The organism is Allorhizobium sonneratiae, from assembly GCF_023700755.1.
Taxonomy (GTDB): domain Bacteria; phylum Pseudomonadota; class Alphaproteobacteria; order Rhizobiales; family Rhizobiaceae; genus Allorhizobium; species Allorhizobium sonneratiae.
Genome location: NZ_JAMKOJ010000003.1, coordinates 458715 through 513828, shown reverse-complemented (window position 1 = coordinate 513828; position 55114 = coordinate 458715). Strand labels below are relative to the sequence as shown.

Below are 55114 nucleotides of genomic sequence, written 5' to 3'. Positions count from 1 at the left end.
ATGGCGCGCTCCGCCCAGCCGAGATAGAGCGGCGTCTGCTCCAGGCAGGCCGCCTGCTCCTCCGGCGAAAGCGACATCCACGTGTTTCGGGCGAAATCGACGCTGCCCTCGCCGGGCCACAGCTTCAGCCAGCGCAGAAACAGCCGTTCGGCCTTTTCCCGATCCGCCCGGCGTGACGCTTGCGGCTCCGGCTCTTGCGAAAGAGAAGAAAAATTTTTCTTCTCCTGCTCCCCGCGCCCACGCCCGCCGTTACGTTCAGAGAGGGTCGTTCTAAGAGGGTCGTTAATAGGTGCCGGTTCTGGACCGGCAGGGGGTGCCGGTTCTAGACCGGCAGGGGGTGCCGGTATACCGGCAGGGGGTGCCGCCTCACCGGCAGGGGTGTTAGAATAATTTTCTAATTCCGCCTCTTCCTCACCCTCATCCTGATCTGCGTCCAGTGCATAGCCCTGCGGCGGTTCGCGGTCATAAATCACCCGGTAGAGATGCGCCGTATCGCGGCCATCGTTCACCGTCACGACATGCCGCTCCACCACGCCGATATCGATCAGGCGATTGAGAGAATCCTGCACCGTGGAGCGGCCACACTCCAGCTCTGCCGCCATCTTCACCTGAGAACGGCGGCACCAGCCCTGCTTGTCCGTGTGGCGGCCCAGCAGGCAGAGGATTTGCAAATCCCTGCCCCGCAAGCGCGGATCGGTGACAATCCAGCCGGGAATAATGCTGAAACGGGCATTGCTGCTCACAGCCCACCCCCTTTCGCGATATGATGCAGATGCTGGCGCAGCGCGCCGACAGACAGGCACACGCCATCACGCCAGCTGCCCTTGGCCCCGCGCACCGAGCGCAGCGCTGAAAGCTCACAATCCAGATAATCGACACCCGCCAGAAAGCCCGCCGCCCGAAGGGCCAGACGAATGGCCATCTCATCGCGCAGCAGCACCGCCTGCGGCACGCGCAGCAGCCAGTCTGCCCGCTCCGCATCGCTCTGGCAGTCATAAAGCTGATCGATAATCGGCAAATCCCCGCTCATACGTCACCCCCGCCGCGCAGCCACGCCTCAAACTCGCCATGCAGCGAGAGCCAGGCCGCCCTTGCGCGGTCTTCCTGATTGATCTGTTTTTTGCTGGTAATGCCGAGGCGGGCTTTCAAAGCCGCGTCGGCGCTGTCTGTGTCGTGAACCGCAGGCTGGCCACCCGCCCGCAAAAACTGCTGAAACGCGGGCTTGGCCAGCAAAATGGCAGCCTGCGCGGCATGATCCGGCTTTTTGCGCCCCTCACCCGGCCCTGCTTCATCCCGACTGGCCAGCGCGCCGCGCAGATCGCGCACCGTCACCGCCGCCCGGTCGAACAGCCGGAGAAACAGCCGCAGATGATCAAGCGCGCCGCACAGCAAATCCCGCTCATCATCCAGGGCATCCGGGTGAATGGTGGCAACATGCGCCAGCTCACCCATGGGCCGGTGCACAATCAGCCGCACACCCTCGCGCGTCGCCTCAAGCGTCCACACGTCTTCCTGCAATCGTTCGGCAATGCCTTTGAGGCGGTTGATATGGGCAGCTTCGCGCGCTTTTGCGGAGTTGGAACGCTCATTCATGCACATTCCCCCCGCAAAATTCGGATAAAAATATCCGAATCTTCATTGACATTCGGATAAAAATATCCGAAATTGGGTCTATCAAAACGGAGAGAAAGATGGACAAAAGAGACCGCTTCCTTGCCGAATTGAAGGACGAAGCAAAGAAGCGGGGGCTTTCATTCCGGGTCGATAAATCCAAGGGCAAAGGGGGCCACGCCATGGTCTTTATCGGCGATAAATTCACCACTCTTCCCAGCCGGGAAATCGACCCGAAAACCGCAGCAAAAATCAAAAAAACGCTGGGCCTCGCATGAGGCCCTTCACCCCATAGAGAATGAATTCGCAGCCCAAAAGCGGGCATGAATGGAGCACACGTATGAAAACCTATGCTTATGCGGCCATCTTCGAGCCGACGGAAAAGGCAGGCGGTTTCGTTGTAACCTTTCCCGATGTGCCGGAAGCCATCACGGAAGGCGACACCATGGCTGAAGCACGTGAGATGGCGTCTGATGCACTCGGAATGATTCTCTTGACCTATCTGGAAATTGGACAACCGTTGCCGGAAGCCACGGCAGCAGGAACCATGATCACGCCCGATGCTGAAACGGCTCTCAAAATTGCGGTGATCGAAACATTCCAGAAGGCGAATATTTCCCGCAGCGAACTGGCGCGCCGCATTGACAAGGATGAGAAAGAGGCTCGACGGCTGCTTGATCCGAATGTGCGAACAAAACTGCCTCTTATGGTCAGCGCGTTGGGAGCCATGGGGCAGCGACTGATTATCGGGCTGGAAGCAGCATAAGCGCCCCACACGAAAAAGAGGGAGCGCCAACAGATCTAGCTTCAGCAGTTTTGCGAACTTGCAAGGAGCCATTATCGGCCTCCTTGCGGCATCAAACGCCGGTCCGCCGCCATAATCAGCCGCGCCACCTGCTCCAGCGAAACACCCCGCCGCAAAAACCGCCATGCAACATGCGGATGAAAGGGAAAGCCCGCCTGCGCAATGGCGGCGCGCACGGCGGCGGGCAGCGCATCAAACAGTTCCATCGCGCAGCTCCCCTTTCACCAGGTGCAGGCCGACGCGCTCACCGCCGCGCGCAATCACGGCGGCCAGCGCCTGACGTAACTGGCCGATGCCGCGCTGCAATTCGGCGGCGTCCCTGTCCATCTTGTGGGCCTCAGCTGGCGTCACCACCATATCGGCAATCGCCATCGCCCCGCCGGAGGTCAGGTCTGCGGCCTTGCGCACAACATCGGTATAGCTTGCCAGCACATTCCAGTCGGCGGCGCGTTCGGCATCGGGATCGGCCAGCCGCCGCCCGTTCAGCTCCGCCATGGCCGAGGTCACCAGCGGCACACCGCATTCGCTTTCCAGCGCAAAAACCACCGAAATCGGCATCAGCTCCGGGTCGGTGGCATTGTTCATCCGCCCGACATGGCTCTTGGAAACCGAGGAGATTTCGGCGGCGCGCTCTATTCCGCCCACCATGCGGATCAAATCCCGCTGCGCAGCTTTGATCCGGTGAAACCATGCATCATGTCTCATAAGACAAAACCTTTCCCGCACCGGGAAAAGCCCGGTGTTTTTCCCGTGGTGGGAAGTGACTGAAAATGTGAGGAATGGGCCGTGACGAACTACGGAGGCCCGCATGGGAGATGGGAGCAAACAGCAGACACACGGTCTTCGACGGAACCCCGAATCAAGTGAGGGCCATAAATGTCCGGTCGAAGATCATGGCGGCTTATTCGGGTAATGCGTTCAACCATAAGAACACGCGCAGCCGGTATCCGTCGCCATTGCGAAATTGCTTGCGGGCTGATCCCGCCAAGCGCCTTCGCCAAAAGCGTCGGCCCTCCACCCGCAATTATTGCCTGTTTGCAAACATCTTCCATGCGGACATGGAAAGCATAGCTTTCAATAATGTGCAAGCATTTCTTTCGATGAAAGTTTCTCTTTCGTGGGGCATATTGAACTCATGACGAACACAAGAAAGATCGATGAGGACCGCGGCCAACGCATCAAAGAGGTGCGAACCGACATCCTTAAGCTCAAATCCCAGGAAGAACTGGCCCAGTTGCTCAGTACGCATGGCAGGCCGGTAACTCGTGGTGCTGTAGGAAACTGGGAGCGCGGCGCAGAAGTAAGCATCGAAAGCCTATCGGCCCTCTGTAAACTGGCTGGGGTCAATCTCGATTGGCTGGCATTTAACCGCCCGCCGAAAATGGGAAATCTGGTGTCTTCTTTCGATCCCGACCAGCACGAACCCATCGGACATGAGATAGAAAACTACTCACGGGAAAGCTGGAAACCTGCCGTAAATGGCGCCATTCCGGAACTCGATGTGCGCCTTGGCGCGGGCAGCGGAACTGTGGGGGATTTGATAAATGTCCCAGTTTCCAATGGCACAGTTTCCGGCCACAAAATTGTAGCAGAATGGCTTTTACCCGAGGATTATTTGAGACACGAAATAAAGGTTTCCCCGTCACAGACTGTCGTTTTTGAAGTCATCGGGGACAGTATGCAGCCATCTTTTCAACCAGGCGACCGTGTATTGATCGACCTGTCACAAAACCATTTTTCGGTCGATGCCGTTTACGCGATCAGCGATGGCTATGCAGAGCCACAGATAAAACGACTGCAACGGATTCCGTTTTCCAATCCGACCGAAGTTAGAATCATCTCTGACAATCCAGCGCTTGAATCATTTACAGTTGCACTAGATCGCTTAACAATAATAGGCAGAGTTTGCGGACATATTGCTCGAAAATAGGCTATTTACGACATGAATTTCAGAGGGAATGAAATCCAACCCAACTCTTTTAAGTTTTAGAATAAAATCTGTGGCAGTTTCGTCCACATGCTAAATTTCTTCAGAAGTAACCCCATCTAAAAGCTTCATCGGCAACCTCTTATTATGAACCCCAACCGGCAACACAACTAGAGAATGGTAGCCTTAACCCGCTTGCCAAGCTTTATGTCAAGCTCGACGGCATGAAGTCTCTCGGAATAGGAATACATGAACTACCGCCTAGTGGTCCAAGTTTTCGTCCGCAGCCCCACTATACAAATCGGTTTTTAATACCCCATCGGGGAATTGTCTCCACAACAAACACAAAGTTGGTGACACTTCTCTTGTTGCAAAGCCGCGCTTTTCGACTTCATCCCGAAGCCGCGGGTCAGCGGTCGGAATGATGATTAGAGACCTCAGCTCTTGTGGCAATTTCGCTAAATCGGTCTCAATTTGAGGCTTTGCGTTGAGTGCGGGGCGAGCAACAAATTGCCCATTCGGTATCATTTGCATCCCGCTTGTTCCAGTGAACTCCGGCAAAGAGGAAATCACTGGATGAACAAGCTCATACTCGAATTTATGCACATAAGGTAAGGGCTGACTTTCACCAAATTGGACGCTGATTCTGTAAGTTGGTCCCATCTGGGGTGGATGCGGTTCAACACCAATCACAACTCCGAGTTCGTCTGCGGCAATGCCGTAATCATATCTGACTCTAGTTTCCGGCCGAAACTTGACCCAATCACCTACCTCGAACCGTCGTATGCCCACGGCGGGTACGTCCAAATCGTTATCAAAAAAAAGAGCACCTGCCGACATGAGAGCCTCCTTGGCCGCTGCAATCGTTTCCGGCTTACCAGCGAATTTACTGGTTTCGAAATTATATAGGGTATTTCGGTGTACGCCCGATTCTGCCGCAAGTCGCTCAAGCGACCAGTTAAGGATTGCTCGCGCCGCTCGCATTTGTTCAGGCTGCATTATTAAACTCCATTGTGAATACTTCAATTGTGAAAATATCACAACACAGAAGGCATTTCAATACAAGCTGTGTTTCGGCGCGGCATTTGACCCCACCATCGCCATGCCGAAGAAACGGAAAATAGATCGGCGTGTTAACCTGCACCATCCGCGGTCATTCTTCTGCGCCGAAAGGGGTCAAACTTCAAAGCTTAATCACAATCTGAAATGGAAAAGTGAGTTTCATGGCTGCCCCTTATTAAATTTCACCTCATTTCACCATGGCAACCTTAGTTTGTGGAGTCGGCAGCATCTCCAGCAATGGCCTTTCTATGAAAGAATTGCTTTCAAATGTCTTGCATCCATAAGAAAGATATGCTTTCATAAACATACAGGCACATCATCTGGATGGGCCACACGTTTGAAGTGAAACACAGAGAAGAAGTCCCAACAGCCCCTATCAAGAAACATATGAAATAGTATCCCCTCCGGTTTCCGCAGCCCAAACGCTGCGGTTTCCTGAACGGATAAACGACCAGCCTCACAGCGAAACACACATCGAACGCACTCGCACCACGAGCTGCGATTGCAGATCTGTGTCCGCGTGAGAGCCAGAGAAAAGGAGAATGCGAAATGGCTTTGGCAACGCTCGCAAAACGCCCTGACAATGAAGAGCTTTTGGCAATGGTGCAGAAAGGCAATGTACCAACTGAAATTGCTAAAACGCTGACATGCGCAGCCGGTACCGTTCGCGAATGGCTTCGCGATCTTGGCTGCACCCATAACGGAAAAGGCAGATGGTTCCTGCCGGGGGAAGCGCCCGAAGCACCGCCGAAGCGAAAGCCGCTCGCAGCCGGCCAGCCGTTTACGCCCCGCAAAGGCGTTCTGCAGGAACAGTTTCCGTTTATTCGCACCCACATCGCAATTGCGCCGGACGGCTCACGGGTGACCTTGCCAGACCTTTCCACGCTTGCCGCCGCCCGCGCCGAGAAAAGCAGGCGGATGAAGCATCTATGAGCGTGACGATGCAGGACGCCCTGCACCCCCTGAACCACAACGAACGGAAAGGCTGCTGACGATGGACGCACCCGCACCCCAACCAAGCCAGAGGCGTGTTCGCGCCAGCGAGAAGGCCGTAACGGCGGCCTTGCGGGCAATCCGCAACGCTGGCCTGCCTGTGGACCGCCTGAGCGTCTCCGGCGGACAGGTGGAGATACACATCAGCGGCATTGAGCCGGAACCGGCCAGCCAGAATGATGACGGCCTGAAAGATTGGTGAGGCCCCGGTGAAAGTTGAACATCCCGGCCTGATCCGGCAAAAACTGCCCTCAGGCAAAATCATTTACCGCGTGCGCCCGAAGGGCGACAAGCAAACCCGCATCCAGATTTCCGCAGCGCCGGGCGACGAAGATTTCAGCCGCCAATATGCCATGGCCCGGCGCGGCATAAAGCCCGATCCATTGAAGAAGCCTTCCGAGCAAGCCCTGCCCAAATCGATAGGCTGGCTTGTTGCAGCCTATCTCGAATATCTTGAAGAGCGGGTGAAAGCCAAAACCACCAGCGCCAAAACGCTCAAGAAGAAAAAGAATCTGCTGAGCAGGCTGACGGTTGCCCCCGACAGAAAAATGCTGATCCCGCGCGAAAAGCTGATTGAGATGCAGGATGCCATGGGCGCGACCCCGGCGCAGGCCGACGCCTTTATCGAGGCGATCAGCGTGCTTTACGATTGGGCGCTGGATCGAAAATACATCAAGGAAAACACCGCCAAGGGCATCAAATCCATTTACCGCAAGGGCGATGGCGCCACGCCCTGGAAGGCCGCAGACGTGCGCAAATTCTTTGCCACCCACAAACCCGGCAGCAAGCCGCATGTGGCGATGAGCATTCTTCTGTGGACCGGCTGCCGGATCGAAGACCTGACCATGCTCGGACCCCGCCATGAATGTGTGCTGGATGGCGTGGAGGCGCTGCGCTGGCTGCCGATGAAGAAAGGCTCAACCGAGGTTACAATCCCCCTCCTCGACCCGCTGCGCAAAGCTGTGCGCGCGCCCGCCGAGCAGGGCAAGACCTATGTGCTTAGCCGCAGCGGAAAACCCTATGCCAGTGGCGATGCCATGTCTGCCATGTTCAAGCGCTGGTGCAAGGATGCGGGCCTTGATCATCTGAGCGCCCACGGGGTGCGCAAGGGCCTGGCCGAAGTGCTGGCCGAGCTTGGCTGCAGCCAATACGAAATCATGGCGATTCTTGGCCACTCGGAAGCCAAAACCAGCGAGGTTTACACCCGTCGCGTGGAGCGCTGGAACCTTGCAAAAACCGCTCTGGCGAAAGTTGGGAACAAGGGCGTTTGGGGCTAAGGTGTCCAATGCCCTCTAAAACGTTGGACACTTTTAAAAGTCAACCTGTTGATAGAAAAGCAAAAACCCGGCACAAGGCCGGGTTAATTGGTGCGGTCGAGAAGACTCGAACTTCCACGGGTTGCCCCACAGCGACCTCAACGCTGCGCGTCTACCAATTCCGCCACGACCGCATCGTGGTAGGTGCCGATTTGTGTCGGCGAGGAGCATCTAGCAAATGGCTTACCCCGGCACAAGAGCGCCAGCCAAGTTTTTTGCATAAACCGTCTAAGGCACTTATATGGCTGTTGAAAATCTGTCGTAAAATGGTCTTGAAGCTTTGTGCATTTCCTGTCAGGACGCAAGCCCATGAAAAAACAGCAGGCCAGAGGACGTGGGCTTCCGGTCTGATGTTCCAAGACGACCAATCCAAGGACGAATACCATGCTGCGCACCGATCTGAACCCGGAGATGCTGGCCCACCCCGGTTCACCGCCGGTCGAGTGGAAAATCTCCGAGGGGCTTGTTGCCTATGAGGATGCGCTCGCCGCCATGGAAGAGCGGGTCGCCGCCATTGCCGATGGGCGGGCCGACGAGCTGGTCTGGCTGCTGGAACACCCGCCACTTTACACCGCCGGTACCAGCGCCGATCCGAAGGATCTGATCGACACGCAGCGCTTTCCTGTTTTCGCCACCGGGCGCGGGGGCGAATATACCTATCATGGCCCAGGACAACGGGTCGCCTATGTTATGCTTGATCTCAAACGGCGGCGTCAGGATGTGCGAGCCTATGTGGCGGCCCTGGAAGAAGTGGTGATCCGCACGCTCGACATGATGAATGTGCGCGGCGAGCGCCGGGAAGACCGCGTTGGCGTCTGGGTACGCCGCCCGGAAAAGCCGTTATTGCCGGATGGCACAATGGCCGAAGACAAGATTGCAGCACTCGGGATTCGCCTGCGCCGCTGGGTCAGCTTCCACGGTCTCTCCCTCAATGTCGAACCGGACCTTTCCCATTACGGCGGCATCGTCCCTTGCGGAATTTCCGCCTACGGCGTTACCAGTCTTGTCGATCTCGGTCTGCCGGTCACCATGGCCGATGTCGATATCGTGCTGCGCCAAGCCTTCGAGCAGGTCTTTGGCCCGACAGCCACCACCGGATGACGATAACGCAACACACAGCCTGAAGCGTCGTTCTCACAGAATGAGAAGGCCGCTCCAAGCCGTTATGTTGATGCATCTCTCCGAAAACCTGAGGGGTTTTCCGTCCGGAAATTCGCTAGCGAAAGGCCCGCAACTCCATGTCGTTCAGGCGGCGGTGCAGCATGGCGATCCGCTTACCCGTTTCCTCATGCAGCCGCATCAGGGATTCCAACTCACCGCGCATGGCGCGCACCTGTGGAGAGTGGTTATCGTCATCACAGGGTCCAGTGCCCCGCCCGCTCATCAACCATCGAGCATCGACCTTGAGCACTTTTGCCAGTTCCTTGACATGGCGCTCGGGAAGCTCCGCGCGGTCCGCTTCATAAATGCGCAGAGTTTCGACGGATATTCCGGTCAGAGCCGCCAGTTTTCGCATATCATAACCGGCTATATCGCGGGCCGCCGCCATTCGACCGCCAACAGTATCGTCATTGTCATCAAGCAGCTGATGAATGTCGTAATGCCCCATGCCCTGAGACCTCCATTTTCCTTGCCTGATCTGAAATCGTCACGGGCTTCATATAGCCGTTAATCGCAACAGAAACCAGAGAAAGGATTATTTCTTTTTAAATCATAATCTTAGAAGGAATTCCAAAACACCTGGATGATGAATGGACACCGCCATCATGGCAAATTTGACCTGAAAATGGCGCAAAGGTGAAAAATGTTCCCGATAACATCACATTTTTCTGACAAAAATGATCCCACGTTTTCCAAGCACGTTTCGGCTTATCCGCCATCATCACTGTGCTTTCAGTATTCTTGTGTCGCCATGCGCTCACATCCGCCCACGTCATCGTTCCGTTCCGGTCTTTTCGGAACAATGGTGCTCACACACCATTAGAGAAAGGTAGGGACCATCATCACACAGGGAGATATCAAGCGATGCAGAAAACCACCTCCGTTGCCGCTCATCAGCCGCCCGCCAGAGCCAGTGACGAAGCCGACAAGAACCAGCTTCTCATGGCAGCAGCAGAAGGCAGCCAATATATCGCATCTCTCGACTATATGGCCACCAAGGTCGCGGATACGGGTGCCAAGCAGCGTGCCGGCGATTATATTGTCGCCTTTGCTCAGGAACGCGCAGAAGGCATGTATCACCTCAAGGGCGGCAAGCTGGAATGGGTCGAGGCCAGCGCAGACATGAACTGTCATATGGAAATCGCCGTTGCGGATGCGACCGACAATCGCTTCATTCCCTTTCTCGATATTGAATGCACACTCTCGCAGGGCGGAAAGGACGTCTTGTCTTTCAAGCCCGAGTTCCTATGGCATCCGGGACTTTACCATTATGGAAAGGACCTCAGCCTGCCTGGAGGCAGCGGCCTTTACGATTTGAAGGTGAAAATTGCAGCTCCTGCCTTTCCGCGTCACGACAAGGTCAATGGCAAACGCTATGCCGAAACTGTAGAGGTTGAATTCAAGACAATCAAAATCACCGCCGGCCACGAATAAAGCATCTGACAAAACGATAGTCGCGAGGTTTTCGCAAATTTCGATGGCCAAAGCAGAGAACCAAATTATCAGGCGTTCGGCGTCATCGCCTGACGATCGAATGATGTCATTCGCCCATGTGCGAAACGGCTGACATCATATGTCAAACTCGCTGCATGACACGTTGCATAAATTGCGCGCACCCTGTCTCCAACATCGTCAGAGCAATTCCAGGAAAATCATTTCACAACTTTCCTGGAAATGCTCTAACTCTTTGTTTTTCCGCATTTCCAGACGGAAAATCGGTTCCCACTTTTTGGCCGTTGCTCTAGAATGACCGTCAACGGGTTGCCATGCTGTTTCACCAAAGCCCGCTGCAGCTGAACAATTTTTTGAGATTATTTTAAACCTATGTTTTATAAAAATTAATTTCATCGCTTCATTGAGAGCGATTAAATGCGACATGCGCTAAAGTTTAGCAGCGGGATATCCCTGTTATATAAAATCACGATAGCTTGATATCGTGATCTGGTCATGATGCGTGAGTGATAAAGACAATGCGCCTGTCCGATTCCGACATTATCCGCTCCATGGGCAAATCCTATTTCGATCGTGGACTGGCCTATCATCGCAGCGGCAAGGTCACGTCCATCAACAGAACCGGTGCAAACAGTTTCAAAGCAAGCGTCCAGGGATCGGAAAGAAAACCCTATACACAGACCTGCAGCATCGTGACCGACAAGAATGGCAGGGCTTCCATCCAAGGAGAGTGCACCTGCCCTATTGGTTTCAACTGCAAGCATGTGGCAGCCGCCGTGCTCACAGCGAAGGCGCGCGATTTGCTGCATGACGCCCCGCCCCGCCCGGATGGTGCCAACCTTAAACGAACCACCGCGGCTTCAAACGAAACAATCACCATGGATCCCGCGATAGCCGACTGGCTGAACGCTCTGGAAAAGGCAAGCCGCACGCTGAGAACCGACTATGACAGCGATATCGGCCAGAGGCTTTATTACATTTTCGATCAGGAGACGATCCGCCGCCCTGCAACAACAATCGCCGTGCCGGTTCTGCGCTTTCTCTCTGTGCGCATTCTCAAAGACGGCAGCTTTTCCACCACCGTCTCCGAGGTCGATCCGAAGACGTGTACATCCACAAATCCGCCGAAATATCTGCTCGATATCGATCTTGCGATTTTGAAACTGGTTTATGGCGCCTCGCCCTATCCCGCCCGGAAAGGCTCGACGGCGCTGTGCACGACAACAGGCGCTGAGATTCTGGAGAAAATTCTCTCGACAGGACGTGCCCGCTGGCAGTCGCTCGACGGCCCCGTTCTTAAGACGGGCGAAGCACGCTCCGGCGCCATAGACTGGCAGCCGACAGCCAATGGCAGGCTCAAGCCACACGTGCGCCTACAGAAAGAGCCGAAACAGGCCCTGTGCCTGACTGCCCAGCCCCCGCTTTATATCGATGCCTTGACGGGTGAAGCTGGCGCTATCGACACCGGTCTTTCGTCGAAACTGGTCTGGGAGCTGCTAAACGCACCATCCATCGCAATCGAACAGGTTCCGCTGGTAAAAGCGCATCTTGGTGCCAAATCCGGCATTCTTGCCAGTCTTGCACCGCCGACCTTACAGGAAACAAGGATCATCCGGGAAAAGCCCGTTCCCATCCTGCGCCTGAGAGGCGATCAGGTTGTCGATCCGGAGTGGTTGGAGGGTATTCGCACCTCTTTTTATCATGGAAACCTGCCCAAGATCACGGTTGGCCGAGCCGATGTGTCTTTTGCCTATGGGGCGCATGACATTGGAACAAATGAAACCGGCAATTCGCTGATCCGCTTCGACGACCAGACTCCGGTCGAGATCCGTCGAGACAGAAAGGCCGAAAAAGCCCGGTTGAAACAACTGGCAGAATACGACTTCGAGGTCTTTCCAGCGCTTTATGCTTTGAGCGGGCCGGAGCAGAAACAGGCGCTCGGACTGGGAAGCCTGTCCGACTGGTGCCGTTTTCTGTGTGCCGATCTCGACACGCTGCGCAATGACGGCTGGCGAATCGAGATCGCGCCGGATTTTCCCATCGAGCTGATGCGCAGCAATGGCGATTTTGTCACGCAGATCACCGAATCGAACGGCATCGACTGGTTCGAGCTCGATATTGGCGTGCTGATTGATGGCGAGCGCATCGATCTCATCGATATTCTAGTCAACACCATCCAGAATTATCAGCACTTTATCGCCGACCTTACCAGATTGAGCGAGGAGGATGCCGTCATCCATCTGCGTCTTGACGAGCGCCGATTCCTGTCGCTTCCTGCTGCACGGCTGAAGCCCTATGTCGAGACGCTGGCGCAACTGCTCTCCGGCCTGACCGGCAAGCCCGCCTCCGGCAAGCTGCGGTTTTCGGCGCTCGACGCCAGCACCCTGGCAAAGCTTGAAAGCGAGGCCAGCAAAGACGGCGCAATCTGGCAGGGCGGCGACAAGGTTCGTGCTCTTGGCGCAAGGCTGCGAGAACAGGGAACCATTCAGGATGTGACCTTGCCCGCCAGTTTCAACGCGACGCTCCGGCCCTATCAGATGCGCGGCGTGGCCTGGATGGATTTTCTCCGCTCCGCCGGTCTCGGCGGGATTCTGGCCGACGATATGGGGCTTGGCAAGACGATCCAGACGCTGGCTCTCCTGGCGTTGGAAAAGGCGGGCGACCGGCTCTCCTCACCTGCGCTGGTTATTGCGCCGACCTCGCTGATGGTCAACTGGCAGCGCGAGGCGGAGCGTTTTGCCCCCGATCTTCGCGTTCTCGTCCTGCACGGCAACAACCGCAAGGAGATGTTCGACCAGATCGACGAGGCCGATCTGGTGCTCACCACCTATCCGCTGATTGCCCGCGACCATGAGGTTTTGCGTGAAAGGGAGTGGCAGTTTCTCATTCTGGACGAGGCCCAGACGATCAAGAACCCGAATGCGGCGACGACAAAGCTGATCCATGCGATGACGGCGCGCCATCGCTTTTGCCTGACGGGAACGCCGCTGGAAAACCATCTCGGCGAATTATGGTCGCTGTTTCACTTCATCGCGCCCGGCTTTCTCGGCGACAGCAAGACGTTCAGCAAGCAGTGGCGCGCACCGATTGAAAAACATGGCGACCGGACCGCCGCCGAAAGACTCTCGAAGCGGGTCAGGCCCTTCATGCTCAGACGCCGCAAGGATGAGGTGGCAAGCGACCTGCCGGCGAAAACCGAAATCATCGAGCGGATCGACATGGATCGCCAGCAGCGGGAAATTTACGAATCGATCCGGCTGGCCATGCATGAAAAGGTCTATCAGGCGCTGGCCGACAAGGGCATGGCGCGGTCAAAAATCATTATTCTCGATGCACTGCTGAAACTGCGACAGGTGGCCTGCGATCCGCGCCTTCTCAAGCTATCCGGCAAGTCGGCCGAAAAAGCAGGCTCGGCCAAGCTGGACCGACTGATGGACATGCTGGAAGAATTGCTGGCCGAGGGCCGCAGGATCCTGCTGTTTTCGCAATTCACCTCGATGCTCGACCTCATCCGCGCCCGTCTGGACAAGCAAGGCACCGCCTATTGCCTGCTGACCGGCGAGACAAAAGACCGGGCAAGCCAGGTCAAGACCTTTCAGGATGGAAAAATCCCGCTCTTTCTCATCAGTCTGAAAGCCGGCGGCACTGGGCTCAACCTCACCGCTGCCGACACGGTCATTCTCTACGATCCGTGGTGGAACCCGGCGGTGGAAAATCAGGCCATCGACCGGGCGCATCGCATCGGTCAGGACAAACCGGTCTTCGTCCACAAGCTGGTGATGACCGGCACGATCGAGGAAAAGATCGAGGCGCTGAAAAGCCGCAAGGCAGAGCTGGCGGCAAGCCTGTTCGATCCGGAAGGCCAGCCGGCGGAGGCCATGACCGAAGACGATCTGAAACTGCTGTTTGAAGCCGGTTGAGGCTCGTCAGGCGATCACAGTCGCCGGAGAAGCATACCTGTCCTCTAGGGCATCGTGCCGAAAATCGGAATCGGCACGATGCCCTAAGATTTTGTTTCCGCATCGGTTGTTTCCGAAAACCGGTCCCCACTTTTCGGCCGATGCTCTATTCCGCCGCCTTCGGCAGGTCCGGCACCGGATCGGCCAGCGCCTCATTCAGCGGTTCCAGCTCATACGTATAACCTTCCAGCATGGAATAGGCGCGTTCGATGGCTTCGATCTGGGTTTCGGCCGACTTGATGGCATCGGCGATCGATTGGGTGCGTGCCCGCAACATGGATCCCAGTACATCGGTGTCAGGCCGCCTGCCAATACGGTCGACATGTTTGCGGATGCGGGTGCGGTGGCGCTCCAGTTCGAGAATATGAAAGCGGGCTTTGAGAATATCGTCGGTGAGCTTGCGTCTGAGCGCTGCTACCGGGTCGAAGCTTCCCGGTTCGCGCTCATCCAGGATCATGTCGTTGACCAGGGTTTCGAGTACCATCAGGCCCTTGAGATCGGCGACATCGGCCAGTTGCGGATCATAGCCCGTATCGTCATAGACCTTGCGGCGCACCGGGTCTTTTAACAATTCATAGGAGGTGTTCAGCTTGCCGAATTCATCCGGATCGCCGCCCGTGTCGGGATGGGAGGTCTTGACCTTGCGGCGATAGGCAGCCTTGATGGCCACATCGTCAGCGTCGCGCTCCAGTCCGAGCATGGAATAGGGATCGATCACAGGGGCACCTGTCTTCAGTGTTTAGGCATGGGGCGTGGTTATGACCAAGTTTAGCGCATGGCAGGGCAAAAATGTGAAAAGAAATTGCCTATCCCCAAGGAGATTATCGCTCTCCGTGCAATGACACCCTGCATTTATGCCACTGCAACCTTGGAAATCCTGCATTTTTAAGTCGCGCGACGGGATCGACTGGGGTAAAAGGGCGTCAAAATTCCACGCCGGACGAAGAGAACATCATGACGATCCCGAACGCCATCCAGATCACCCCGGACCTGATCGCCTCGCATGGGCTGAAGCCGGAGGAATATGATCGGATCCTGCAACTGATCGGGCGGGAACCGACCTTTACCGAACTCGGTATTTTTTCCGCCATGTGGAACGAGCATTGCTCTTATAAATCCTCGAAGAAGTGGCTGCGAACCCTGCCGACGCAGGGTCCCCGCGTCATTCAGGGACCGGGTGAAAATGCCGGCGTCGTCGATATCGACGATGGCGACTGTGTCGTCTTCAAGATGGAAAGCCACAACCACCCCTCCTACATCGAACCCTATCAGGGCGCGGCAACCGGGGTGGGCGGCATTCTGCGCGACGTCTTCACCATGGGTGCAAGGCCGGTTGCGGCGATGAATGCGCTGCGCTTCGGCGCGCCGGATCACCCCAAGACAAAACATCTCGTGGCAGGCGTCGTCGCCGGTGTCGGTGGCTATGGCAATTCCTTCGGCGTGCCGACGGTTGGTGGCGAAGTGGAATTCGACGAGCGCTATAACGGCAATATTCTCGTCAACGCCTTTGCCGCTGGTCTGGCGAAAAGCGATGCGATCTTCTACTCCAAGGCCGAAGGTGTGGGCCTGCCGGTGGTTTATCTCGGCGCCAAAACCGGTCGCGACGGCGTGGGCGGCGCCACCATGGCCTCTGCCGAATTTGATGAATCCATCGAGGAAAAGCGCCCGACCGTGCAGGTCGGCGACCCCTTCACCGAAAAATGCCTGCTGGAAGCCTGTCTCGAACTGATGGCGACCGGCGCGGTCATCGCCATTCAGGACATGGGTGCGGCCGGCCTCACCTGCTCTGCCGTCGAAATGGGCGCGAAAGGTGATCTCGGCATCGAGCTCGATCTCGACAAGGTGCCGGTGCGCGAAGACAATATGACGGCCTATGAAATGATGCTCTCCGAAAGCCAGGAGCGCATGCTGATGGTGCTGCAGCCGGAGAAAGAGGCGCAAGCCAAGGCGATCTTCATCAAATGGGGTCTGGATTTCGCCATTGTCGGCAAGACCACCGATGATCTGCGTTTCCGCATCCTGCATCAGGGCGAGGAAGTGGCCAATCTGCCGATCAAGGATCTCGGCGATCAGGCCCCGGAATATGACCGGCCCTGGCGCGAGGCCGACAAGCGCGCGCCGCTGCCCGCCCATATGGTGGAAGAGCCTGCCGATTACGGTGCGACCATCCTGACGCTGGTGGGTTCGGCCAACCAGTCGAGCCGCCGTTGGGTTTATGAGCAATATGACACGCTGATCCAGGGCAATTCCTTGCAGCTTCCCGGCGGCGATGCCGGTGTGGTCCGTGTTGAAGGCCATGCCACCAAGGCGCTCGCCTTTTCCTCCGATGTGACGCCGCGCTATGTCGAGGCCGACCCTTACGAAGGCGGCAAGCAGGCCGTTGCCGAATGCTGGCGCAACATCACCGCAACCGGGGCCGAACCGCTTGCCTCCACCGACAATCTCAATTTCGGCAATCCGGAAAAGCCGGAGATCATGGGCCAGTTCGTCGGCGCGATCAAAGGCATCGGCGAGGCCTGCCGGGCGCTGGATTTCCCCATCGTATCGGGCAATGTCTCGCTCTATAACGAGACCAATGGTGTGGCCATCCTGCCGACGCCGACCATTGCCGGGGTCGGCCTTTTGCCGGACTGGAGCCGCATGGCGAAAATTGGCACCGCCAATGAAGGCGATGCGGTGCTTTTGATCGGTGTCGATGGCAGCCATCTCGGCAGCTCCATCTATCTGCGCGACATTCTCGGTCGCACAGATGGACCGGCGCCCGAGGTCGATCTTTATGCTGAACGTCGCAATGGTGATTTCATCCGTTCCGCCATCCGCAACGGACAGGTCACGGCTGCGCATGATATTTCTTCAGGCGGCCTGGCGCTGGCGCTCGCCGAAATGGCGATCGCCTCGAACAAGGGCATGGAAATCGATCTCTCCGACAGCCGCGGCCTGATGCATGGCCTGCTGTTTGGCGAGGATCAGGCGCGCTATGTGATCACCGTTCCCACCGACCTTGCCAATTTCATCACCGCCAATGCGGAAGGTGCCGGCATTCCCTTCCGCCGTCTTGGTAAGGTGCAGGGTGATCATCTGGCAATTGCCGATGTGTGCACAATTGCCGTTGACGAATTGCGCAAGGCGCATGAATCATGGTTCCCTGATTTCATGGATGGCAAGGCAGCAAGCCTTGCCGCCGAATAATCTGGGAGCACAATCATGGCCATGAACCCCGGCGACATTGAAGACCTGATCAAGACCGGCATTCCCGGTGCAAAAGTCACGATCCGCGATCTGGCGGGTGATGGCGACCATTATGCTGCCGAAGTGGTGGCCGAAGCCTTTCGTGGCAAGACCCGCGTGCAGCAGCATCAGATGGTTTACGACGCCTTGAAAGGCAATATGGGCGGCGTGCTGCATGCACTTGCCTTGCAAACCTCCATTCCCGAAACCTGATTGGACAGGATCGCCATGGCGAACCCGATTACATCTTTCCTCTCCTCATTGTTGAACTCCATAAAGTCGGAATTCAAGGAGCGGCGACAATACCAGGAAACCCGACGCAAACGCGCAGAATCATCCGAACAGCCCGCAAAACCTGTCACTCGGGCGGTGCACCGCAGCAAGGCCGCCCGTCAGGCGCGGCGCGTGACCCGCAATCGCGGCTGAGCTTAATCGACATACGGGTGTCCTGGGCGGGAAGACTGGCAGCAGGATACACCAGCTGCGGTCATGAGAAATTCCTCTGCCGGTTTTGCATCTGACGGCAAAAGCGCCTATATAGACCATCGAGCAAGTGCGGTCTTGCCCCGCATGTGAAAGGATTGATCCATGAGCGGTGTACAAGAATTCATCGACAATGAAGTGAAAAGCAATGACGTGGTGCTGTTCATGAAAGGCACGCCACAGTTTCCGCAATGCGGCTTTTCCGGTCAGGTCGTGCAGATGCTTGATTATCTTGGCGTGACCTATAAAGGCATCAATGTTCTGGCCGATCAGGAAATCCGTCAGGGCATCAAGGATTATTCAAACTGGCCGACCATTCCTCAACTATATGTCAAGGGTGAGTTTATCGGCGGCTGCGATATCGTGCGGGAAATGTTCCAGGCCGGCGAACTTCAGGGCCATTTCGAAGAAAAGGGCATTGCCGTTCGCGGTGCCGCCTAGAGCAGTATCCCGAGAAAAGTGTGAAACGGTTTTCCGTCCGCAAATGCGGAAAAACAAAGAGTGAGAGCATTTCACTTTTTCCGTGAAACAGTAAAATGCTCTAAGGACGAAGTGCGGCACTCCTTTTCAGGATGCGCCGTGACGCTGGATACGCGCCGTGCAACATAGTGCACGGCGTTTTGTTTGCAGGCATTCCCAGATGGAAAACCGCATAAATCATTTTCCAGCCTGCCTGATCAATGGTTATCGGGCCATGGCAGTTTGGCGATACAGAAGACCGGTTTCCGGCCACACAGCATTTTCCCGCATACTTTTCATTGACAAAAAGTTAGCGCTAACAGGTCATGCTGGCCCGATTGTCATTTGCCTGCAAGCAAAACTGTTATAGAGACAAATTGGCGTCTCCATGCGATGCGAGACTTTCACATCAGACAGAACCACATTGGAGCATAATTCGATCGGGATGAAACCCGGACGGATGACATTATGCAAAAGCGCGAATGATATCCTGATGATGATCACGCGCTTTCCACCAAATTATGCAACAGGACTGTATTCAATGGCATCCCCCCCACTCCCGGCAACGGCAGCGCGCCACCGGCTTGGAAAGCTGGAATTTGTCGCGCTCTGCGCCCTGATGATGGCCTTGAACTCGCTGGCGATCGACGTGATGCTGCCGGCGCTTGGCGATATCGGCAAGGCTCTCCATGTCAGCGATATCAATCACTCCCAGTTCATCGTCACTTCTTATCTTATCGGCTTCGGTGTCGGGCAATTGTTCTATGGCCCAATCTCCGACCGTTTCGGTCGGCGTAATCCCTTGCTTTTCGGTATGGCGCTTTATGTGATTGCCGCCTTGGCGATTACCCAGGTTCCCAGCTTTGCAGGTCTGCTTCTGCTGCGTTTCATTCATGGTCTTGGCGCTGCTGCAACGCGTGTGATCACGGTTTCCATCGTGCGCGATCTTTATAACGGGCGCGAAATGGCCGAGGTCATGTCACTGATCATGATGGTGTTCATGGTGGTGCCGGTTATCGCGCCTGGGACGGGGCAGTTGATCCTCGCCTTTGGCGAATGGCACCTTATTTTTCTGTTCATCGCTTTTGGCGGACTTGCCATTACTCTTTGGACCTATATACGCCTGCCAGAAACACTGGATGCCGTGAACAAGCGCGAATTTACTGCAAGCGTTATTGTCAATGGTTTCAAACTTGTGCTGACCAATCGCCTGTCGCTTTGCTATACGCTGGCCTGCACCTTCATTTTCGGATCTTTGTTTGGCTTTATCAATTCGGCACAGGCCATCTATGTCGGTATTTATAATCTGGGCGATCTGTTTCCGGTTGCCTTTGCCGCTGTAGCAATTTTCATGTCTGTGTCGGCCTTTATCAATTCAAGGCTTGTTGGGCGGATTGGCATGCGCCGCCTCTCTCACGGCGCGCTCTTGGGCTTTATGGCAAGCACGGGCCTATGGCTTTTCGCCGAACTGACCATGCCTGCGCCCATGCCCTTCATGATGTTCATCAGCTTTTTTTCCGTCACCATGTTCCTGTTCGGATGGATTGGCGCGAATTTTCAGGCACTGGCGATTGAGCCTCTCGGACAATTGGCAGGAACCGCCTCTTCCGTGCAAGGCTTCATCCTGACATTGGGTGGGTCTTTGATTGGCGCAATCATCGGTCAGGCCTTCAATGGCACATCATTGCCGCTGGTTCTGGGCTATTTTCTGCTGTCGCTTGTCGGCCTTGGTTTTGTGCTTCTGGCGGAAAAGGGGCAGTTGTTTCAGCCACATAATCCGCCCGTCTGAACAAATTGAGCGCTGATTTGGTAAAGCATTGTCCCGATGAAATGCGGAGCACTTTTCTCGGGACAATGCTCTACAGCGCCGTGCGCCAAATATGGCGCACGGCGCTGTAACACTTTTAATCTGCTGCATAATTTTCACTTTAAATCGATCCCGATTTAAGGAATTATGCAGTAGTTTTCAGTTTTGCCGTCATTGCACGACAGCTCTCTCGATCAAAGCGTGAAGATTTTCTGCCGCAATTCCTGCCAGCTCTCTTCATCCGGTGCCAACAGCAGGCCACCATCCACATGGCGCGGCAGATAAGGGCTGCCATCGAAACGGGCGGCATAGGCGCCCGCCTCCTGGGAAATCAGTGTTCCGGCCAGATGATCCCAGGGCATCAGCTTGTTGTACATGGCAAAATGCAGATGTCCCTGAGCAAAGGCGCGGTATTCATGTGCAGCACAGCGATAGCTGGTGAAAATCCGCACCTCAGCCAGATTGACCAGAATTTTTCGCCGGGTTTCCAGATCGAAAAAGCCGGTATTGGCAATGCCGACCATCTGCGACAGGTCCGGTGCCGGCACGACCGCCATTTTCTCCTGACTGCCATCCGGCCTGCACAGCCATGCGCCAGAGCCCTGCTCGGCAATTGCCCAGTCATTGCCCATCGGATCATAGATCAGCCCGGCCACCGTTTCGCCCTTACGGATGACACTGAGCATCACGCCAAAGAGCGGCAGACCGGCGGCGAAGTTAAAGGTCCCGTCGATCGGATCAACCACCACAGCCAGGTCCGCATCCGCAAGCCTGGTCAAAAGCGCCGGATCGGCAGCCACCGCCTCCTCGCCGATAAAAACAGCCTCGGGCATGACCTCCTCGATCCGGGCGCGAATCAGCCGCTCGGCCGCCTCGTCTGCTTCGGTGACGAGATCGATGGCCTCGGTCTTCATCCGCACATCGCCTTCGCCGAGATTGCGAAAGCGCGGCAGGATTTCCTTGTACGCCGCCTCCTGCAACACATTGGCAAGGGCAGCAATATCGATCTCGGCCATACGGTCCTCCGTTTGAAAGGCTCAAGCTAAAACAATATTTTGCAGCACCATGGTCCAGCTCTCCCGATCGGGTGCGGACAGGATGCCGCCGGTCAGATCCCCCGGCCTATAGGGACTGCCATCGAAACGCGCGGTCACGCCGCCCGCTTCCTGATGAATGAGCACGCCCGCCAGATGATCCCAGGGCATGAGTTTATAATGACCGATGAAATGCACCTTGCCGGTGGCAACCAGCCAATATTCATAGGCCGAGCAATTATAGGCAAAGGCCATTCTCGTTTTCGCCAGATTGGCAGCGATCCGCTTTTTTTCCTCATAAACGATATCATTGATCGAAATCGTTCCGACCATGCTGGAAAGCTCGACCGCTCCGGCAACGGCAATCGGCGTCGAGACGCCATCGGCGCGCAGCATTCTGGCCCCGGCCCCTTTGGTCGCCACCAGCGTATCGCCGAGCACCGAATCATGAATGATACCTGCGACTGTCTCGCCCTTGACCACCACAGCCATATTGGTGCCATAGGTCGGCAGGCCCGCCTGAAAATTGAAGGTGCCGTCCACCGGATCGATGACGAAGGCAAGCTCGGCTTCCTTCAGGGCATCCAGAAGACCGGGATTGGTTTCCGTTGCCTCCTCACCGACGATGAGTGCCTTTGGCCAAAGAGCCTTCAGCGCCTCGGTCATCCGCTGTTCCGAGAGAAGATCGGCCTCGGTTACCAGATCGATCGAGGATTTTTTCTCGGTAATCGCGCTGTCGGCCAGACGGCGGAACCGTGGGCGAATTTCAAGGGCAGCAGCGTCCTTGACAATGGTCAGGACAGTTTCAAGGTCGCGGTCGTGAAACACGGAATGGCTTTCTTGGAAGGAAGAGGAAACGGATCACACCTCGCTGCCCGTTTCATGTGACGGCAGCGTGACAGAAAGGGCAGAAAAATCGAAGAGTTTCGGATCGAGCAGATGCGAGGGGTTCACATGGGAGAGCGCTCTTAACATCACATCCTTGCGGCCCGGCATTTTCGCCTCGATGCCCGCCAGCATCTCCTTCATGGCATTGCGCTGCAAACCATCCTGCGAACCGCAGAGATCGCAGGGAATGATGGGAAACTGCATGGCGGTGGCGAATCTGGCCAGATCGTCCTCGGCTGCATAGGCGAGCGGACGCAGCAGGAAAAGATCGCCCTCATCGTTCAGGAGCTTGGCCGGCATGGCCGTCAGCCGCCCGCCATGGAAGAAATTCATGAAAAAGGTTTCGAGAATATCTTCCCGGTGATGGCCCAGCACCAGCGCATCGCAGCCCTCTTCCCGCGCCACCCGGTAAAGATGGCCGCGCCGCAGCCGTGAACAGAGTGAGCAATAGGTTGCCCCTTCCGGCAACTTCTCCTTCACCACCGAATAGGTGTCGCGATATTCGATGCGATGGGCAACGCCGATGGACGTCAGATAGTCCGGCAGCACATGTTTTGGAAAGTTCGGCTGACCTTGATCAAGATTGCAGGCGATCAGTTCGACCGGCAACAGCCCGCGCCATTTCAGATCGAGCAGGATGGCCAGAAGCCCATAGCTGTCCTTGCCGCCGGAAAGGCCGATCAGCCAGCGCTTCTGCTGTTTCAGCATGGCAAAGTCGTCGATGGCCTGACGTACCTGCCGCAAAAGCCGTTTGCGCAGCTTGTTGAAGGAGACGCTTTTCGGCGCATGGGCAAAGAGCGGATTGGCAAATCCTTCGTCCGGCCCGTCATCTGGACCATCATCCAGATTGGCCTCTGCATGCTCATTCCCCTGCGGGGAAAATGCGATAGTCATGATCGGCGCCTTTTCGCGAAAACAGGATTGGCGCTTATTGCCGCATCAGCTCGGCAAATTCAACCTCACGCGCCTTCATCTGCCGATCACGGGATTGCAAAACGGCATCGGCATGACCCGGCTTGCACATGATCACCGCGTTTTTGGGCGCATTGCGCATGATATGCTTCAAGGTGGCGGCGAAGCCTTGTGGATTGCGACGCATGTAAAACCCGGTCAACGGACCACGCACCTGATAACCGGCTTCGGCCATTTGCCGATTGAAGCCAACAGCCATGCGTTTGATGGCCGTGATGCATAGTCGCTGAGACAGGGTGTTCGCCAGATTCGCATCCGGCTCGCCACGCAGCCAGGGCGCATGGCCGCGCGGGCTGATCAAAAGGTCGCGCCTTGCAATCAGCCATTCCCGCACAACCGGAAAATAATGCACATGCTGATACCCGTCGATATAATCCGGTGTGCGTCCCACCACATCAATGAAGGCGTTCAACTGGGCATCCAGCTCCCGTTGCAGCTTGCCCTTGTCGATACCGCCAAGCAGCGATTGCACCATGCGGCGGCGCATGCTGCACATAGGTTTCACCCCGCTCAAAGGCTTGAAGTTGGTCAAAGTGAGATGCAGGCCAAGCGCGGTGCCATGATCCTGCGCCACCGGCAAAAGCAGTTCCGCCTCGTCACGCCAATCGTCAAACACCGTCATGCAGCTTGTACCGCAAATTTTTCCTTCGGCAATCAGCGTGCGGATCGCCTGATCAACGCCCGGAGACAGACCATAGCCATCTGCGACGATGCAGGGCCGTGCTCCCGTTGTTTTCATGTCCATCATCTGCCTCACGCCCGCATCTCGGACGCCTTTCCTTGCCGAACTGGGCCGCCGCCGGCTTGACCCGTCATCTTCAAACATCTCACGCAGATTGAAGAGCGGAGATATATACAACCGAAATCCACAGATCCGGTTAAAACCGGCAGCACAATTCAATCAATGGCCGAACACCGACCATCCCGTGCGCTGTGTGAGCATTTCCAGCGCCTCGGAACCGAGCGCGGAATTGCCCACCTTGTTCAGTCCCGGCGACCATACTGCAATGGAAGCCTTGCCTGGCGCTATCGCCAGAATGCCACCGCCGACGCCGCTCTTACCGGGCAGACCGACGCGATAGGCAAAATCGCCAGATCCGTCATAATGGCCGCAGGTGAGCATCAATGCATTGATGCGCCGCGCCCGCTTTTCCGACACCACCGAAAAACCGGTCAGCGGATTGGTTCCACGATTGGCGAGATAAAGCCCCGCATGGGAGAGCTGCACACAACTCATGGCCAGCGCGCATTGGTGAAAATAAACCCCGAGCACGAGTTCGGCGGCATGGTGCAGATTGCCGAAGGCATGCATGAAATTGGCCAGCGCCACATTGCGATAGCCGGTTTTCTGCTCGGAACGGGCAACCTTTTCATCAATCGTTATACTGTCATCATCGGCCAGATAGCGCATAAAGCGCAGAAACTCACCGATGGCCTCACGCGGTGCATGGCCCGCGAGCACCATATCCGTAATGACGATGGCGCCCGCATTGATGAAGGGATTGCGCGGTATCCCGTGCTCATGCTCCAGCTGCACGATCGAATTGAAGGCAGACCCCGAAGGCTCCCGCCCCACCCGCGACCAGATGCTTTCGCCCGCCTTGCCAAGGGCCAGCGTCAGCATGAACACCTTGGAAATGCTCTGGATCGAAAACGGCACAGAAGCATCACCCGCCGTGAAGGTTTCACCATCAACGGTTGTCACCGCCAGACCAAACTGCTTCGCATCGATGCGCGCCAGCTCCGGAATGTAATCGGCAATCTTGCCTTCACCCAGGCGGGGCTTCATCGCAGAGGCGATATCATCGACGATCTCTTGCAGATTCATGTCCCGATCCTGACGCAGTTCTTCCTTATTTTCACCAGAATGTGCTGCACTGCAAACAGAAAAAGCCGCCCATAGGGCGGCTTCTCCAAAAGCGTAATAAAATCAGCGTGAATAGAATTCGACGACCAGCTGCGGCTCCATGACGACCGGATACGGAACGTCGGAGAGGCCGGGAACGCGAACGAAGGTCGCAACCATCTTGTTGTGGTCAGCGTCGATATAGTCCGGAACGTCGCGTTCTGCGAGCTGAACCGATTCCAGCACGGTGACGAGCTGCTTCGACTTCTGACGCACTTCGATAACGTCGCCAGCCTTGCAACGGTAGGAACCGATGTTGACGCGAACGCCGTTGACGGTCACGTGGCCGTGGTTGACGAACTGACGGGCAGCAAACACGGTCGGCACGAACTTGGCGCGGTAGACGATGGCGTCCAGACGCGATTCCAGCAGGCCGATCAGGTTTTCGCCGGTGTCGCCCTTGCGGCGGTTGGCTTCGTCATAGGTGGCGCGGAACTGCTTTTCACGGATATCGCCGTAATAGCCCTTCAGCTTCTGCTTGGCGCGCAGCTGAACGCCGAAGTCGGAGAGCTTGCCCTTGCGGCGCTGGCCGTGCTGGCCGGGGCCGTATTCGCGGCGATTGACCGGGGACTTCGGACGGCCCCAGATATTTTCGCCCATGCGGCGATCAATTTTATACTTCGATGCAGCGCGCTTGCTCATCGTATTTCCTTCTTGTTCTTGGCGGCCCGAAAGGGCCAGTTTGTCGAGGAAACACGCCCTCCTCTGGATTGCCTCTCGGCCTCTCCTGACAGGCTCCCACATTCAAAAGAACGGAGATGCCACGGGACATGTCATGAATACACCGGGCGTCTCCACCCGGCGTTGGCGGGGTCTTTACGCATTGGACAGAAAAATGTCAACCGCCCCGCTTGAACTTCACGTTTGCGTGATTATCTTGGCTTCAATGCAGAGACGGGCCCCTCTGACGCGAGAGCCGGACTTTCGTGATGTCGTCGCTGCAATCCCAAACCCTTCCGGCAGGGAATCCCGCATAATGGAATTTCTTTGGGTCGACTTTCTGGGCAAGCCCGTCTGGATGTGGCTTTTCTTTCTCGCCGTCGTTGCTTTTCTTCTCATTCTCGATCTTGGCCTGCTGCATAAAAACAGCAAGGAGATCGGCATGGGCGAAAGCTTCGCCTTTTCCGCCTTCTACATCACCCTTGGCGTCGCCTTTGGCGGCTGGATCTGGTGGCTATCAGGCAGTCAGGCCGCCCTTGAATATATGACCGGCTTCGTCATCGAAAAAAGCCTGGCAATGGACAATATCTTCGTCATTGCCATGATTTTCAGCTATTTCGCCATTCCGCGCGCCTATCAGCACCGGGTGCTGCTGTTCGGCATTCTCGGCGTCATCATCCTGCGCGGCATTATGATTGCCGGCGGTGCGGCGATCGTCGAAAGCTATCATTGGGTGCTTTATATCTTCGCCGCCTTTCTGGTGTTTACCGGCATCAAAATGCTGCTATCGGCCGACAAGGAATATGATGTCTCGACCAATCCAGTGCTTAAATTCGTGCGCCGTCACCTGCCGGTGACGGAAAAGCTCGAGGGCGACCATTTCGTCGTGCGCAAGGCCGATGAGACGACCGGCAGGGTCAAGACCTATATCACGCCGCTGCTTCTGGCGCTGATCATGGTGGAATTCGTCGATCTGGTGTTTGCCGTCGATTCGATCCCGGCGATCTTCGCCATCACCACCGACCCCTATCTGGTCTATACCTCGAACATCTTCGCCATTCTGGGGCTGCGCGCGCTCTATTTTGCCCTCTCGGCGCTTATCCACCGCTTTGCCTATCTCAAATATGCACTGGCTGTGGTTCTGGTGTTCATCGGCTCTAAGATTTTCATTGCCGACATGCTGGGCCTGACGAAAATCCCGCCGCTTCTGTCACTTGGCATCACGCTTGGCATTCTGGCAGCCGGCATTCTCGGCTCGCTCTGGGCCACGAAAGATCGGGGAAACAAAATCGAAGCGAAATAAACCCTCGTCCCGCCGCATTCCCTGCGGCGGGAAACCGGTCTATAGATCACTCTTCCTATGAGATGGATGAGATTATGACCGATACAATCCTTGACCGTTTTCTGCGCTATGTGGTGATCGACACCCAGTCCAACCCGCTCTCCGGTGCCCAGCCGTCCACGGAAAAGCAGAAAGACCTCGGCCGCCTGCTGGAAAAGGAATTGCAGGCCATGGGTCTTGCCGATGCCCATCTCGACGAGCATGGCAATGTCTATGCAACGATCCCCGCCACCTCGGACAAGACGGTTCCCGTCATCTGCTTCTGCTCGCATATGGATACGGCCCCGGATTTTACCGGCACCCATGTCAAACCGCAGCTGGTGAAAAATTATCAGGGCGGCGACATCGTGCTGCCCGGCGACCAAAATCAGGTGATCCGCGTCAGCGACAATCCCGAACTGAAAAACCAGATCGGCCATGATATCGTCACCACCGACGGCACCACACTTCTCGGCGCGGATGACAAAGCGGGCATTGCCGAAATCATGACGGCGGCACAGTTTCTGCTCGACCATCCGGAGATCAAACGCGGTGCGGTGAAAATCCTCTTCACCACGGATGAGGAAATCGGCCGCGGCGCCGACAAGGTCGATCTGAAAAAGCTGGGCGCTGCTTTCGGCTATACGCTGGATGGCAGCACGGTGGGCGAGATCGAGAACGAGACCTTTTCCGCCGATGCGGTGGATATCGAGATCAGCGGTGTCGCCATTCATCCCGGCACGGCCAAGGGGCGGATGGAAAACGCCATCCGCATCGCCTCCGCCATCATCGCCCGTCTGCCAAAGGACATGGCGCCGGAAACCACCGAAGGCCGTCAGGGCTTCATTCATCCAACCGGCATCACCGGCGCAATGGAAGGTGCGAAAATCGGCTTCATCATCCGCGATTTCGAGGTGGACGGCCTGCACCAAAAGGAAAAGCTGCTCGAAGAGATCACCCGAAGTGTGATGCAGGACTATCCCGGCTCCAGCCACAGTTTCAAAGTGCATGAACAATATCGCAACATGAAAATGGTGCTCGACCAGCACCCGGAGGTGGTGGACAATCTCTCCGAAGCCGTGCGCCGTGTGGGGTTGACGCCGAAACTCACCAGCATTCGCGGCGGCACGGACGGCTCACGCCTCTCCTTCATGGGCCTGCCCTGCCCCAATATCTATACCGGCGGCCACGCCTATCACTCGCCGCTGGAATGGGTGAGTGTGCAGGACATGGAGATTTCCGCCCGCACCATTGTCGAACTTGTCAAAGTCTGGGAAGAGCGGGCCGCGTAAGCGGCTCCCGTCTCAGACTGCCTCAGGCGCGATAACGCAAACCATCGATAACCAGAGCGAACATGCGCTCGAGAAAATCCTCTTCGCCATGGGCAGCGGCGGAGAGGCCACCCACAACCCGCAACAGGTCGTAGGGATCGATCCCCTCCCGGATGTCTCCAGCAGCAACCGCCCTTTGCATCAGCATGGAAAGCGCCGGCTCGAAATTCCCGCGAAAATAATCGGGCAGGCTGTCATAGGCTGGATCGCCGGAATGCAGCGCACTTGTCAGCCCTTTCTTGGCGGCCAGAAACTGCAAATAACGCCTCAGCCATAAGATTAACGCCTCAACCGGCGCATGGATTGCCGCCAGCGCAGCGGCCTCTTTGGCACAAGCATCCACCTGCTGGCGAAACACGGCGGCCACAAGATCGGAGCGCTTGGGAAAGCGGCGATAAAGCGTGCCAATGCCCACCCCTGCCCGTGCGGCAATATCCCTGACCGGCACATCGACACCCTGTTCAGCAAAAGCCGCTTTCGCAGCCTCCAGCACCGCATCCTCATTGCGCAGGGCATCGGCTCGCAGGCCACGCCTGTCCTCGCCCTTCACATCCTGTGCAGCATTCTGGCTCTCCGTCACACACCTCTCCTTCGACAGGGCAAAATTTCCCTTGATAAACGGAACAATGTTCCGTATATAAATCGGAACAAGGCTCCGTTTTCTTTATACGGCAATAGCATCAGGTTTTCCACCCCCGATAGGACCATTCCTCATGAACAGATTGATCCATATGGCCGGCTTCATTCCGGTCAATGAAGAGCGCACGACGCTTTCTTTGAACCGTGTTTCCTTGTCTGCGCCAGGACGTTCGACACCGCTGGAACTCAGGATCACAGCCCCCATGGAGGGTGATCATCTACCAGTGATCCTGCTTTCGCATGGCCATGGTCCCTCACTTTATCTCCCCTCCAAGGATGGTTATGGGCCACTGGCTCAGTTTTATGCCGAACACGGTTTTGTCGTCATTCAGGCGAGCCACGCCAATTCCAAGGTCGCCGGTCTGGAGCCGACGGCCCCGGATGGCCCGCTGTTTTGCCGTATCCGGGCCGAGGAAATGCGATTGATTATTGATCGTCTGGAGGAGATCGAGGCCATGGCTCCCTTTATCAGGGGCCGGATCGATCACCAGAAGATCGCCGCCGTCGGGCATTCACTGGGTGGGCATACGGTCTCGCTGCTGCTTGGCGCACGCATGACCGACCCGAATGACGCGGTAGCGCGCAATGCCAGACTTCACGATCCACGTATCAAGGCGGGCGTGCTGCTGGCGGCACCCGGCAATGGCGGCAAGGATCTCAGCGACTATGCCGCGCAGCATTATTCCGTGCTGAATACGGATTTTTCGACGATGACGAGCAAGGCGCTGGTGGTCTATGGCGACAGTGACACCAGCCCGCATCTAACCAAACGCGGTGCCGACTGGCATGCCGATCCCTTCCATGAGAGCCCCGGAGCCGATTATCTGCTGACACTGATTGGTGCAAAACACGGACTGGGGGGCATTTCGGGCTTCGATGCCAAAGAAGCAGACGACGAAAATCCCGATCGGCTGGCGATCACGCAGAGAATGAGCTGGGCCTATCTGCAGTCGGCACTGCATGAGGGCGATACCGCCTGGGAGAACGCCTGTGCCGCGCTGAAAGACCAGGCAAGCGAATTCGGCTTTGTCACCGGAAAATAACGACAAGAGACAAGGTGCGGGCTTACAACAGATCGTTCGACCGCATCCATGTTTCCAGCATCGGCGTCCAGGTGACGTGACCGTCATGGCCTTTACCCATGGCAAAGCCATGGCCACCCTTATCCATGATTTCGAGCTTAACCGGAACGCCCGCTTTTTTCAGCGCAGCCCGCATGATCATCGAGTTTTCGATATTGGAAATCGGATCGTCTTTCGCCTGCACAAGAAAGAACGGCGGATCGCCTTTTTTGACATGGGTTTCCACCGACCATTCCGCCGTTTCTTTAGCCGATGGATGGCTGCCGATCAACTGTTTGCGGGTTGAGGTATGATCATAAGGAGGTTTCAGCGTGATCACCGGATAGGCAAGAATGGCAAAATCCGGTCTAGCCGAGAGGCTGTCTGCGGCATCCTGCGGCGGATAAAGCCTCTCATCGAAGCGGGTCGCCAACATGCCCATCAGATGACCGCCCGCCGAAAATCCCATGCAGCCGATACGGTCGGGGTCAAGAGAAAGGCTCCTGGCTCTGGAGCGGATCAGCCGCATGGCGCGGGCGGCGTCCTGAAGCGGTGCTTTCGGCCCGGCAAGCCAGCCCTCACCGGGCAAACGATAGGTGAGGACAAAGGCTGTGACACCGCGCGCGGTCAGCCAATCCGCCCCCGCCATGGCTTCCTTTTCGATCTCCTCGAAGCGATAACCGCCACCGGCGGCAATCAGCACCGATGTGCCATTCGGCCTTTCCGGCAGCACCATGCGCATGACCGGCGTTGCGATATGGGAGACTGCACCATGATGGCCAACATGCGGCGCGCCCTCTGGTCCGCCACCGCCCGGTGGCGCATCCGGCCAGAGCCGGATCTCTTCCGATACGGCAGGCTGCCTGTGGCCGATTGAGCCTGTATAAAGCGCCGATGCGTCTTCAGAGAGCGATGTCTTGTCGGATGCCCATGCTGCAGAACTCCACAGCATCCATCCCAGAAAAGCCCGACGTCCCGTCACCTTGGCCATCGCGTCTCCTGTCCAGACCTTCACAAAAGGCATTATTCGGCAGCACTGCGCGTGTCGTCGGCCTCTTCCGCCGCATTCGGATCGCCAGCCGCGGTCTCGGCATCGAGATCGGGAAAGGCGACGATGCGCTTGCCGGAAAAATCCGTATGCACCACGACCAGACCCTGCTCCTCGAAATAGCCAAGAAGACGGCGGGCACGACGCGCCGAATGGGTGCCATAGGCGCGGGCAATGCGCTGATCCGAGGGGCAAGGCTCCTTGCAGAGTGCAGCCTTCGCCATCAGCAGGAACACGCCCTGCAAATCATCAGAAACCCTGGCCGAGAGAGCGAGTGCCGTCTGCCAGCCTTCGGAGGCTGCTGTCTCGGCATCCACCCCGGCGCGGGCAACCGCCACCCGGCGGCGAAATTCACCCATGGCCATGGGCGGACCGCTGACACGACGCATGCGCACCCGCACCAGGAAATCCTGATAGAGCACGGAATCGGTGCGATAAGCCGCCTGCGGATCATCGAGAATTTCCGACAGAACTGCGGACAGCCGCTCCTCGCGCTCTTCCGGCGACAGGTCCGGCTGGCTTGCAGGACGGCTCGATGTGCTCTCTTCAGCGGCGGCAGGGGCGGCCTTGGCCAGTTCCGCCAGAATATCGGTGGTCGGGCGTGGCGCAGGCGGGGTCCGGCGGGTGAGTGGCCGGGTAAATTCTTCCGGATCGGGGGTAAAGATCAGCTCTTCCACATCCTGCGGCGCTTCCGGCAGCGGCATCAGCTTCGGGCTCGACGAGCGCGCCGATGTTTCCACCGTCCCAATGACGATCGGCAGCGGACGGCGCGACAGAGCCGGACCGAGGGCAACGAAATTGCCGCGTTTCAGGTCGCGGAACATTTCCGCCTGCCGCCGGTCCATGCCCAAAAGATCGGCGGCGCGGGCCATATCGATATCGAGAAAGGTGCGACCCATGAGGAAATTCGAGGCTTCGGCGGCGACATTCTTGGCAAGCTTTGCCAGTCGCTGCGTGGCGATCACGCCAGCCAGACCGCGCTTTCGCCCGCGGCACATCAGATTGGTCATGGCGCCGAGCGACAGCTTGCGCGCATCTTCCGACACATCGCCACCGACGGAAGGGGCAAACATCTGCGCTTCGTCCACCACCACCAGCACCGGATACCAGAATTCACGCTCGGCATCGAAAAGACCGTTGAGAAAAGTGCCTGCAGCGCGCATCTGCTGCTCGATATCCAGCCCTTCCAGCGTCAGCACACAGGAGACGCGATGCTGTCGGATGCGGTTGGCAATGCCGATCAACTCGCCATCGCTGCGTTCGCCATCGACAACGATATGGCCATATTTATCGGCAAGGGTAACGAAATCGCCTTCGGGGTCGATGATGACCTGCTGCACCCATTGCGCCGATTGCTCCAGAAGCCGCCGCAACAGATGCGACTTGCCCGATCCGGAATTGCCCTGCACCAGCAAACGCGTCGCCAGAAGCTCTTCGATATCGAGCTTGGCAGGCTGACCGCCCGCCACGGTTCCCATATCGATCCCGACCTGCACCTGAAGCCCTCACCTTTACGCCGATAAACTGCTCACGATAATTGGCTGTGTTTAACAGATATTCACCATGACGGCGCGTGCTTCTTCACGAAACCCACAGGTAAGGAAAATGTCCTCCGTTTTGTAATGGTAAATGCCACTAAGAAGGCTGCTCACTGCAAATCCTGTTGTGATGGCTGGTGTTTTACCAAAACGCGCTTGCCTTCACGATGCTGACCTGCCCAGAAATAGGCATAGGCCATGGTACCGATCAGTATCGAACATAAGGAGACAACAAAACATAAAATCTCAAAACCGTTCATGTTTCAAAACTACATTACAACCTATAGGATTGATTTGGGGCAAATCCGGCAAAAGGCAATAAGGTCAATAGGGATTCTTGCAGAAAAAAACGTGCCCGCGCGTTGCTGCATCCTCTTTAAAACCATCAGCTTCGGGGATGACCACACCGCATCAGACGCAGATTTCATCACGATGGAAACAGGTCGGTCTCAACCGGTTACAATCTGAAATCAGCACAAGCCTATATACGCGCCGAGAGGCACACAGCGCCGTGCGCCCAATATGGCGCACAAAACTCGCTGTTACACCTTTAATAAGCTGCGTCATTTTCATCTTCAATCTCACCCGATTGAAGGAATGATGCACTAAAGCAGTGTCCCGAGAAAAGTGTGAAACGGTTTTCCGTCCGGAATTGCGTAAAAACATAGAGTTAGAGCATTTCACTGTTTCCGTGAAACAGTGAAATGCTCTAACGCGTTTGTTGCTGTTATGAACTTACAGTTACTCTGGCTCTGCGACCGGCACCGGCGAAACGAGGATCTTGTCGATCCGGCGGCCATCGAGATCGATCACCTCGAATTTCCAGCCATTCTTGACGAAGCTTTCGCCCAGCGCTGGAATCCGCTTCAACTCATCCAGAACGTAACCGGCAACGGTGGTGAAATCCGGGTCGTCCTCGACCGGCACGCGGATCTGCTCGATAAACTCGTCAATCGGCGTCCAGCCGGCGACGAGATAGGAACCGTCATCGCGCAGGACAAGCGCCGGCTCCTCATCGCCTTCTTCCTGAAAGGCGCCCGTAATGGCTTCGAGAATATCGCCAGACGTGATGATGCCTTCGAAATGGCCGTATTCATCATAAACCAGCACCATGTGCAGCGAGGTCTTGCGGATGTCCTGAAGAATATCGATCGCATCCGCCAGATCGGAGACAATCGGCACCTCGCGCACCAGACTGCGCAGGTCGATTTCGCCGCCATTGGCCATGACGTTGTAAAAATCCTTGACCTGCAACACGCCGATGATCTCATCGGAATTGCCATTGCGCACCGGCATGCGCGAATGCTGGCTTTTTGCCAGCAGGTCTCGCACTTCATCCAGCGTGTCGTCGAGGCTGATCGCCTCGACATCGCGGCGTGGCGTCATCAGGCCGCGCGCGGTGCGGTCGGCAAGCCGCATGACGCCGGAAATCATCTGGGATTCTTCCGATTCGATCACGCCCGCGCTCTGGGCTTCGGCCAGCACCGTCTTGATTTCCTCATCGGTCACGCCGCCACCGGACGATCCCTTCTGGCCGAGCAGGGCAAGAACTGCGCGACCCGATCCATCGAGCAGCCAAACCAGCGGCGCACCGATCTTCGACAGCACCAGCATGGTGCCCGCCACTTTCGCAGCAACAATTTCAGGGTTGCGCAGCGCAATCTGTTTCGGCACCAGTTCGCCGATGATCAGCGACAGATAGGTGATGATCACGACCACGGAGCCGACGCCAAGCGCATTGGCCGCCGCCTCGCTCATCCCCTGCGTCAAAAGCCATTGGGACAGGCGTGCGCCAAGCGTTGCCCCGGAAAAGGCGCCGGATAGCACGCCGACAAGGGTGATGCCGATCTGCACCGTTGAAATGAAACGTCCCGGATCCTCCGCCAGCCGCATGGCAACCTTGGCGCCGCGATGGCCCTGATCTGCCAGGACTTTCAAACGGGCCGAGCGGGCAGATACCACCGCCAGCTCCGACATCGATAACACGCCGTTCAAGAGGGTGAGGAAGACAACGATGACGATTTCGGCAATCAAGCGAATTCAAATCTCATAGGAGCCGCGCAATGGCGGCGGGATAAGTCTACTAACACACATCCTTGCCTTATTCCAAACAGCAGGATGATTTTTCTCAATGAAAATTACTGTCTGCTTGAATCAGGCCTTATGTCGGGACAGCAAGACCAAAGCCCTGCAACAGACGTCTCGTGGAAAAATCCGGTCTGCCTGCGGTGAAAACCGCCCTGTCCGGCCCATCCGGATGATCGGTGTCCATCTCCAGAGGAACGAGGCGGCGCGCCTGCCGGGCAATGGCTTCCGCGGGGTCAAGCCAGTCCACCGGCCAGGGAGCAAGCCTGCGGAAGAGATTGGCGAGAAACGGATAATGCGTGCAGGCGAGAACGATGATATCGGTTTTTTGTCCGTCCTTTTCCTGAAAGCAGGGGGCAATTTCGCCAAGCACCGCCGCATCCTCCAGCGTCTCGCCGCGCAGGAAGGCTTCCGCCATGCGTGCCAGTTCCGGCGAGCCGACGAGATTGACCTCGCAACGGGTGGCGAAGGACTGGATCAGCTCGTGGGTATAAGCGCGCTTCACCGTACCGGGCGTGGCCAGCACCGAAACAAGGCCTGAACGGGTGCGTTCCGCAGCCGGCTTGATTGCCGGCACCGTGCCGATGAAACGCATATGAGGAAAAGCCTGCCGCAGGGCCGCACCGGCGAGCGTGAAGGCCGTGTTGCAGGCAATGATTACCGCCTCCGGCTGATGCTCTTCCAGAAGCGTTGCAAACAGGCGAACAATCCGTTCCTTGAGCGGCGCCTCTTCCCAGTCGCCATAGGGAAAAGCGGCGTCATCGGCCACATAAACGAAACCACGCTCCGGCATCAGCACCCGTGCCTCACGCAGAACCGTCAGGCCGCCGATACCGGAATCGAAGACCAGAACCGGCCTCACCTTCGGACATGCTCTAGTCTCTGTCATCCCCCTCGCCCTCTACTCGCATCTCGTCGCGGGGGCCGCGCTGAAAGCGGTCCAGCACCGAAACGACCCCGCGCATCACCTTGATTTCCGGCGATGTATAGGCCCGCCGCGAGATCACGGCGCGCAAGTTGTCGATCATTTTCGGCTTTTTATGGACTGGATGAAAATAGCCGCGTGCATCGAGCGCCTCTTCGAGATGCTCGAACAGGCCAACGACCTCTTCTTTTGTGGCAGGCTCCTGATCGATCTCGGTGAAGAGCGGCACGGAGGCGTCTTCCATGCCGGATTTCATCCACTCATAAGACATCAATAGCACGGCCTGGGCGATATTGAGCGAGGCGAAAGCCGGATTGACCGGAAAGGTGACAATTTCATCGGCCAGCGCCACATCCTCGTTGGTGAGGCCGGATTTTTCCCGACCAAAGAGGATACCGGTCTTTTCACCTGCGGTAAATTTTGCCCGAAGCGTCGAGGCCGCCGTGAGCGGCGAGCGCACCGGCTTGAACCCGTCGCGCTGGCGCGCCGTGGTGGCATAGACGAAATTCAGATCGGCAATTGCCTCTTCCAGCGTTTCATAGACCACGGTGCCGTCTATGACGTGATCGGCCTTGGCGGCGGCGGAACGGGCCTTTTCCGAAGGCCAGCCGTCGCGCGGTTTGACAAGACGCAATTCACCAAGACCGAAATTGGCCATGGCGCGCGCCACCATGCCGATGTTTTCGCCGAGTTGCGGTTCGACCAGAATGATTGCCGGTCCCTCGGCAATCAGTTCACGTTCGCTATTGGTGCCAGCCATATCATCCTTCCTGCTTTTGCGCCTGAATGGGGGGAAATCCGCAGGATTGCAAGAGCCGCCCAATGAAAATGCCCTATCGAAATACGCGACTACCCCCGGCTTGCTGTTTGCCTCCGGCGATGAGAATGCTATAGGCAAATCCGGTTGTTGAAACACCGCAGCGGCACGTTCTTCACGCCGCCCATTTTGATGAGGATAATTCATGCAAAAGATCAAGGTTGCTAACCCGGTCGTCGATCTCGACGGCGATGAGATGACGCGCATCATCTGGCAGTATATCAAGGAAAAGCTTATCCTGCCCTACCTTGATCTTGATATCGAATATTACGATCTGTCGGTTGAAAACCGCGACGCCACCAACGACCAGGTGACCGTCGATGCCGCCAACGCCATCAAGAAACACGGCGTCGGCATCAAGTGCGCGACCATCACCCCGGATGAAGCCCGCGTGAAGGAATTCAACCTGAAGCAGATGTGGAAGAGCCCGAACGGCACGATCCGCAACATCCTGGGCGGCGTTATCTTCCGCGAGCCGATCATCTGCAAGAACGTGCCGCGCCTCGTTCCCGGCTGGACCCAACCGATCGTTGTCGGCCGTCACGCCTTCGGCGACCAGTACCGCGCCACCGACTTCAAATTCCCCGGCAAGGGCAAGCTGACAATCAAGTTCGTCGGCGAAGACGGCGAAGTGATCGAAAAGGAAGTGTTCAACGCACCGGGTTCGGGCGTGGCCATGGCCATGTACAACCTCGACGAATCGATCCGCGAATTCGCCCGCGCCTCGATGATGTACGGCCTGATGCGCAAGTGGCCGGTGTATCTGTCCACCAAGAACACCATTCTCAAGGCCTATGACGGTCGCTTCAAGGATATTTTCCAGGAAGTCTACGAAGCCGAGTTCAAGGCCAAGTTCGACGAAGTCGGTATCACTTACGAACACCGCCTGATCGACGACATGGTTGCCTCTGCCCTCAAGTGGTCCGGCGGCTATGTCTGGGCTTGCAAAAACTATGACGGCGACGTGCAGTCGGATACGGTTGCGCAGGGCTTCGGCTCGCTCGGCCTGATGACCTCGGTTCTCCTGACCCCCGATGGCAAGACCGTCGAGGCAGAAGCTGCCCACGGCACGGTCACGCGCCACTACCGCCAGCACCAGAAAGGTCAGGAAACCTCGACCAACTCGATCGCCTCGATCTTCGCCTGGACCCGTGGCCTTGCCCACCGCGCCAAGCTGGACGACAATGCCGAGCTTGCCCGCTTTGCCTCCACGCTGGAAAAGGTCTGCGTCGAAACCGTCGAAGCCGGTTACATGACCAAGGATCTGGCGCTTCTGATCGGTCCCGATCAGCCGTGGCTCTCCACCACCGCCTTCCTCGACAAGATCGACGAAAACCTGAAAAAGGCCATGGCAGCCTGAATTTTCGCGCGTCTGAAAAACCCGGCTTCCATGCCGGGTTTTTTATTGCTGCAACAAAAAGATGGAGGAAACAATCATGAGCGATGAAGTCATTCTCTATACCAATCCTATGTCGCGCGGACGCATCGTGCGCTGGATGCTGGAAGAAATCGGCAAGCCCTACAAAACCGAATGGGTGACCTATGGTCCACAGATGAAATCGCCGGACTATCTGGCGATCAATCCGCTTGGCAAGGTGCCAGCCATAAGCCACAAGGGTGCGGTGGTGACGGAAACGCCCGCCATTCTTGCCTATCTGGCCGATGCCTTCCCTGAAGCCGGTCTCGCACCGGCACTGGATGCCCGCGCGTCCTACTACCGCTGGCTGTTCTTCATGGCTGGCCCGATGGAAGCGGCCGCCGTCAACGGCGCCTGCGGCTTTTCCGTTCCGGATGAAAAGCGGGGCATGATGGGCTATGTGGATCACAAGGGCATGTTCGACGTGATCGAGGCCGCGATCAAGGCCAGCCCCTTCATTGCCGGAGACAGCTTCAGCGCTGCCGATATCTACATGGCATCGCATCTGAATTTCCAGATGCATATGCTGGGTGCGGAAAAACGCGCTGTTCTGGTCGACTACGCCAAGCGCATGACCGACCGTGACGCCTTCCGCCGCGCATCCGCCATCGATGCCGAGGCCATGGAAGCAGCAAAGGCATAATATGACACACCGGCCCGCATCTTACACAGCGGGCCGGTTGCTCTTTACGAATGCAGCTTTCTAACCGCCCAGGCATAGCTGTCCGTCACCACATGGATCGGGGCGGAGAACACCATTTTGATATCCGCCTTGCCCGGCAGCACCTTTTTCATCTCGTCGATGGCGCGGCGCGCCAGTGAATGCTTTTCCCGCTCCGGCACCGGCGGCGGGGTTTGCGAGGCAGGCTGTACAGGCGAGACAGGAGCCTTTGCCAACTGTTGTTTCGGCGGCGTCTGGCAGAAAGCGACGACGCTCGGATAAGGCACATTGGTGTAATGGCTCAGGATTTTTTCCGTATCGCCATTGCACAGTTCCACCGACACCCAGCGCTGTTCGGCAGTGGCAATATATTTGCATTGGCTGACACTGTCATTGCAGCCGAGTATCGTCATCACCACAAGCGCCGTCTGCATCGTCACCCTCTCGATTGATCCAGATGTCACGATAACGTGACAGATACGGCAAAAACAGGACAGGCTTTTTCAGCCGGTTTCTTATCAGCGTATTGTCAGCACTGATCCGCCACCATCTCAGCCAGCGCCAGTGCGCTGGTCAGCCCCGGGCTTTCAACGCCGAAAAGATTGACCAGCCCCTTGATGCCATGGGCCTGCGGTCCGTCGATGCGGAAATCGGGCATAGGCTGATCGGGTCCGTGCAGTTTCGGTCGCATCCCGGCATAATCAGGCTGCAAGAAGCCATCCTGCAAGCCGGGCCAGTAACGGCGGATGGCAGGATAAAACAGTGCCGCCCGTTCCGACGACACGGTCAGATCATCAAGGCTGTCGACCCATTCCACATCGGGCCCGAAGCGGCACCGGCCTTGCAGATCGATGGTGGCGTGAATGCCAAGCCCTGCCTTTTCCGGCAGCGGATAGATCAGCCGGGAAAAAGGCTGTTTGCCATGCAGGGAAAAATAATTGCCTTTGGCGAACCATTGTTGCGGACGATGGTCAGGGCCGAGACCGGTCGTTGATGCGGCCAGAACCGGCGCGCCATGACCGGCGCAATTGACGACAAGGCGCGCCTCGATTTCTGCATCCGTCTCGCCGCCGGTTGTCACGATCAGGCGGTCGTTTTCGGGCGCAATCGCAGATGCAGGCGTGTGAAAGGCAATCTGGCCGCCATGGTTTTCAAGATCCCCCTGAAGCGCCAGCATCAGGCCGTGGCTGTCGACAATACCGGTGATCGGCGAATGGAAAGCGCGGGTACAGGACACCTCAGGCTCCATGTCGGCCACATCCTTTTCCGTCAGCCAGGCAAGACCCGGAACGCCATTGGCCTCGGCTTTGGCATAAAGCGCCGCTAGCGTCTCATGCTGATCTGGCGCGGTTGCAAGCACGATCTTGCCGCATTGGCGATGGGCAACCCCATGGTCAGCCGCATAACCATAGAGAAGATCCCTGCCCTTACGGCAGGCTTCGGCCTTGATCGAGCCCTTGGGATAATAAAGCCCGGCATGGATGACCTCGGAATTGCGGGCCGAGGTTTCCATGCCGATGGCGCCGTTTTTCTCCAGCACCAGCACCTCGCGGCCCGCCATCGCCAGCCGCCGTGCCACGGCAAGCCCAACCACGCCTGCGCCGATCACCAGCGCCTCAACCTCGAACCGATCCATCTCTCACCTTTCGTCCTTTCGCCTCCATGGCATGGCAAGCTTGCCGAAAGCTCGCTTTGAAACAACAGCATCAGAAAAGTGCAGCAACACATCCGGTCTCACATGCCGGAAAACGGGAGTAAACGCCATGCGCGTTCTGATCACCGGAAATATGGGCTATGTCGGCCCGGTTCTCAGCCGCTATCTGAGGGAAAACCAGCCGGATATCGAGATCATCGGTTATGATGCGGGCTTTTTCGGCCATAGCCTGATCGGTGCGGACACCCTGCCGGAAACCCATCTGGACCGCCAGTATTTCGGCGACACCCGCGATCTGCCCGCAAGCCTGCTGGAGGGTGTTGATGCGGTGGTACATCTGGCCGCTGTCTCCAACGATCCGATGGGCAATCGATTCGAAAAGGTGACGGAAGAGATCAATCAGCAGGCCAGCCAACGTCTGGCCGAGCTTGCAGCCAAGGCCGGTGTGAAGAACTTCGTCTTCGCCTCCAGTTGCAGCATGTATGGCTATGCCGAGGGCGGCGCGCGCAAGGAAAGCGATCCGACCAATCCGCTGACGGCTTACGCCCGCTCCAAGATCGGCACCGAACAGGCGCTGAAACAGATGGATCTGGACGGCATGGCGGTCACCTGCCTGCGCTTTGCCACCGCCTGCGGCATGTCGGACCGGCTTCGGCTCGATCTGGTGCTCAACGATTTCGTTGCCTGCGCCCTGACTAGCGGCGAAATCACCGTGCTGTCCGACGGCACGCCCTGGCGGCCTCTGATCGATGTTGAAGACATGGCCCGCGCCATTCACTGGGCCATCAGCCGGTCTGCCGACAATGGCGGCGCGTTTCTTTCTGTCAATGCCGGACGCAGCGAAAACAATTATCAGGTCCGCGATCTGGCAGAGGCTGTTGCCCGGCAGGTGCCCGGTACACAGGTATCCATCAACACCAATGCACCACCGGACAAGCGCTCCTATCAGGTGGATTTTTCTCTGTTTGAAAGCCTTGCGCCCTCTTATATCCCGCAGGTATCGCTCGACACCTCGATTGCGCGGCTGCGCGAGGGGCTGGAACGCGCCGGTTTCAAGGACGGCAATTTCCGCAATTCGAGGCTGATGCGACTGAAGGCGCTGGAAGCCCATATCGACAGCGGTCGCCTGACAGAAGACCTGCGCTGGGCCAACCGCAAAACGGCCTGAACAAACAGAAACGCCGTGCGGATTTGAAATCCTCACGGCGCTCAGAGTGACACGGTAAAACTGCCAAATCTCCCGTCGTCATCCTCGGCCATGTGCCGAGCATATGCCGAGATTTATGTCACCCGTAAGGTCAATTGCCTGTTTTACCAAGGCAGATCCTCGGGACAAGCCCGAGGATCACGCAATCTCTGACCGGTGCTTGCTCAATGCGCACAACAGCCCTTGCCTGCCTTGGCAGGAAGAGCGGTGGCAATCACTCGTCGCGATAGACCTTTTCCCGGCGCTCATGGCGCTCCTGCGCCTCTATCGACAGGGTGGCAATCGGACGGGCATCGAGACGCTTGAGACCGATGGGTTCGCCGGTTTCCTCGCAATAGCCATAGGTGCCGTCTTCAATCCGCTGCAAAGCTGCATCGATCTTGGAGATCAGCTTTCTCTGCCGGTCACGGGCGCGAAGCTCGATGGCGCGGTCGGTTTCGGACGACGCCCGGTCGGCAAGATCGGGGTGGTTGGCGCTTTCCTCGGCCAGATGGTCCAGCGTTTCACGCGCTTCGCGAAGAATGTCATTCTTCCAGGCGATCAGCTTGGCCCTGAAATAGGCCCGCTGGTTGGGATTCATGAACTCTTCGTCTTCCGAGAGCACATAGTCCTTAAGATTGATCTTCTCACTCAACGCGATTCTCCTGAAGAACATCTCTTTGGCGGACGTATAGCCTTTCAGGATGGCGCATTCAAGCCTTACTCCTGCCTTTAACCACTTTTTAAATCTGTCACAAAAATTGGCTAAAAGACTAATTTTTCGTCATTTTCTCATCCAAAATTTTTTCATGACAGACTCTTGACAACAAGAGCCATGGCGCTATCGGGCCATACCCCCCCTCTTCACCGGCAAAAGTAATTTCTGCGTCTTCCCACAATTTTACCGATTCCGGTTTGTCGGATTATGCAGTAGAGGAGGAAAAGACCGCGGGAAAAACGCCGGTTCATGCATGTCGTTGCCGCATAGGCTTTTCCCTTTCCCTGACGTTGCGTCAGTCGGTAAAGCCTGCCCGTCTGGAAACCGTTCAATGATTGACCTGCCTGCCTGTCTTTCCCGTATCTATCTGTTTCGTCATGCCGCTGCCTCCTGGCCAGCACCGGGAGAAAAGGATTTCGACCGCGCCCTCAACGATTCCGGCTTTGCCGAGGCGGAGCTGGTGACCAACCGGGCGGCCGACCGCAATTATCGTCCTTTGACCGTGATTTCCTCCACGGCCCGGCGCTGCCGTGAAACGACAGAAGCAGTGCGCCGCAATCTGCAGCCGGATGAGACGGCCTTCCGTTTCGTCGACCAGCTTTATGGCAGCCCGATCAATGCCTATCTGGAAATACTGGCGGGATCGGACACGGAATCGATCATGCTGGTCGGCCACAATCCGGCGATAGAGGAACTGTTTCTGCTGCTAGCCGGGCCCGATGCGCTGGCCGACACCATCCCACAGGGCTATCCAACGGCAGGTTTTGCCGTGCTCGATTGCCTTGCTGCCAGTCAAGATGGCGGGCCGAAATGCCGTGTTGTTGATTTTCTCCAGCCATAAGCGTCGCTCCCCGCAAAGCGATCCTGCACGGCTGACAGCATGCGGTCCGCATCGGTCTTCAAACGGTCTTTTGCCGAACCTATATGGACTGTGCAGAAGAGGATGATCGCACGTGCCGCCACGCCTGACCAGTTTTTCCGACGAAACCCGGATTGCCCTTGACCATCTGGGCGAGCGCGCCGCTCATTTGTTATCGCCATCCATCCGGCTCGGTGTTACCGGCCTGTCGCGTGCCGGCAAGACGGTGTTCATTTCCTCGCTGGTGCATAATCTTTTGAACGGTGGGCGGCTGCCCTTGTTCGAAGCCTTGCAATCGGGGCGCATTGGCAGTGTGCAGCTTGAACCGCAGCCGGATGATGCCGTGCCCCGTTTTCAATATGAGGATCATATCCGCGCCCTGGTTCGTGACCGGCTGTGGCCGGACTCGACACGGGCGATTTCCGAACTCAGGCTGGTGATCCAGTATCGCAGCGCCAGCGGCTGGAACCGGCTGTTTTCATCCGGGCGCCTTGCCATCGACATTGTCGATTATCCGGGCGAATGGTTGCTCGATCTGCCGCTTCTGGGGCAGGATTTCGAGACGTTCAGCCGCAACACGCTGGATCTTGCCGCAAGCGGCATTCGCCGCAAGCTTGGCGCAGACTGGCTGGCCCTGCTGCAGGAGATCGATCCCGACGCGCCTGCCGATGAGGGCACCGCGCGGCGTCTGGCCGAGCGCTTTACCGCCTATCTGCGTGCCTGCAAGACGGATGAGCGCTCGCTGTCCACCCTGCCGCCCGGACGGTTTCTGATGCCGGGCGATCTGGACGGCTCTCCTGCCCTGACCTTTTCGCCGCTCACGCCCGCCCCGGACGGCAAAAGCCCGCGCGGCTCGCTGCGCGCCATGATGGAGCGGCGGTATGAATCCTACAAAAGCGTGGTGGTCAAACCGTTTTTCCGCGAGCATTTCGCCCGTCTCGACCGGCAGATCGTCCTGATCGATGCGCTGCAGGCGATCAATCGCGGACCGGAAGCGGTGCAGGATCTGGAACGGGCGCTGGCCGATGTGCTCGCCTGTTTCCGTCCCGGCCAATCGAGCTTTTTGTCCAGCCTGCTCGGTCGGCGCATCGACAAGGTGTTGGTCGCCGCCACCAAGGCCGACCATCTGCATCATGAAAGCCATGACCGGCTTCAGGCGATCACCCGCAGACTGGTGGATGGCGCCATCACACGAATCGGCATGGCGGGTGCGGGCATCGAAGTGCTGGCGCTCGCTTCGGTGCGCGCCACCCGCGAGGCAAGCGTGAAGCAGAACGGCCATGCCTTGCCCGTCGTCGTCGGCACGCCGATGGCGGGTGAAACCATTGCCGGAGAGCATTTCGATGGAACCCGCAAGACCGCCGTCTTTCCCGGTGACCTGCCCGAGGCCATCGAGCCGCTGTTTCGGGCCGGGCCGGATACGCCGCGCGAAGCGCTGGCCGATCTCAATATCGTGCGCTTCCGTCCGCCGGATCTGGACCATGGACAGGGTGAACTGACGCTGTCACTGCCGCATATCCGGCTGGACCGGGCATTGGAATTTCTTCTGGGAGATCGCCTCGCATGAGCCCCTCACCCCATGACCCGAACCGCCCCACGACACAGGCTCCGCGCCGCCCTGCCGTCTTTGCCCTCGATGAGGAAGAGGCAAAACCGACCGATGAGGCAGTCCGTGCAAAGATGCGCCGCCCGCCGCAAAGCTTCACGGCGGATGTGACCCTGACGCCGGATGAGGAAGACCCGTTTATCGGCGGTATCGACGAAGAGGAAACCCTCGTTCCGGTTATTATCCCGGCAAAACGGCGCTTTTCCTTTGGCAAACTGGCGGCGAGCGCTTTTGGCGCACTGATCTCCATGGCTTTCGGCCTCTGGCTGGACAAGGTCATCCGCGATCTCTTCAGCGAGTCGGACTGGCTCGGCTATACCGCGCTTGGTCTGCTCAGCATTGGCCTGCTTGCGCTTCTCATCGTCATCATCCGGGAAATGCGCGGCATATACCGGCTGAATGCGGTGCAGTCGATCAAGGAACGGGCGGTGCAGCTTTCAGCTCAGGGAACCGGCGAACAGGCGAGGAAACTGGCGGTGGAGGTGCAGGCACTGACCGCTCACCGGGCGGAAACCGAGCGCGGCCGCCATGTGCTCACCGCCGCCGCAGAGGATATTATCGATGCGCCGCATCTGATTGCGCTGACGGAGCGCGAAGTGCTCGGGCCGCTCGATGCCAAAGCGCGACGGCTGATCGCCACTTCGGCCAAGCGGGTTTCGGTGGTCACCGCCGTCAGTCCGCGGGCGGTGGTCGATCTTGCCTATGTGCTCTACGAGGTGGTGCGGCTGGTGCGGGCCATGGCCGAGCTTTATGGCGGGCGCCCCGGCTCGCTCGGCATGATCCGGCTGGTGAAGGATGTCTTTGCCCATCTGGCCGTCACCGGCTCGATTGCCGTGGGCGACAGTCTGGCGCAGCAGGTGCTGGGCCATGGGCTTGCATCACGCCTGTCGGCAAGGCTCGGCGAAGGTGTGATTAACGGCCTGATGACGGCGCGCATCGGCATTGCCGCCATGGATCTGTGCCGTCCTTTGCCGTTCAACAGCCTTTCACGCCCCGGCATTGGTGATTTTCTCGGCGATCTGCGCCCGAAAGGCGAGGATTGAGACCTGACCTCAATTCGCGTCGATGGCGGTCGGCGGCAGGCGGCTCACCTGACCCGGCTCCTTCATCAACACTTCGACATCGGTATTTCGCCCTGCGGTGACGGTGAATTCCTGCTGATAGATGCGGTCCTTGTTGCGGGCAATCGCGGTATAATTGCCTTCCGACAGCACCAGAACCGGATAGGCGCTGACGCTTTCAGCCACTGCGTCTCCGGAGGAGGTCAGGATTGACCAGGCGGTGTCGGCAATGGCCTCGCTGCCCGGTTCAGAGACCAGTTTGAAACTGATCTGGGCCGCCCGATGCTGCAGGGTCGCCTCGGTGATCTTGCCCGCCTCGACCTTGATACTGGCATGGACGACGGCATTCACATTGCCATATTCGGACACGACATTATAGGTTCCGGCATTCAGGCCGACCAGCGTGTTCGGCTGGACGTCATCAATGATCAGGCCATGGTCGTCATCGCCGGAGGATTGGGCGGCATAGATCTTGAACTTGAGATTGGCCGGTTTGATCAGGCTGTTCTTGCCGGAAACGGCATTGAGCACCAGCCCACCGGCATTGAGCACGACAACCTGTCGTTCCACCGCTCCCTCTTCCGGTACATGCAGCCTGCGGGTCACGCCTGCCCGACCGAAAGACACATTGAGAAAATAATCGCCGGGTGCTAGCATCAGATCGGCCGAACCGCCCTCGCTGCTGGCCACCATCGGTAGCTTTCCGTGGCTATCGACAATCGGGCTGAAAACCCGCCATTCCAGCCCGTCCTGAACCGGCTGACCACCTTTGTCGAGCAGTGCATCGAAGCGAATGAGGCGACCCGTGCCCTGCACCCTTTCCGACTGGGGAATGGAAAAAGCATTCAGCTTGGGCTGCTTGGTCGAATTTTGCAGCTCACGAAAGGATTTGAAGGCGTCTTCGGCATGGCTGGCCATCGGGTTCGCAACCATCACGACCAGAAAGGCTATCCTGGAGAGATGCCGCAAAAAATCTGTCATAAGAATATCCGACTGTTCCATTCCGATGGAATTATGCAGTAGTTAAAACCTTGCCATACGGCAAGGTCAAGGCCGTGGCGATGATCGTGGCCTCAGCAGGAAAGCCAATCTTCATGTACGAACAGATTTCTCTTCTCGATTATCTTTCTACCCGGCGCTCCGTGCCTGCCTTCCAGATGTGCGAGCCCGGCCCGGACACGGCGCAGATCGAGAGCATCCTGAAGCTTGCCGTGCGTGTTCCCGACCATGGCAAGCTCGCCCCCTGGCGCTTCATCGTGTATCGGGGTGCAAAACGCGCAGAACTGGGTGAGGCTCTGCTTGAGATGGCGCTGGCAAAAAGACCCGATCTCAGCGAGGAAATGATTGCGGTGGAGCGCAACCGTTTCACCCGCGCGCCCTTGGTCATTGCCGTCATCAGCCGGGCAGGCCCGCATGTGAAGGTGCCGGAATGGGAACAGGTCATGTCGGCGGGTGCTGTCTGCCTCAACCTGCTGATGGCCGCCAATGCCCATGGCTTCGTCGCCAACTGGCTGACGGAGTGGTTCGCCTTTGATGAAGATGCCTATCCGCTGCTTGGCATTGCCCCTGGTGAGAAGGTTGCGGGCTTCATCCACATCGGATCGACGGATTTTCCAATCACCGAGCGACCGAGACCTGAACTCAACGATGTGGTGACCTGGGTCGGAGAGGACGGCTGATGTTTTACGATACCGCTGGCAATGCTCATGGCATGAAGCATGATCCGTTCAAGGCGATCGTTTCGCCCCGCCCGATCGGCTGGATCGGCAGTAAGGGTGCCGACGGCTCACACAATCTTGCGCCCTACTCCTTTTTCAACGCCATTTCCGACCACCCGAAAATGGTGATGTTCTCGTCCTCGGGTCGCAAGGACACATTACGCAACTGCACGGAGACTGGCTGCTTCACCGCCAATTTTGTCAGCGCCGATCTGGGCGAGGCGATGAACAGGTCGTCAGCGCCCGCCGCTTATGGCGTCAGCGAATTCGAGCTGGCGGGGCTGACCCCCATGCCGGGACGTCTTGTCGATGCCCCCTATGTCGATGAAGCCTATGCCACACTGGAATGCCGGGTTACCGAGATCATCCTGCCGAAAACGCTTTCCGGCGAAGCTTCGGAGAATATCGTCGTTTTTGGCGAGGTGGTCGGTATTCATATCGCCGAAAGCGCAATGAAGGATGGCCGTTTCGATGTCACCCTGGTGCAGCCGCTGTCACGCCTCGGCTATCTTGATTACGCCACCGTGACGGAGGTGTTTCAGATGGTGCGCCCCAAGGCATGAAGCCGCCCTCCCTCAAATCTTGGCGTCCTTAGGGATTTTCAATGTTTCACGGGCATACTGAAAATCCCTAAACCATTGCTTTACGTATGTCCGGACGGAAATTCGTTTCACATTTTTCCTGGAATTTCTCGAAGGATAAAGCCGGAAAAACCGCGTGCGGCAAGCCGTGCGCAACCGGCCTTTCCTTCTGCCGGCAGGCTGAACACCGGCAGGCGCATCTCAGCGCCAGTCAGTTGCAGAAACGAACGTGCCATATCAAGCGCGGCCTCGCCGTCGCTGATGCTGGCAGCACCGATCGCGGTCAAAAGTGCCGGTTCATCAAGCGCCAGTGCCAGAACGCGTGGCGAGGCGACAGCAAGTGCTGAAAGGCTGGCAAAGCCCTGACCGCTGTTGCCGACCACCGGAATCAAGCCGGTGATTCCGTCCTCCATGCCTGACAAAGCCTCCTCCACCCGAAGAAAGGCGTCGACCCGCTCGATATCGGCTGGCGCGCGGGCATGCCGGATGAGAAGTGCATCCGGCCGACGCTGCATGATCTCGGCCAACCGGTCGGCAAGACCATCATGATCGTGCTCAAACCCGGGCTCCATGACAAGTTCCATAACAAGCGCAATATCGGCTGCGGCCAGTTGATCTCTCGCCGCTTCATCCGGTGTCACGATGACGGCGGCCTGCGTCTCCAGCAGCCGGTCCAGAAGATCGATCGGTCTTGATGTGTGCAGCAACAGACGGCACGGCCTGCCGCGCAGCATCAGAACGGTTTTTTCTGGATTTTCGTCATGGTTAATAGACATGGTGAACCAATCTTAAACTTTTTTGCCTTACCCCTACACTCAGGTAGAGCGTCTGTTCTGTTTTGGTTGGGGTTTGCGGTGCTTGTAAAGGCTTTCTTTCGATGGTCGGAAACGGCAAAGACCTGTGACCGTGCCCGTGCGGCCAATGCGTTGGCGCGGGCCTATCTGCAATCGCCGCTATCGGAGGCGGATCGGCAATCCACCTATGTGGCAATGACCTATCTGCTCGACGACCCCTCTCCCAATGTGCGCCTTGCACTGGCGGATGCCCTGATGACATCGCCCAAGGCGCCGCGTGCGATCATGACGGCGCTGGCCGAAGACCAGCCCGTGATCGCATCGCGCGTGATCCTGTCCTCGCCCGTTCTTGGCGATGAGGATCTTGTCGATCTGGCCGGGCGAGGAGCGCCGATAACACGCGCGGTCATTGCCGCGCGTCCGCATCTGACGGTTGCCGTTTCGGCAGCTCTCGCCGAAATTGGCGAAGTGGCCGAATGTCTCGTCCTCCTCGAAAACCGTACGGCGACCATCTCTCCGTTCAGCCTCAAGCGGCTGGCGGAACGCCACGGACGTAATAACAATATTCGCGGGGCGCTCTTGGAGCGCGGCAATTTGCCGCCACAAGCGCGCCATCGGCTTGTGAGCCATGTCGCTGAAGCGCTGACAGCGTCGGCCTTGATTCGCGCTTCGCTCGGTGAAGCACGGATGTCCCGGATCGCACGGGAAATGGGCGCCAGTGCAGCGGCGCTGATTGCCACGGATGTGCCTTATGAGGATATTCCTGAACTGGTCGAGGAAATGCGGCAAAACGGGTTGTTGACCCCTGCCCTGTTGATGGAGCTGTTATGCCTTGGCAAAGCGGATTTCTTTGCCGCCGCCATTGAGGCGATCAGCACTGTGGCCGGGCGCCGTGTCCGCTCCATTCTGGCAACGGGACGGCCCCATGCCGTGCGGGCGCTGATGGAAGCGGCAGGCCTGGAACGAACGATCACGCCGCTTTTCGTTGAAGCCGTGCTGCTGTGGCGGCAGGCCGTACAGGAGGCGACAGGTCACGAACCGGCACCGATCACAGCAAGACTGGCCGCGCGTGCGCGCGCGCTTGCTCCCAATGAAGCCATTCAGAAACTCATCGATCTGATGGCAGTGTGGCAGAGACAGCAGGAGCGGCGCGAAGCCCGCAGTTATGCCAGTACCCTCGTGATGAATGCGGCGTGAAGTCTGCCCCTTTCAAGACGAAGAACAGAATTCTGCTGCAACACGCTTCAAGTCCGTTTCATGATGCAAAGGGCGTCGTCAATGCCGAGGTCAGTGAAAAACCGCTTTCACCGGTAAAGGACGCTGGTGCAGACGATGCCTCAGATGTGCCGGGTATGAGAACCGTGCGGTTTCGCCCCTGCTGTTTGGCGGTATAGACGCCGATATCAGCCTTCTGGATCAGGACTTCGACATCCTGAGCTGCCTTGTCCACTTCGGCCAGACCGATGCTGGCTGTCAGAAAAATCTGCTGGCCCTGCCAAGGCACCGGCCGTTCGGCAATCAGCCTGCGCAATTCATCGCAGAAGGAAAAGGCTTCGGAAGGGGAAAGCTCAGGCAGATAGAGGACGAATTCCTCGCCGCCGAGCCGGCCAAACACGGCATCCCGCCCCAGAAGCGCCGAAACCGTGCCGGTGAAACTGCACAGAACCATATCACCGCCGCCATGACCATAGCGGTCGTTGATCTGCTTGAAATGATCGAGATCGATCACCGCAACCGCGCCTGTATGCCGGTGAATCCTGTCGCCGACGATGCGATAAAAGGCGCGGCGATTGAAAATCCCGGTCAGGGCATCGGTATCGGCAGCCTTTTTATAACGCACCACCATGCGTTCACGGCTGATAGAAAACAGGCACAGCCCAAAAAACAGGGTCAAGGAAAAGATCACATAGGTCAGGAGGCCGTTCCAATTGTCCTTTCCGGGAGCGGTATGTTCACTCACCGGCCAGAGAATGGCCAAAGGAATGCGAAGCGCCATGACCAGCACGACAAGCCACAGAACGGCGCACATGATCTTGCGCGATGGCAGAGGCTCTTCCCGGCGACCGGCCCAGATGATTCTGGCCATGTCATAGGCCAGATAACCCATGATCACGGAAATCAGAATAATGCGCCAGTCGATATTTTCGTCAAAGCCAGGGCACAACAGATAAAAACCCATCCAGATGGCAGCGCCAGTCTGCAATTGTCCATGGCAGGGATTGCGCCCGTCGAACACCCGGAAGCCGATGGCGAGAAAACCCAGCCCAGAAAGCATGATGCCATTGCCGAACCCAACGGCCCAGACATCCGCCAGAATGCCGTTGCGCAGGCTTAACAGACCCAGGCCGAAAGCACCAAGCAAGCAGCCGATGCTCCACAGCCGCAGTTCCAGATTATCCCGATCCTGCAACCAGTTCACCAGCATTAATGTGCCAATGAGAGCCCAGCACGCCACATCGCAAACCATCAATGTCGGAATATAAAAAAGCTGGCCCATGACCCTTGTCCTGACAGCAATCCCACGCTGTCTATCGTTTTGATCGTCGCATCTGCTGATCTGCATGCAGCAAATGAACGCCAATACCCTGATCGAACCACGAGGTCAGCGCTTTCGCAAACAAGTGCAACAGTTTTTAAGACCGTGGCGACCTTCTCGTGATCCGACTGCACTGTTTTCTGCCGCTTGCGGCATAATTGAAAGCACATCTCATTTTTAAAGCGCCGTGCCTATCTCAAAGAACACCAGGAACGCTTTAGACTGTATTTCATCCGGATGAACCCGGAGTTTTTGAATGTTTCTCTTCAGTGCTCGTGCACTGAGATATTCATTTCGCTCATGCTTGTGTGCGGCTGCCTTTTGTTGATGCCGCAATTTATCCGAACTCGGCGGAAGCTTCCGTTTGGATCGCAGCACGAGCATTCAGACATCTTTCTCTGGACTCTAACCGAATGGCCGTAAATACCCTGTAACCAAAGCTCGTAAAATAAGAAACATGTCTTTTTATGTGACAAAGCTTTAGGTTGTATCCTTTTTATTTTAGGGTACAGCGTCTTATAAGATAAGAACATTATTCTGAAGAAAGTGAATACCGGTGTGCCATCGGGAAAGGCGCAAAACCGGTTCCCACTTTTGCTGGCGCTTGTTTCTTGGCGCGCGCCCGGGCGCAAAACCGGTTCCCACTTTTGCTGGCGCGCTTTATAACCTCCCCATGAGCCCCAATCATACACCATCGCCCTCCACGTCATCGACCGGCAGTTTGCGCAAGCCGGAAGGTCCCTTGCGCACCGGCTGGACCACGGGTGCCTGTGCGACAGCCGCGACCAAGGCAGCCCTGACGGCGCTCATCAGCGGCGCCTTTCCCGATCCTGTCTCCATTCGCCTGCCGGGCGGGCAGGAGCCAGCCTTCTGTCTGGCCAGGGAGGGGCTGGATGCAGCTGGCGCCTTTGCCGGGATCATCAAGGATGCTGGCGACGATCCCGATGTCACCCATGGGGCAATGGTCATTGCAAGCTTACGCTTTCTATCAGCAGGCAGCGGCATCCGGTTTTGCGCAGGCGAAGGTGTGGGCATCGTCACCCGTCCCGGTCTTCCGCTTGCCATCGGCGAAGCGGCGATCAATCCCATGCCCCGGCAGATGATGACGGCAGAGGTGGAAGAGCTTGCCCGGCTCCATGGCTTTTCACCGGATATCGAGATCACACTCGCCATTCCCGGTGGCGAAAAAATCGCTGAAAAAACCTGGAACCCCCGTCTCGGTATTGTCGGCGGCCTCTCCATCCTTGGTACCACCGGCATTGTTCACCCCTTTTCCTGCGCCGCCTGGATCCATTCGATCCATCGCGGCATTGATGTGGCCCGTGCCATGGGTCTGCCGCATGTTTTGGGCGCAACCGGGTCAACCTCTGAAAAGGCGGCGCAGAACCTTTATGGCCTGCCGGAAGAGGCACTGCTGGATATGGGTGATTTCGCTGGAGGGCTGCTCAAATATCTGCGGCGCTATCCTGTGCCGCGCCTGACGATTGCCGGCGGCTTTGCCAAGATGACCAAGCTGGCACAGGGTGCACTTGATCTCCATTCCGGCCGCAGTCAGGTCGATCCTGCTTTTCTGCTCGGCCTTTTTCCGCCACAGAACCTGACGAAAACGCTTGAGGCACGCATCCTGGCCGCCAATACGGCATTGGAAATTCTGGAACTGGCAAAAGACAATCATGTCGATCTGCCACAAACCATTGCCAGGCGCGCCCGCGACACCGCCCTTGCAACGCTTGGCGATGCCAAGATTGCCGTGGATGTGATCATCACCGACCGGGAGGGGGAAATTCTTGCCCGGGCCGGTTAGACGCATCCTCATTCTTGGCGGCACGGCTGAGGCTGCAGCGCTGGCAATACGTCTGGTGGCTGAGGGGGAGGCTGAGATCATCACCGCGCTTGCCGGGCGCACCGCCCATCCCGCCGATCTGCCGGGCAGGGTCCGCATGGGCGGTTTCGGTGGCGTCGAAGGGCTCACCGCCTATCTCATCCGTGAAGGGATCGAGGCCGTCTATGACGCCACCCATCCCTTTGCCCGGAATATATCCAGGAATGCGGCAATCGCCTGTCAGAACGCAGGCATTCCGCTCACGGTGCTCACGCGACCAGCATGGCGCGCCGTCGAAGACGATCAGTGGCAGAGCGTCGCCGATGAAGCGGAGGCTGCCGCCGCATTGCCGCACAAGGCCCGCGTCTTCCTGGCGCTGGGACGCCAGCATATCGCCCCCTTTGCCGCAAGAAACGATTGTTTCTTCCTGATCCGCATGGTCGATCCGCCAGCCCATGCCCTGCCCTTTGCCGATCACGCCCTGATCATCGGCAAGGCCACAGCCGATACTGAGGCCGAGTGCCAGCTTCTGGCCGATCACGCCATCACCCATATCGTCTGTCGCAATTCCGGCGGCAGCGCCGGTTATGGCAAGATTTCCGCCGCCCGCCATCTCGGGCTGCCGGTGATCATGATCGATCGGTGATGGTCTGAGACCCTTGTACCGCTCGCTCTTTCAACTCATGCCGAGGCGCGATAGCCGTAAAGCCAGTCGAGATCACGGGCAAAACTGTCGCCCGAGCGCAGCGACAGCACCATGTCACGACCGAGACGAACCGGTCCCTGAGCATGATAGGCAAACTTGTTCAGCACGCCGCGATGGCGCACCTTTCTGATTCGCTCCTGCCGTATGGCTTCAAAACGAACCAGCACCTCTGGCACCGGAAGGCGGGCGACAAGATTGCCCAGCTCATAGGCATCTTCGATGGCCATGGCGGCCCCCTGCGCGGAAAAGGGCATCATGGCATGAGCGGCATCGCCGATCAGCAGCAGATCGCGCTCATTGTGCCAGCGGCCGACACCCGCCTCAAACAGCGGCCAGAAGGTCGCCGTGGCAGTCCTTGCGTCAAGCAGCGCCCGGATTTCAGGATTCCATGAGGAAAAGGCCTTGGCAAAAAGACTTTGCTGGCTCTCATCCGAACGCGCGGCCCAACCTTCGCCGGGGTCGACGCCTGCGGCAATGGCCACGATATTGATGCTGTCCATCTCCTTCAGCGGATAAACGACCATATGGGCGCTGGAGCCAAGATAGGCTGTCACACGGCTGCAGTCGATAAAATCCGGTGCGGCGCTGCATGGCATGGTGAAACGCCAGGCAATATTGCCGGTAAAGACCACATCCGGCCCGCCGGACACGTAGTTGCGCAACCGTGACCAGACACCATCTGCGGCGATCAGCAGCGGCGGACGCTCTCCCGACGGCTCATCGCGCAGGATCTGCGCATCGGGACTTTCCACCCGCTGGCCCAGAACCAGACGGATCAATGGATTGGTCAGAACCGCATTGAGCAAGGCCTGCTGTAATGTGGCCCGGTGCAGGACCGCATAGGGCGCACCCCAGCGGCTGCGCGCGTGGCTTTCAACCGGAATGGAGGCAAGCGTTTTCAACGTCGTGCCAGAAGCCAGCGCCACGGTCTGTGGCTCCAGCCAATTGCGGCTGATGCTGTCGAGAACGCCCAGTTCTTTCAGAATGGCCGTCGCATTCGGCGACAGTTGCAATCCCGCCCCCACCTCTTCCAGCTGGGGGCTTTTTTCATAGACTGTGCTGGATATACCATGGTGTGCACAGCTCAATGCCGTGCAAAGACCGGCAATGCCACCGCCAACGATAGCCACGCGGCTGGTTTGCATGGGAAACCGCCGTTCTGTCAGGCAGCCTTGACATGGAAAACACAGCCGGGCGGGTTGGTTTCTGTCGCCTTCAGGTTCGGATTATAGCGATAAAGCGTCGAGCAATAAGGGCAGACCTTTTCCACATCATGACCGAGATCGATGAAGATATGCGGATGATCG

The 55114-nt window shown here is 57.5% G+C and carries 59 protein-coding genes and 1 tRNA gene (2 of these 60 only partly in view); 28 read left to right on the top strand and 32 right to left on the bottom strand.

Annotation, left to right across the window (positions count from 1 at the left end; translation table 11 throughout):
- The 3 genes in view from NAC44_RS08095 to NAC44_RS08085 are tightly spaced (each overlapping or abutting the next) and all read right to left on the bottom strand, a layout consistent with a single transcriptional unit that may run on beyond the window.
- Positions 1 to 743, bottom strand: the 5' portion of a protein-coding gene (locus NAC44_RS08095) for a helix-turn-helix domain-containing protein (protein WP_250939884.1). 544 nt of this gene lie to the left of the window's left edge; only the first 743 of its 1287 coding nucleotides appear in the window; it begins with the start codon at positions 741 to 743; its stop codon lies off the left edge, out of view.
- Complete coding sequence (locus NAC44_RS08090; RefSeq protein ID WP_250939883.1) at positions 740 to 1030, bottom strand: hypothetical protein; 291 nt, start codon at positions 1028 to 1030, stop codon at positions 740 to 742. The genes NAC44_RS08095 and NAC44_RS08090 overlap by 4 nt, the downstream gene beginning before the upstream one ends.
- Positions 1027 to 1593 carry a hypothetical protein gene (locus NAC44_RS08085; RefSeq protein ID WP_250939882.1) on the bottom strand — a complete coding sequence of 189 codons (567 nt, stop codon included), beginning with the start codon at positions 1591 to 1593 and terminating at the stop codon, positions 1027 to 1029. The genes NAC44_RS08090 and NAC44_RS08085 overlap by 4 nt, the downstream gene beginning before the upstream one ends.
- A 98-nt stretch (positions 1594 to 1691) precedes the next feature.
- On the opposite strand from NAC44_RS08085, the gene NAC44_RS08080 reads away from it, so the two are divergent.
- Both NAC44_RS08080 and NAC44_RS08075 read left to right on the top strand, forming a co-directional pair.
- A complete protein-coding gene (locus tag NAC44_RS08080) occupies positions 1692 to 1889 on the top strand; it encodes a hypothetical protein (protein ID WP_250939881.1) in 198 nt (65 codons plus the stop codon).
- Positions 1890 to 1951: 62 nt separating this feature from the next.
- Positions 1952 to 2377 (top strand): type II toxin-antitoxin system HicB family antitoxin, encoded by a 426-nt coding sequence (locus tag NAC44_RS08075; RefSeq protein ID WP_250939880.1) that lies wholly within the window; start codon positions 1952 to 1954, stop codon positions 2375 to 2377.
- Positions 2378 to 2448: 71 nt separating this feature from the next.
- Here the strand turns inward: NAC44_RS08075 and NAC44_RS08070 are convergent, their stop codons facing one another.
- The 3 genes from NAC44_RS08070 to NAC44_RS08060 form a co-directional block, all read right to left on the bottom strand.
- Positions 2449 to 2622, bottom strand: coding sequence for a hypothetical protein (locus NAC44_RS08070; protein WP_250939879.1), 174 nt, complete (start codon positions 2620 to 2622; stop codon positions 2449 to 2451).
- Entirely contained in the window at positions 2609 to 3121 is a 513-nt protein-coding gene (locus NAC44_RS08065; RefSeq protein WP_250939878.1) for a hypothetical protein, read from the bottom strand. The genes NAC44_RS08070 and NAC44_RS08065 overlap by 14 nt, the downstream gene beginning before the upstream one ends.
- A gap of 89 nt (positions 3122 to 3210) precedes the next feature.
- Positions 3211 to 3468 (bottom strand): transcriptional regulator, encoded by a 258-nt coding sequence (locus tag NAC44_RS08060; protein WP_250939927.1) that lies wholly within the window; start codon positions 3466 to 3468, stop codon positions 3211 to 3213.
- 83 nt (positions 3469 to 3551) lie between these two features.
- On the opposite strand from NAC44_RS08060, the gene NAC44_RS08055 reads away from it, so the two are divergent.
- A complete protein-coding gene (locus tag NAC44_RS08055) occupies positions 3552 to 4346 on the top strand; it encodes a helix-turn-helix domain-containing protein (RefSeq protein ID WP_250939877.1) in 795 nt (264 codons plus the stop codon).
- Positions 4347 to 4604: 258 nt separating this feature from the next.
- Here the strand turns inward: NAC44_RS08055 and NAC44_RS08050 are convergent, their stop codons facing one another.
- A complete protein-coding gene (locus tag NAC44_RS08050; protein WP_250939876.1) occupies positions 4605 to 5342 on the bottom strand; it encodes a helix-turn-helix domain-containing protein in 738 nt (245 codons plus the stop codon).
- Positions 5343 to 6005: 663 nt separating this feature from the next.
- On the opposite strand from NAC44_RS08050, the gene NAC44_RS08045 reads away from it, so the two are divergent.
- From NAC44_RS08045 to NAC44_RS08035, 3 genes are all read left to right on the top strand, one after another.
- Positions 6006 to 6338 (top strand): hypothetical protein, encoded by a 333-nt coding sequence (locus NAC44_RS08045; RefSeq protein ID WP_250939875.1) that lies wholly within the window; start codon positions 6006 to 6008, stop codon positions 6336 to 6338.
- 61 nt (positions 6339 to 6399) lie between these two features.
- Positions 6400 to 6600, top strand: a complete 201-nt coding sequence (locus NAC44_RS08040; RefSeq protein WP_250939874.1) for a hypothetical protein — start codon at positions 6400 to 6402, stop codon at positions 6598 to 6600.
- Between the two features lie 7 nt (positions 6601 to 6607).
- Positions 6608 to 7675 (top strand): tyrosine-type recombinase/integrase, encoded by a 1068-nt coding sequence (locus tag NAC44_RS08035; protein ID WP_250939873.1) that lies wholly within the window; start codon positions 6608 to 6610, stop codon positions 7673 to 7675.
- 88 nt (positions 7676 to 7763) lie between these two features.
- On the opposite strand, the gene NAC44_RS08030 is transcribed toward NAC44_RS08035, so the two are convergent.
- A tRNA-Leu gene (locus NAC44_RS08030) sits at positions 7764 to 7848 on the bottom strand.
- A 250-nt stretch (positions 7849 to 8098) separates the two neighbouring features.
- Between NAC44_RS08030 and lipB the strand changes: the two genes are divergently transcribed.
- A complete protein-coding gene (gene lipB, locus NAC44_RS08025; protein ID WP_250939872.1) occupies positions 8099 to 8815 on the top strand; it encodes a lipoyl(octanoyl) transferase LipB in 717 nt (238 codons plus the stop codon).
- Positions 8816 to 8930: 115 nt separating this feature from the next.
- Here lipB and NAC44_RS08020 read toward each other — a convergent pair whose 3' ends face one another.
- Positions 8931 to 9323 (bottom strand): helix-turn-helix domain-containing protein, encoded by a 393-nt coding sequence (locus tag NAC44_RS08020; RefSeq protein WP_250939871.1) that lies wholly within the window; start codon positions 9321 to 9323, stop codon positions 8931 to 8933.
- A gap of 97 nt (positions 9324 to 9420) precedes the next feature.
- On the bottom strand, positions 9421 to 9651 hold the full coding sequence (locus NAC44_RS08015) for a hypothetical protein (protein WP_250939870.1): 231 nt from the start codon (positions 9649 to 9651) through the stop codon (positions 9421 to 9423).
- 88 nt (positions 9652 to 9739) lie between these two features.
- On the opposite strand from NAC44_RS08015, the gene NAC44_RS08010 reads away from it, so the two are divergent.
- Positions 9740 to 10309 (top strand): hypothetical protein, encoded by a 570-nt coding sequence (locus NAC44_RS08010; RefSeq protein WP_250939869.1) that lies wholly within the window; start codon positions 9740 to 9742, stop codon positions 10307 to 10309.
- Positions 10310 to 10507: 198 nt separating this feature from the next.
- Here the strand turns inward: NAC44_RS08010 and NAC44_RS08005 are convergent, their stop codons facing one another.
- Positions 10508 to 10753: a hypothetical protein gene (locus tag NAC44_RS08005; RefSeq protein WP_250939868.1), complete on the bottom strand. Its 246-nt coding sequence runs from the start codon at positions 10751 to 10753 to the stop codon at positions 10508 to 10510.
- A gap of 92 nt (positions 10754 to 10845) precedes the next feature.
- Here NAC44_RS08005 and NAC44_RS08000 point away from each other — a divergent pair, with 92 nt between their 5' ends.
- On the top strand, positions 10846 to 14247 hold the full coding sequence (locus NAC44_RS08000; RefSeq protein ID WP_250939867.1) for a DEAD/DEAH box helicase: 3402 nt from the start codon (positions 10846 to 10848) through the stop codon (positions 14245 to 14247).
- 145 nt (positions 14248 to 14392) lie between these two features.
- Here the strand turns inward: NAC44_RS08000 and NAC44_RS07995 are convergent, their stop codons facing one another.
- Positions 14393 to 14986, bottom strand: a complete 594-nt coding sequence (locus NAC44_RS07995; protein ID WP_250939926.1) for a J domain-containing protein — start codon at positions 14984 to 14986, stop codon at positions 14393 to 14395.
- Positions 14987 to 15240: 254 nt separating this feature from the next.
- Between NAC44_RS07995 and purL the strand changes: the two genes are divergently transcribed.
- The 4 genes from purL (at position 15241) to NAC44_RS07975 (ending at position 20245) form a co-directional block, all read left to right on the top strand.
- The gene (gene purL, locus NAC44_RS07990) at positions 15241 to 17475 is read left to right on the top strand and encodes a phosphoribosylformylglycinamidine synthase subunit PurL (RefSeq protein ID WP_250939866.1); all 2235 of its coding nucleotides are present in this window, start codon (positions 15241 to 15243) and stop codon (positions 17473 to 17475) included.
- 15 nt (positions 17476 to 17490) lie between these two features.
- Positions 17491 to 17727, top strand: a complete 237-nt coding sequence (locus NAC44_RS07985) for a BolA/IbaG family iron-sulfur metabolism protein (protein WP_250939865.1) — start codon at positions 17491 to 17493, stop codon at positions 17725 to 17727.
- Between the two features lie 375 nt (positions 17728 to 18102).
- Entirely contained in the window at positions 18103 to 18438 is a 336-nt protein-coding gene (gene grxD, locus NAC44_RS07980) for a Grx4 family monothiol glutaredoxin (protein WP_250939864.1), read from the top strand.
- Between the two features lie 559 nt (positions 18439 to 18997).
- Positions 18998 to 20245 (top strand): multidrug effflux MFS transporter, encoded by a 1248-nt coding sequence (locus NAC44_RS07975; protein ID WP_250939863.1) that lies wholly within the window; start codon positions 18998 to 19000, stop codon positions 20243 to 20245.
- A gap of 212 nt (positions 20246 to 20457) precedes the next feature.
- Here the strand turns inward: NAC44_RS07975 and NAC44_RS07970 are convergent, their stop codons facing one another.
- The 6 genes from NAC44_RS07970 to rpsD form a co-directional block, all read right to left on the bottom strand.
- Positions 20458 to 21279 (bottom strand): inositol monophosphatase family protein, encoded by an 822-nt coding sequence (locus NAC44_RS07970; protein WP_250939862.1) that lies wholly within the window; start codon positions 21277 to 21279, stop codon positions 20458 to 20460.
- Positions 21280 to 21300: 21 nt separating this feature from the next.
- A complete protein-coding gene (locus NAC44_RS07965) occupies positions 21301 to 22125 on the bottom strand; it encodes an inositol monophosphatase family protein (RefSeq protein WP_250939861.1) in 825 nt (274 codons plus the stop codon).
- Positions 22126 to 22158: 33 nt separating this feature from the next.
- The gene (gene ttcA, locus NAC44_RS07960; RefSeq protein WP_250939860.1) at positions 22159 to 23079 is read right to left on the bottom strand and encodes a tRNA 2-thiocytidine(32) synthetase TtcA; all 921 of its coding nucleotides are present in this window, start codon (positions 23077 to 23079) and stop codon (positions 22159 to 22161) included.
- Between the two features lie 34 nt (positions 23080 to 23113).
- Positions 23114 to 23896 (bottom strand): ChbG/HpnK family deacetylase, encoded by a 783-nt coding sequence (locus tag NAC44_RS07955; protein WP_250939859.1) that lies wholly within the window; start codon positions 23894 to 23896, stop codon positions 23114 to 23116.
- 162 nt (positions 23897 to 24058) lie between these two features.
- Positions 24059 to 24985 (bottom strand): glutaminase, encoded by a 927-nt coding sequence (locus NAC44_RS07950; RefSeq protein ID WP_250939858.1) that lies wholly within the window; start codon positions 24983 to 24985, stop codon positions 24059 to 24061.
- A gap of 102 nt (positions 24986 to 25087) precedes the next feature.
- Positions 25088 to 25705, bottom strand: a complete 618-nt coding sequence (gene rpsD / locus NAC44_RS07945; RefSeq protein WP_250939856.1) for a 30S ribosomal protein S4 — start codon at positions 25703 to 25705, stop codon at positions 25088 to 25090.
- A 334-nt stretch (positions 25706 to 26039) separates the two neighbouring features.
- Between rpsD and NAC44_RS07940 the strand changes: the two genes are divergently transcribed.
- Together NAC44_RS07940 and pepT are read left to right on the top strand one after the other, a co-directional pair.
- A complete protein-coding gene (locus NAC44_RS07940) occupies positions 26040 to 27026 on the top strand; it encodes a TerC family protein (protein ID WP_250939854.1) in 987 nt (328 codons plus the stop codon).
- A 74-nt stretch (positions 27027 to 27100) separates the two neighbouring features.
- Positions 27101 to 28336, top strand: a complete 1236-nt coding sequence (gene pepT / locus NAC44_RS07935) for a peptidase T (protein ID WP_250939852.1) — start codon at positions 27101 to 27103, stop codon at positions 28334 to 28336.
- A gap of 22 nt (positions 28337 to 28358) precedes the next feature.
- Here the strand turns inward: pepT and NAC44_RS07930 are convergent, their stop codons facing one another.
- A complete protein-coding gene (locus NAC44_RS07930) occupies positions 28359 to 28955 on the bottom strand; it encodes a TetR/AcrR family transcriptional regulator (protein WP_250939850.1) in 597 nt (198 codons plus the stop codon).
- Between the two features lie 133 nt (positions 28956 to 29088).
- On the opposite strand from NAC44_RS07930, the gene NAC44_RS07925 reads away from it, so the two are divergent.
- Positions 29089 to 30057 (top strand): alpha/beta hydrolase family protein, encoded by a 969-nt coding sequence (locus NAC44_RS07925; RefSeq protein WP_250939848.1) that lies wholly within the window; start codon positions 29089 to 29091, stop codon positions 30055 to 30057.
- A gap of 22 nt (positions 30058 to 30079) precedes the next feature.
- Here NAC44_RS07925 and NAC44_RS07920 read toward each other — a convergent pair whose 3' ends face one another.
- Positions 30080 to 31066, bottom strand: a complete 987-nt coding sequence (locus NAC44_RS07920) for an alpha/beta hydrolase (RefSeq protein WP_250939846.1) — start codon at positions 31064 to 31066, stop codon at positions 30080 to 30082.
- Between the two features lie 32 nt (positions 31067 to 31098).
- On the bottom strand, positions 31099 to 32619 hold the full coding sequence (locus NAC44_RS07915; protein ID WP_250939844.1) for a helicase HerA domain-containing protein: 1521 nt from the start codon (positions 32617 to 32619) through the stop codon (positions 31099 to 31101).
- 240 nt (positions 32620 to 32859) lie between these two features.
- Between NAC44_RS07915 and NAC44_RS07910 the strand changes: the two genes are divergently transcribed.
- Positions 32860 to 33129, top strand: coding sequence for a hypothetical protein (locus NAC44_RS07910; protein ID WP_250939842.1), 270 nt, complete (start codon positions 32860 to 32862; stop codon positions 33127 to 33129).
- A gap of 273 nt (positions 33130 to 33402) precedes the next feature.
- Here the strand turns inward: NAC44_RS07910 and NAC44_RS07905 are convergent, their stop codons facing one another.
- The 3 genes from NAC44_RS07905 to NAC44_RS07895 all read right to left on the bottom strand — a co-directional run bounded on the left by NAC44_RS07905 (position 33403) and on the right by NAC44_RS07895 (position 36431).
- On the bottom strand, positions 33403 to 34695 hold the full coding sequence (locus tag NAC44_RS07905; protein WP_250939840.1) for a hemolysin family protein: 1293 nt from the start codon (positions 34693 to 34695) through the stop codon (positions 33403 to 33405).
- Positions 34696 to 34822: 127 nt separating this feature from the next.
- Complete coding sequence (gene murI / locus NAC44_RS07900) at positions 34823 to 35635, bottom strand: glutamate racemase (protein WP_250939838.1); 813 nt, start codon at positions 35633 to 35635, stop codon at positions 34823 to 34825.
- On the bottom strand, positions 35622 to 36431 hold the full coding sequence (locus tag NAC44_RS07895) for an RNA methyltransferase (RefSeq protein ID WP_250939836.1): 810 nt from the start codon (positions 36429 to 36431) through the stop codon (positions 35622 to 35624). Before NAC44_RS07895 ends, murI begins: the two co-directional genes overlap by 14 nt.
- Positions 36432 to 36633: 202 nt before the next feature.
- On the opposite strand from NAC44_RS07895, the gene NAC44_RS07890 reads away from it, so the two are divergent.
- Entirely contained in the window at positions 36634 to 37848 is a 1215-nt protein-coding gene (locus NAC44_RS07890) for an NADP-dependent isocitrate dehydrogenase (protein ID WP_250939835.1), read from the top strand.
- A 76-nt stretch (positions 37849 to 37924) separates the two neighbouring features.
- Entirely contained in the window at positions 37925 to 38548 is a 624-nt protein-coding gene (locus NAC44_RS07885) for a glutathione S-transferase family protein (RefSeq protein ID WP_250939834.1), read from the top strand.
- Between the two features lie 44 nt (positions 38549 to 38592).
- Here the strand turns inward: NAC44_RS07885 and NAC44_RS07880 are convergent, their stop codons facing one another.
- Positions 38593 to 39000 carry a hypothetical protein gene (locus tag NAC44_RS07880; protein ID WP_250939925.1) on the bottom strand — a complete coding sequence of 136 codons (408 nt, stop codon included), beginning with the start codon at positions 38998 to 39000 and terminating at the stop codon, positions 38593 to 38595.
- A gap of 95 nt (positions 39001 to 39095) precedes the next feature.
- A complete protein-coding gene (locus NAC44_RS07875; protein WP_250939833.1) occupies positions 39096 to 40202 on the bottom strand; it encodes an NAD(P)/FAD-dependent oxidoreductase in 1107 nt (368 codons plus the stop codon).
- 127 nt (positions 40203 to 40329) lie between these two features.
- Here NAC44_RS07875 and NAC44_RS07870 point away from each other — a divergent pair, with 127 nt between their 5' ends.
- Entirely contained in the window at positions 40330 to 41388 is a 1059-nt protein-coding gene (locus tag NAC44_RS07870) for an NAD-dependent epimerase/dehydratase family protein (protein WP_250939831.1), read from the top strand.
- A gap of 253 nt (positions 41389 to 41641) precedes the next feature.
- Here NAC44_RS07870 and dksA read toward each other — a convergent pair whose 3' ends face one another.
- The gene (gene dksA, locus NAC44_RS07865) at positions 41642 to 42061 is read right to left on the bottom strand and encodes an RNA polymerase-binding protein DksA (protein WP_250939829.1); all 420 of its coding nucleotides are present in this window, start codon (positions 42059 to 42061) and stop codon (positions 41642 to 41644) included.
- Between the two features lie 394 nt (positions 42062 to 42455).
- Here dksA and NAC44_RS07860 point away from each other — a divergent pair, with 394 nt between their 5' ends.
- From NAC44_RS07860 to NAC44_RS07850, 3 genes are all read left to right on the top strand, one after another.
- Positions 42456 to 42965, top strand: a complete 510-nt coding sequence (locus NAC44_RS07860; protein WP_250939828.1) for a SixA phosphatase family protein — start codon at positions 42456 to 42458, stop codon at positions 42963 to 42965.
- Between the two features lie 112 nt (positions 42966 to 43077).
- Positions 43078 to 44550 (top strand): YcjX family GTP-binding protein, encoded by a 1473-nt coding sequence (locus NAC44_RS07855; RefSeq protein WP_250939827.1) that lies wholly within the window; start codon positions 43078 to 43080, stop codon positions 44548 to 44550.
- Positions 44547 to 45632: a YcjF family protein gene (locus NAC44_RS07850; protein ID WP_250939825.1), complete on the top strand. Its 1086-nt coding sequence runs from the start codon at positions 44547 to 44549 to the stop codon at positions 45630 to 45632. The genes NAC44_RS07855 and NAC44_RS07850 overlap by 4 nt, the downstream gene beginning before the upstream one ends.
- Positions 45633 to 45641: 9 nt before the next feature.
- Here NAC44_RS07850 and NAC44_RS07845 read toward each other — a convergent pair whose 3' ends face one another.
- A complete protein-coding gene (locus NAC44_RS07845; RefSeq protein WP_250939823.1) occupies positions 45642 to 46631 on the bottom strand; it encodes a hypothetical protein in 990 nt (329 codons plus the stop codon).
- Positions 46632 to 46744: 113 nt separating this feature from the next.
- On the opposite strand from NAC44_RS07845, the gene NAC44_RS07840 reads away from it, so the two are divergent.
- Together NAC44_RS07840 and NAC44_RS07835 are read left to right on the top strand one after the other, a co-directional pair.
- On the top strand, positions 46745 to 47329 hold the full coding sequence (locus tag NAC44_RS07840) for a nitroreductase family protein (protein WP_250939821.1): 585 nt from the start codon (positions 46745 to 46747) through the stop codon (positions 47327 to 47329).
- Entirely contained in the window at positions 47329 to 47931 is a 603-nt protein-coding gene (locus NAC44_RS07835; protein WP_250939819.1) for a flavin reductase family protein, read from the top strand. The genes NAC44_RS07840 and NAC44_RS07835 overlap by 1 nt, the downstream gene beginning before the upstream one ends.
- Before the next feature lie 107 nt (positions 47932 to 48038).
- On the opposite strand, the gene NAC44_RS07830 is transcribed toward NAC44_RS07835, so the two are convergent.
- On the bottom strand, positions 48039 to 48725 hold the full coding sequence (locus NAC44_RS07830) for a hypothetical protein (protein ID WP_250939817.1): 687 nt from the start codon (positions 48723 to 48725) through the stop codon (positions 48039 to 48041).
- A gap of 78 nt (positions 48726 to 48803) precedes the next feature.
- Between NAC44_RS07830 and NAC44_RS07825 the strand changes: the two genes are divergently transcribed.
- Positions 48804 to 49940, top strand: coding sequence for a DUF2336 domain-containing protein (locus NAC44_RS07825; RefSeq protein WP_250939815.1), 1137 nt, complete (start codon positions 48804 to 48806; stop codon positions 49938 to 49940).
- A gap of 58 nt (positions 49941 to 49998) precedes the next feature.
- On the opposite strand, the gene NAC44_RS07820 is transcribed toward NAC44_RS07825, so the two are convergent.
- Positions 49999 to 51240 carry a GGDEF domain-containing protein gene (locus NAC44_RS07820; RefSeq protein ID WP_250939813.1) on the bottom strand — a complete coding sequence of 414 codons (1242 nt, stop codon included), beginning with the start codon at positions 51238 to 51240 and terminating at the stop codon, positions 49999 to 50001.
- 712 nt (positions 51241 to 51952) lie between these two features.
- Between NAC44_RS07820 and NAC44_RS07815 the strand changes: the two genes are divergently transcribed.
- Positions 51953 to 53083, top strand: a complete 1131-nt coding sequence (locus tag NAC44_RS07815) for a cobalt-precorrin-5B (C(1))-methyltransferase (protein WP_250939811.1) — start codon at positions 51953 to 51955, stop codon at positions 53081 to 53083.
- Positions 53067 to 53747 carry a cobalt-precorrin-6A reductase gene (locus tag NAC44_RS07810; RefSeq protein WP_250939809.1) on the top strand — a complete coding sequence of 227 codons (681 nt, stop codon included), beginning with the start codon at positions 53067 to 53069 and terminating at the stop codon, positions 53745 to 53747. Before NAC44_RS07815 ends, NAC44_RS07810 begins: the two co-directional genes overlap by 17 nt.
- Before the next feature lie 35 nt (positions 53748 to 53782).
- Here NAC44_RS07810 and NAC44_RS07805 read toward each other — a convergent pair whose 3' ends face one another.
- Together NAC44_RS07805 and NAC44_RS07800 are read right to left on the bottom strand one after the other, a co-directional pair.
- Positions 53783 to 54952, bottom strand: a complete 1170-nt coding sequence (locus NAC44_RS07805) for an FAD-dependent monooxygenase (protein WP_250939807.1) — start codon at positions 54950 to 54952, stop codon at positions 53783 to 53785.
- Between the two features lie 17 nt (positions 54953 to 54969).
- Positions 54970 to 55114, bottom strand: the 3' portion of a protein-coding gene (locus NAC44_RS07800; RefSeq protein WP_250939806.1) for a zinc-finger domain-containing protein. 101 nt of this gene lie beyond the right edge of the window; only the last 145 of its 246 coding nucleotides appear in the window; its start codon lies off the right edge, out of view — the gene reads right to left on this strand; its stop codon occupies positions 54970 to 54972.

What these genes read in the sequence shown, in the direction of transcription:
- NAC44_RS07970 (WP_250939862.1), bottom strand. Translation starts at nt 21,279, where the DNA reads ATGGCCGAGATCGATATTGCTGCCCTTGCCAATGTGTTGCAGGAGGCG.
- NAC44_RS08000 (WP_250939867.1), top strand. Translation starts at nt 10,846, where the DNA reads ATGCGCCTGTCCGATTCCGACATTATCCGCTCCATGGGCAAATCCTAT.
- NAC44_RS08090 (WP_250939883.1), bottom strand. Translation starts at nt 1,030, where the DNA reads ATGAGCGGGGATTTGCCGATTATCGATCAGCTTTATGACTGCCAGAGC.
- NAC44_RS08045 (WP_250939875.1), top strand. Translation starts at nt 6,006, where the DNA reads ATGGTGCAGAAAGGCAATGTACCAACTGAAATTGCTAAAACGCTGACA.
- rpsD (WP_250939856.1), bottom strand. Translation starts at nt 25,705, where the DNA reads ATGAGCAAGCGCGCTGCATCGAAGTATAAAATTGATCGCCGCATGGGC.
- NAC44_RS07955 (WP_250939859.1), bottom strand. Translation starts at nt 23,896, where the DNA reads ATGAAAACAACGGGAGCACGGCCCTGCATCGTCGCAGATGGCTATGGT.
- NAC44_RS07875 (WP_250939833.1), bottom strand. Translation starts at nt 40,202, where the DNA reads ATGGATCGGTTCGAGGTTGAGGCGCTGGTGATCGGCGCAGGCGTGGTT.
- pepT (WP_250939852.1), top strand. Translation starts at nt 27,101, where the DNA reads ATGACCGATACAATCCTTGACCGTTTTCTGCGCTATGTGGTGATCGAC.
- NAC44_RS08080 (WP_250939881.1), top strand. Translation starts at nt 1,692, where the DNA reads ATGGACAAAAGAGACCGCTTCCTTGCCGAATTGAAGGACGAAGCAAAG.
- NAC44_RS07835 (WP_250939819.1), top strand. Translation starts at nt 47,329, where the DNA reads ATGTTTTACGATACCGCTGGCAATGCTCATGGCATGAAGCATGATCCG.
- NAC44_RS07830 (WP_250939817.1), bottom strand. Translation starts at nt 48,725, where the DNA reads ATGTCTATTAACCATGACGAAAATCCAGAAAAAACCGTTCTGATGCTG.
- NAC44_RS08065 (WP_250939878.1), bottom strand. Translation starts at nt 3,121, where the DNA reads ATGAGACATGATGCATGGTTTCACCGGATCAAAGCTGCGCAGCGGGAT.
- NAC44_RS07820 (WP_250939813.1), bottom strand. Translation starts at nt 51,240, where the DNA reads ATGGGCCAGCTTTTTTATATTCCGACATTGATGGTTTGCGATGTGGCG.
- NAC44_RS07940 (WP_250939854.1), top strand. Translation starts at nt 26,040, where the DNA reads ATGGAATTTCTTTGGGTCGACTTTCTGGGCAAGCCCGTCTGGATGTGG.
- NAC44_RS07925 (WP_250939848.1), top strand. Translation starts at nt 29,089, where the DNA reads ATGAACAGATTGATCCATATGGCCGGCTTCATTCCGGTCAATGAAGAG.
- NAC44_RS08040 (WP_250939874.1), top strand. Translation starts at nt 6,400, where the DNA reads ATGGACGCACCCGCACCCCAACCAAGCCAGAGGCGTGTTCGCGCCAGC.
- NAC44_RS07950 (WP_250939858.1), bottom strand. Translation starts at nt 24,985, where the DNA reads ATGAATCTGCAAGAGATCGTCGATGATATCGCCTCTGCGATGAAGCCC.
- NAC44_RS07815 (WP_250939811.1), top strand. Translation starts at nt 51,953, where the DNA reads ATGAGCCCCAATCATACACCATCGCCCTCCACGTCATCGACCGGCAGT.
- NAC44_RS07895 (WP_250939836.1), bottom strand. Translation starts at nt 36,431, where the DNA reads ATGGCTGGCACCAATAGCGAACGTGAACTGATTGCCGAGGGACCGGCA.
- NAC44_RS08060 (WP_250939927.1), bottom strand. Translation starts at nt 3,468, where the DNA reads ATGGAAGATGTTTGCAAACAGGCAATAATTGCGGGTGGAGGGCCGACG.
- NAC44_RS07910 (WP_250939842.1), top strand. Translation starts at nt 32,860, where the DNA reads ATGGTACCGATCAGTATCGAACATAAGGAGACAACAAAACATAAAATC.
- NAC44_RS08085 (WP_250939882.1), bottom strand. Translation starts at nt 1,593, where the DNA reads ATGAATGAGCGTTCCAACTCCGCAAAAGCGCGCGAAGCTGCCCATATC.
- NAC44_RS07890 (WP_250939835.1), top strand. Translation starts at nt 36,634, where the DNA reads ATGCAAAAGATCAAGGTTGCTAACCCGGTCGTCGATCTCGACGGCGAT.
- NAC44_RS08055 (WP_250939877.1), top strand. Translation starts at nt 3,552, where the DNA reads ATGACGAACACAAGAAAGATCGATGAGGACCGCGGCCAACGCATCAAA.
- NAC44_RS08010 (WP_250939869.1), top strand. Translation starts at nt 9,740, where the DNA reads ATGCAGAAAACCACCTCCGTTGCCGCTCATCAGCCGCCCGCCAGAGCC.
- NAC44_RS08075 (WP_250939880.1), top strand. Translation starts at nt 1,952, where the DNA reads ATGAAAACCTATGCTTATGCGGCCATCTTCGAGCCGACGGAAAAGGCA.
- NAC44_RS07845 (WP_250939823.1), bottom strand. Translation starts at nt 46,631, where the DNA reads ATGACAGATTTTTTGCGGCATCTCTCCAGGATAGCCTTTCTGGTCGTG.
- NAC44_RS08005 (WP_250939868.1), bottom strand. Translation starts at nt 10,753, where the DNA reads ATGTCGCATTTAATCGCTCTCAATGAAGCGATGAAATTAATTTTTATA.
- NAC44_RS08020 (WP_250939871.1), bottom strand. Translation starts at nt 9,323, where the DNA reads ATGGGGCATTACGACATTCATCAGCTGCTTGATGACAATGACGATACT.
- NAC44_RS08070 (WP_250939879.1), bottom strand. Translation starts at nt 2,622, where the DNA reads ATGGAACTGTTTGATGCGCTGCCCGCCGCCGTGCGCGCCGCCATTGCG.
- NAC44_RS07880 (WP_250939925.1), bottom strand. Translation starts at nt 39,000, where the DNA reads ATGCAGACGGCGCTTGTGGTGATGACGATACTCGGCTGCAATGACAGT.
- NAC44_RS07805 (WP_250939807.1), bottom strand. Translation starts at nt 54,952, where the DNA reads ATGCAAACCAGCCGCGTGGCTATCGTTGGCGGTGGCATTGCCGGTCTT.
- grxD (WP_250939864.1), top strand. Translation starts at nt 18,103, where the DNA reads ATGAGCGGTGTACAAGAATTCATCGACAATGAAGTGAAAAGCAATGAC.
- NAC44_RS07850 (WP_250939825.1), top strand. Translation starts at nt 44,547, where the DNA reads ATGAGCCCCTCACCCCATGACCCGAACCGCCCCACGACACAGGCTCCG.
- murI (WP_250939838.1), bottom strand. Translation starts at nt 35,635, where the DNA reads ATGACAGAGACTAGAGCATGTCCGAAGGTGAGGCCGGTTCTGGTCTTC.
- NAC44_RS07870 (WP_250939831.1), top strand. Translation starts at nt 40,330, where the DNA reads ATGCGCGTTCTGATCACCGGAAATATGGGCTATGTCGGCCCGGTTCTC.
- ttcA (WP_250939860.1), bottom strand. Translation starts at nt 23,079, where the DNA reads ATGACTATCGCATTTTCCCCGCAGGGGAATGAGCATGCAGAGGCCAAT.
- NAC44_RS07840 (WP_250939821.1), top strand. Translation starts at nt 46,745, where the DNA reads ATGTACGAACAGATTTCTCTTCTCGATTATCTTTCTACCCGGCGCTCC.
- NAC44_RS08050 (WP_250939876.1), bottom strand. Translation starts at nt 5,342, where the DNA reads ATGCAGCCTGAACAAATGCGAGCGGCGCGAGCAATCCTTAACTGGTCG.
- lipB (WP_250939872.1), top strand. Translation starts at nt 8,099, where the DNA reads ATGCTGCGCACCGATCTGAACCCGGAGATGCTGGCCCACCCCGGTTCA.
- NAC44_RS07995 (WP_250939926.1), bottom strand. Translation starts at nt 14,986, where the DNA reads ATGCTCGGACTGGAGCGCGACGCTGACGATGTGGCCATCAAGGCTGCC.
- NAC44_RS07885 (WP_250939834.1), top strand. Translation starts at nt 37,925, where the DNA reads ATGAGCGATGAAGTCATTCTCTATACCAATCCTATGTCGCGCGGACGC.
- NAC44_RS07860 (WP_250939828.1), top strand. Translation starts at nt 42,456, where the DNA reads ATGATTGACCTGCCTGCCTGTCTTTCCCGTATCTATCTGTTTCGTCAT.
- purL (WP_250939866.1), top strand. Translation starts at nt 15,241, where the DNA reads ATGACGATCCCGAACGCCATCCAGATCACCCCGGACCTGATCGCCTCG.
- NAC44_RS08015 (WP_250939870.1), bottom strand. Translation starts at nt 9,651, where the DNA reads ATGACGTGGGCGGATGTGAGCGCATGGCGACACAAGAATACTGAAAGC.
- NAC44_RS07975 (WP_250939863.1), top strand. Translation starts at nt 18,998, where the DNA reads ATGGCATCCCCCCCACTCCCGGCAACGGCAGCGCGCCACCGGCTTGGA.
- NAC44_RS07985 (WP_250939865.1), top strand. Translation starts at nt 17,491, where the DNA reads ATGGCCATGAACCCCGGCGACATTGAAGACCTGATCAAGACCGGCATT.
- NAC44_RS07920 (WP_250939846.1), bottom strand. Translation starts at nt 31,066, where the DNA reads ATGGCCAAGGTGACGGGACGTCGGGCTTTTCTGGGATGGATGCTGTGG.